This window comes from Streptomyces sp. NPDC055962 (genome assembly GCF_042270185.1).
In the GTDB taxonomy this organism is placed as follows: Bacteria; Actinomycetota; Actinomycetes; order Streptomycetales; family Streptomycetaceae; genus Streptomyces.
Genome location: NZ_JBHJYN010000021.1, coordinates 1 through 57,124, shown reverse-complemented (window position 1 = coordinate 57,124; position 57,124 = coordinate 1). Strand labels below are relative to the sequence as shown.

49 protein-coding genes (1 of these 49 cut by a window edge) are annotated in these 57,124 nt (G+C 71.2%); 30 read left to right on the top strand and 19 right to left on the bottom strand.

The annotated features are described in order from the left end of the window. Together ACFC51_RS34635 and ACFC51_RS34630 are read right to left on the bottom strand one after the other, a co-directional pair. A protein-coding gene (locus ACFC51_RS34635; RefSeq protein WP_376532738.1) for a hypothetical protein crosses the window boundary here: on the bottom strand, positions 1-3,202 show its 5' portion. It extends 1,223 nt beyond the left edge of the window; only the first 3,202 of its 4,425 coding nucleotides appear in the window; it begins with the start codon at positions 3,200-3,202; the stop codon falls past the left edge of the window. Between the two features lie 72 nt (positions 3,203-3,274). After that, positions 3,275-4,111 (bottom strand): hypothetical protein, encoded by an 837-nt coding sequence (locus tag ACFC51_RS34630; protein ID WP_376532709.1) that lies wholly within the window; start codon positions 4,109-4,111, stop codon positions 3,275-3,277. A gap of 1,299 nt (positions 4,112-5,410) precedes the next feature. Here ACFC51_RS34630 and ACFC51_RS34625 point away from each other — a divergent pair. Beyond that, entirely contained in the window at positions 5,411-6,472 is a 1,062-nt protein-coding gene (locus ACFC51_RS34625) for an FAD-dependent oxidoreductase (RefSeq protein WP_376532707.1), read from the top strand. Between the two features lie 167 nt (positions 6,473-6,639). On the opposite strand, the gene ACFC51_RS34620 is transcribed toward ACFC51_RS34625, so the two are convergent. Continuing rightward, positions 6,640-8,445, bottom strand: coding sequence for an ABC transporter ATP-binding protein (locus tag ACFC51_RS34620; protein ID WP_376372160.1), 1,806 nt, complete (start codon positions 8,443-8,445; stop codon positions 6,640-6,642). A 139-nt stretch (positions 8,446-8,584) separates the two neighbouring features. Between ACFC51_RS34620 and ACFC51_RS34615 the strand changes: the two genes are divergently transcribed. The 5 genes from ACFC51_RS34615 to ACFC51_RS34595 all read left to right on the top strand — a co-directional run bounded on the left by ACFC51_RS34615 (position 8,585) and on the right by ACFC51_RS34595 (position 17,579). Further along, on the top strand, positions 8,585-9,031 hold the full coding sequence (locus ACFC51_RS34615; RefSeq protein WP_376372157.1) for a MarR family winged helix-turn-helix transcriptional regulator: 447 nt from the start codon (positions 8,585-8,587) through the stop codon (positions 9,029-9,031). A 41-nt stretch (positions 9,032-9,072) separates the two neighbouring features. Then, positions 9,073-12,015 carry an FAD-binding and (Fe-S)-binding domain-containing protein gene (locus ACFC51_RS34610; RefSeq protein ID WP_376372154.1) on the top strand — a complete coding sequence of 981 codons (2,943 nt, stop codon included), beginning with the start codon at positions 9,073-9,075 and terminating at the stop codon, positions 12,013-12,015. Positions 12,016-12,301: 286 nt separating this feature from the next. After that, the gene (locus tag ACFC51_RS34605) at positions 12,302-14,224 is read left to right on the top strand and encodes an ABC transporter transmembrane domain-containing protein (protein WP_376532705.1); all 1,923 of its coding nucleotides are present in this window, start codon (positions 12,302-12,304) and stop codon (positions 14,222-14,224) included. Then, positions 14,221-16,002: an ABC transporter ATP-binding protein gene (locus ACFC51_RS34600; RefSeq protein WP_376532703.1), complete on the top strand. Its 1,782-nt coding sequence runs from the start codon at positions 14,221-14,223 to the stop codon at positions 16,000-16,002. Before ACFC51_RS34605 ends, ACFC51_RS34600 begins: the two co-directional genes overlap by 4 nt. Before the next feature lie 215 nt (positions 16,003-16,217). Beyond that, entirely contained in the window at positions 16,218-17,579 is a 1,362-nt protein-coding gene (locus tag ACFC51_RS34595) for an NAD(P)/FAD-dependent oxidoreductase (protein ID WP_376532701.1), read from the top strand. Positions 17,580-17,644: 65 nt separating this feature from the next. Here ACFC51_RS34595 and ACFC51_RS34590 read toward each other — a convergent pair whose 3' ends face one another. Continuing rightward, positions 17,645-19,180 (bottom strand): ATP-dependent DNA ligase, encoded by a 1,536-nt coding sequence (locus ACFC51_RS34590; RefSeq protein ID WP_376532699.1) that lies wholly within the window; start codon positions 19,178-19,180, stop codon positions 17,645-17,647. A gap of 55 nt (positions 19,181-19,235) precedes the next feature. Next, positions 19,236-20,027: a metal-dependent hydrolase gene (locus tag ACFC51_RS34585; RefSeq protein WP_376372140.1), complete on the bottom strand. Its 792-nt coding sequence runs from the start codon at positions 20,025-20,027 to the stop codon at positions 19,236-19,238. A gap of 156 nt (positions 20,028-20,183) precedes the next feature. Here ACFC51_RS34585 and ACFC51_RS34580 point away from each other — a divergent pair, with 156 nt between their 5' ends. Together ACFC51_RS34580 and ACFC51_RS34575 are read left to right on the top strand one after the other, a co-directional pair. Next, positions 20,184-22,691, top strand: coding sequence for a DEAD/DEAH box helicase (locus ACFC51_RS34580; RefSeq protein ID WP_376532697.1), 2,508 nt, complete (start codon positions 20,184-20,186; stop codon positions 22,689-22,691). A gap of 34 nt (positions 22,692-22,725) precedes the next feature. Beyond that, positions 22,726-23,601 carry an acyl-CoA thioesterase II gene (locus ACFC51_RS34575; RefSeq protein WP_053931274.1) on the top strand — a complete coding sequence of 292 codons (876 nt, stop codon included), beginning with the start codon at positions 22,726-22,728 and terminating at the stop codon, positions 23,599-23,601. 11 nt (positions 23,602-23,612) lie between these two features. Here the strand turns inward: ACFC51_RS34575 and ACFC51_RS34570 are convergent, their stop codons facing one another. After that, positions 23,613-23,840 (bottom strand): DUF6011 domain-containing protein, encoded by a 228-nt coding sequence (locus tag ACFC51_RS34570; RefSeq protein WP_376372135.1) that lies wholly within the window; start codon positions 23,838-23,840, stop codon positions 23,613-23,615. A 49-nt stretch (positions 23,841-23,889) separates the two neighbouring features. Here ACFC51_RS34570 and ACFC51_RS34565 point away from each other — a divergent pair, with 49 nt between their 5' ends. Next, complete coding sequence (locus ACFC51_RS34565) at positions 23,890-24,582, top strand: hypothetical protein (RefSeq protein ID WP_376372132.1); 693 nt, start codon at positions 23,890-23,892, stop codon at positions 24,580-24,582. A 3-nt stretch (positions 24,583-24,585) separates the two neighbouring features. Here ACFC51_RS34565 and ACFC51_RS34560 read toward each other — a convergent pair whose 3' ends face one another. After that, the gene (locus tag ACFC51_RS34560; protein WP_376372129.1) at positions 24,586-26,400 is read right to left on the bottom strand and encodes a glycoside hydrolase family 15 protein; all 1,815 of its coding nucleotides are present in this window, start codon (positions 26,398-26,400) and stop codon (positions 24,586-24,588) included. Between the two features lie 87 nt (positions 26,401-26,487). Here ACFC51_RS34560 and ACFC51_RS34555 point away from each other — a divergent pair, with 87 nt between their 5' ends. From ACFC51_RS34555 to ACFC51_RS34545, 3 genes are all read left to right on the top strand, one after another. After that, the gene (locus ACFC51_RS34555; RefSeq protein ID WP_376372126.1) at positions 26,488-27,441 is read left to right on the top strand and encodes a DUF389 domain-containing protein; all 954 of its coding nucleotides are present in this window, start codon (positions 26,488-26,490) and stop codon (positions 27,439-27,441) included. A 111-nt stretch (positions 27,442-27,552) separates the two neighbouring features. After that, a complete protein-coding gene (locus tag ACFC51_RS34550) occupies positions 27,553-28,983 on the top strand; it encodes a DUF2252 domain-containing protein (RefSeq protein ID WP_376372124.1) in 1,431 nt (476 codons plus the stop codon). A gap of 131 nt (positions 28,984-29,114) precedes the next feature. Further along, positions 29,115-30,449 (top strand): chloride channel protein, encoded by a 1,335-nt coding sequence (locus ACFC51_RS34545; protein WP_376372121.1) that lies wholly within the window; start codon positions 29,115-29,117, stop codon positions 30,447-30,449. On the opposite strand, the gene ACFC51_RS34540 is transcribed toward ACFC51_RS34545, so the two are convergent. Next, a complete protein-coding gene (locus ACFC51_RS34540) occupies positions 30,403-30,849 on the bottom strand; it encodes a hypothetical protein (protein WP_376372118.1) in 447 nt (148 codons plus the stop codon). The genes ACFC51_RS34545 and ACFC51_RS34540 overlap by 47 nt on opposite strands. Before the next feature lie 135 nt (positions 30,850-30,984). On the opposite strand from ACFC51_RS34540, the gene ACFC51_RS34535 reads away from it, so the two are divergent. From ACFC51_RS34535 to ACFC51_RS34525, 3 genes are all read left to right on the top strand, one after another. Continuing rightward, positions 30,985-31,560 carry a helix-turn-helix domain-containing protein gene (locus ACFC51_RS34535; RefSeq protein ID WP_376532695.1) on the top strand — a complete coding sequence of 192 codons (576 nt, stop codon included), beginning with the start codon at positions 30,985-30,987 and terminating at the stop codon, positions 31,558-31,560. A 20-nt stretch (positions 31,561-31,580) separates the two neighbouring features. Further along, entirely contained in the window at positions 31,581-32,102 is a 522-nt protein-coding gene (locus ACFC51_RS34530) for a GNAT family N-acetyltransferase (protein ID WP_376532693.1), read from the top strand. 62 nt (positions 32,103-32,164) lie between these two features. Continuing rightward, positions 32,165-32,653 carry a glutathione peroxidase gene (locus ACFC51_RS34525; protein WP_376372110.1) on the top strand — a complete coding sequence of 163 codons (489 nt, stop codon included), beginning with the start codon at positions 32,165-32,167 and terminating at the stop codon, positions 32,651-32,653. A gap of 55 nt (positions 32,654-32,708) precedes the next feature. Here ACFC51_RS34525 and ACFC51_RS34520 read toward each other — a convergent pair whose 3' ends face one another. Then, positions 32,709-33,935 (bottom strand): acyl-CoA dehydrogenase family protein, encoded by a 1,227-nt coding sequence (locus tag ACFC51_RS34520; RefSeq protein ID WP_376372107.1) that lies wholly within the window; start codon positions 33,933-33,935, stop codon positions 32,709-32,711. Positions 33,936-34,108: 173 nt separating this feature from the next. On the opposite strand from ACFC51_RS34520, the gene ACFC51_RS34515 reads away from it, so the two are divergent. Then, positions 34,109-34,759, top strand: a complete 651-nt coding sequence (locus ACFC51_RS34515; protein ID WP_376532691.1) for a TetR family transcriptional regulator — start codon at positions 34,109-34,111, stop codon at positions 34,757-34,759. A gap of 23 nt (positions 34,760-34,782) precedes the next feature. Here the strand turns inward: ACFC51_RS34515 and def are convergent, their stop codons facing one another. Next, positions 34,783-35,334, bottom strand: coding sequence for a peptide deformylase (def, locus tag ACFC51_RS34510; RefSeq protein ID WP_376532689.1), 552 nt, complete (start codon positions 35,332-35,334; stop codon positions 34,783-34,785). 114 nt (positions 35,335-35,448) lie between these two features. On the opposite strand from def, the gene ACFC51_RS34505 reads away from it, so the two are divergent. The 9 genes from ACFC51_RS34505 to ACFC51_RS34465 all read left to right on the top strand — a co-directional run bounded on the left by ACFC51_RS34505 (position 35,449) and on the right by ACFC51_RS34465 (position 42,569). After that, complete coding sequence (locus tag ACFC51_RS34505; protein WP_099172054.1) at positions 35,449-36,687, top strand: MurT ligase domain-containing protein; 1,239 nt, start codon at positions 35,449-35,451, stop codon at positions 36,685-36,687. A gap of 34 nt (positions 36,688-36,721) precedes the next feature. After that, positions 36,722-37,450, top strand: a complete 729-nt coding sequence (locus ACFC51_RS34500) for a glutamine amidotransferase (protein WP_329226244.1) — start codon at positions 36,722-36,724, stop codon at positions 37,448-37,450. 188 nt (positions 37,451-37,638) lie between these two features. Continuing rightward, positions 37,639-38,664, top strand: coding sequence for a 6-phosphofructokinase (locus ACFC51_RS34495; protein WP_376372097.1), 1,026 nt, complete (start codon positions 37,639-37,641; stop codon positions 38,662-38,664). Positions 38,665-38,776: 112 nt separating this feature from the next. After that, entirely contained in the window at positions 38,777-39,727 is a 951-nt protein-coding gene (locus ACFC51_RS34490) for a cytochrome c oxidase assembly protein (RefSeq protein ID WP_376372094.1), read from the top strand. 66 nt (positions 39,728-39,793) lie between these two features. After that, on the top strand, positions 39,794-39,952 hold the full coding sequence (locus tag ACFC51_RS34485) for a hypothetical protein (RefSeq protein ID WP_376372092.1): 159 nt from the start codon (positions 39,794-39,796) through the stop codon (positions 39,950-39,952). A 164-nt stretch (positions 39,953-40,116) separates the two neighbouring features. Then, positions 40,117-40,371: an HU family DNA-binding protein gene (locus ACFC51_RS34480; RefSeq protein WP_376372090.1), complete on the top strand. Its 255-nt coding sequence runs from the start codon at positions 40,117-40,119 to the stop codon at positions 40,369-40,371. A 14-nt stretch (positions 40,372-40,385) separates the two neighbouring features. Then, complete coding sequence (locus tag ACFC51_RS34475) at positions 40,386-40,772, top strand: SRPBCC family protein (protein ID WP_376372088.1); 387 nt, start codon at positions 40,386-40,388, stop codon at positions 40,770-40,772. Between the two features lie 99 nt (positions 40,773-40,871). Then, the gene (locus tag ACFC51_RS34470) at positions 40,872-41,864 is read left to right on the top strand and encodes a GlxA family transcriptional regulator (protein ID WP_376532687.1); all 993 of its coding nucleotides are present in this window, start codon (positions 40,872-40,874) and stop codon (positions 41,862-41,864) included. Between the two features lie 81 nt (positions 41,865-41,945). After that, positions 41,946-42,569, top strand: a complete 624-nt coding sequence (locus tag ACFC51_RS34465) for an isochorismatase family protein (RefSeq protein ID WP_376372084.1) — start codon at positions 41,946-41,948, stop codon at positions 42,567-42,569. A gap of 97 nt (positions 42,570-42,666) precedes the next feature. On the opposite strand, the gene ACFC51_RS34460 is transcribed toward ACFC51_RS34465, so the two are convergent. Then, positions 42,667-43,692: an Lrp/AsnC family transcriptional regulator gene (locus ACFC51_RS34460; protein WP_376532685.1), complete on the bottom strand. Its 1,026-nt coding sequence runs from the start codon at positions 43,690-43,692 to the stop codon at positions 42,667-42,669. Between the two features lie 91 nt (positions 43,693-43,783). On the opposite strand from ACFC51_RS34460, the gene ACFC51_RS34455 reads away from it, so the two are divergent. The 4 genes from ACFC51_RS34455 to ACFC51_RS34440 all read left to right on the top strand — a co-directional run bounded on the left by ACFC51_RS34455 (position 43,784) and on the right by ACFC51_RS34440 (position 48,840). Further along, a complete protein-coding gene (locus ACFC51_RS34455; protein ID WP_376532683.1) occupies positions 43,784-45,100 on the top strand; it encodes an amidohydrolase family protein in 1,317 nt (438 codons plus the stop codon). 41 nt (positions 45,101-45,141) lie between these two features. Further along, positions 45,142-46,680 carry an AbgT family transporter gene (locus tag ACFC51_RS34450; protein ID WP_376372227.1) on the top strand — a complete coding sequence of 513 codons (1,539 nt, stop codon included), beginning with the start codon at positions 45,142-45,144 and terminating at the stop codon, positions 46,678-46,680. Between the two features lie 334 nt (positions 46,681-47,014). Next, on the top strand, positions 47,015-47,725 hold the full coding sequence (locus ACFC51_RS34445; protein ID WP_376532681.1) for a lysophospholipid acyltransferase family protein: 711 nt from the start codon (positions 47,015-47,017) through the stop codon (positions 47,723-47,725). A gap of 86 nt (positions 47,726-47,811) precedes the next feature. Then, the gene (locus ACFC51_RS34440) at positions 47,812-48,840 is read left to right on the top strand and encodes an NAD-dependent epimerase/dehydratase family protein (protein ID WP_376532736.1); all 1,029 of its coding nucleotides are present in this window, start codon (positions 47,812-47,814) and stop codon (positions 48,838-48,840) included. Between the two features lie 96 nt (positions 48,841-48,936). Here the strand turns inward: ACFC51_RS34440 and ACFC51_RS34435 are convergent, their stop codons facing one another. The 8 genes from ACFC51_RS34435 to ACFC51_RS34400 form a co-directional block, all read right to left on the bottom strand. Then, the gene (locus tag ACFC51_RS34435) at positions 48,937-50,514 is read right to left on the bottom strand and encodes an alpha/beta hydrolase (protein ID WP_376372078.1); all 1,578 of its coding nucleotides are present in this window, start codon (positions 50,512-50,514) and stop codon (positions 48,937-48,939) included. Between the two features lie 153 nt (positions 50,515-50,667). Continuing rightward, positions 50,668-51,453, bottom strand: coding sequence for an urease accessory protein UreD (locus ACFC51_RS34430; protein WP_376372076.1), 786 nt, complete (start codon positions 51,451-51,453; stop codon positions 50,668-50,670). Then, positions 51,450-52,127 (bottom strand): urease accessory protein UreG, encoded by a 678-nt coding sequence (ureG, locus tag ACFC51_RS34425; RefSeq protein WP_376372073.1) that lies wholly within the window; start codon positions 52,125-52,127, stop codon positions 51,450-51,452. The genes ACFC51_RS34430 and ureG overlap by 4 nt, the downstream gene beginning before the upstream one ends. Before the next feature lie 46 nt (positions 52,128-52,173). Next, complete coding sequence (locus tag ACFC51_RS34420) at positions 52,174-52,839, bottom strand: urease accessory protein UreF (protein ID WP_376532679.1); 666 nt, start codon at positions 52,837-52,839, stop codon at positions 52,174-52,176. A gap of 17 nt (positions 52,840-52,856) precedes the next feature. Beyond that, complete coding sequence (locus ACFC51_RS34415; protein ID WP_376532677.1) at positions 52,857-54,578, bottom strand: urease subunit alpha; 1,722 nt, start codon at positions 54,576-54,578, stop codon at positions 52,857-52,859. After that, positions 54,571-54,882 carry an urease subunit beta gene (locus ACFC51_RS34410; protein ID WP_376372068.1) on the bottom strand — a complete coding sequence of 104 codons (312 nt, stop codon included), beginning with the start codon at positions 54,880-54,882 and terminating at the stop codon, positions 54,571-54,573. The genes ACFC51_RS34415 and ACFC51_RS34410 overlap by 8 nt, the downstream gene beginning before the upstream one ends. A gap of 14 nt (positions 54,883-54,896) precedes the next feature. Next, a complete protein-coding gene (locus tag ACFC51_RS34405) occupies positions 54,897-55,199 on the bottom strand; it encodes an urease subunit gamma (protein WP_104790628.1) in 303 nt (100 codons plus the stop codon). 139 nt (positions 55,200-55,338) lie between these two features. Further along, positions 55,339-55,959: a TetR/AcrR family transcriptional regulator gene (locus ACFC51_RS34400; RefSeq protein WP_376372066.1), complete on the bottom strand. Its 621-nt coding sequence runs from the start codon at positions 55,957-55,959 to the stop codon at positions 55,339-55,341. A 108-nt stretch (positions 55,960-56,067) separates the two neighbouring features. Here ACFC51_RS34400 and ACFC51_RS34395 point away from each other — a divergent pair, with 108 nt between their 5' ends. Beyond that, entirely contained in the window at positions 56,068-57,066 is a 999-nt protein-coding gene (locus tag ACFC51_RS34395; RefSeq protein WP_376372064.1) for an ABC transporter permease, read from the top strand. Positions 57,067-57,124 lie beyond the last annotated feature (58 nt).

Genomic DNA, 57,124 nt, shown 5'->3' with positions numbered 1-57,124 from the left:
CCCGCATGTCGCCGGTCATCGACTGGCCGTCGTACGTGCCGGGTACGAACGCCATGGCGTCGAAGGCGATGTCGGCCTCGCCGTTGCCGCCGTTGAAGTTGTCGAGACGTACTTCGGGGATCTGGTCACCGAACTCGTAGGCGCCCAGGTCCACCCACTTGTTGGACTGGTTCGCCGTCTGCGAGACGGCTGCTTCCTCCTCCCCGTCCGGAGTCTGGATCCGGTACACGGCGTTGGACGTCTGCGCACCGTGGTCGGGGATGTGCGCGAAGAGCTTGGCCTGGCGGGAGGTGTTGGTCAGCGGAGCATTGAGCTTCCAGGTGCCGGTGACCTTCAGCCGGTTGGCGTTGGCCGGGTAGGACTCCTCCGTGCGGGTGTGCGTGAACCAGAAGTGGTTGCCGTAGCCCGCGCCGATCTGATGGGTGTCGATCTTCCCCGGATACGTGGTGACGGTGGTCGGGTTGTCCTTGTCGTCATCCGTGAGGTCCATCTGGGTGTCCCAGGGGACATAGGTGAACCCGAACGTGCCGTCGGATTTCACCGCCCCGCATCCGCGGTCGGTGTCGACCCCCGCGGGTGTGGTGCCACCGGGCAGATCGTCGACCACCAGGGCGTTGGAGGGAAGGCTCCCGGTCGAGCAGTTCGGTGGATAGGAGTTGGCGTCGGGCTGCTCACCGTAGGACGTGCCGAAGCGGTGTACGCCGTTGCCGCACTCGGCGAGTTTCTCGCAGTCCTTCCACTGGTCCTTGGTGATCTCCTTGTTCCACCAGCAGTGGAGCCAGTGGGGGTTGGTGTCGCTGTTGCCCGAGTCGAGCGTGCAGGCGCCCTGTCCCTGGTCGTTGGAGTCGTTGTCGCCGATCTTGGACGGGACGCAGGAGTTGGACGCGTCGCAGAAGAGGTCCACCGGCGGCTTGGCCGCGGAGCGGTCCGCGTTGGTGGTCCACCACGCGGGGCGGTAGCCCGCCTGGAAGTCACCGGGCGCGAACATCGCGGAGATGGGACGCGCCGCCCAGCCGATCACCTTCTCCTCGTACGGCCAGTCCTGCGGGTGTGCGGCGTGGCTGTAGTCGTCGCCGGCGGGGTTGGTGGCGCTCTGCAGGAACGGAACCCGGTTGGCCTTCCACAGCGGGTTGGCCGGGTTGTTGGTCCAGCCGACGCCCGAGTGCCCCTGCGAGTCGGCGGTGTCGTAGAAACCGGAGTTGTACGCCCACAGGGCGAAGAACCAGTTCTCGATCCACTTGGGGTGGCCGCCGTTGATCTTCATGCCGGCGTTGTAGGTCTGGTTCCACTTCTCGGACAGGATCCGCACACCGGCGGCGACGTTCGCCGTGTAGTCGAGAGCCACGGCTTCCTGCGCGAGCGTGGACAGAGCGGTCTCACCCGGCTTGGTCTTGCCGGCGAGACGCATGCCGTCGGTCGCCTGGGTGATGCCGTAACCGCAGTCCGCGTCGGCCCAGTTGATCCGCCAGGGGTCGATCTGCTCGCCGGACGCCGCGAAGTCGACACCGTAGTAGTTGCCGACCAGGGAGTTGGCGGTGACCCCGGGCACGGCGAAGCGGGTCGCCTGCCACATGTTGGATTCCTGCGCGGTGATGCCGAGCATCACCTGTGCGGGGATGTGCCACTTGTCGGTGACGTCGGGGTCCTCGTTGTCGAGGGTGCCGTTGGGGTCACCCGCGAGGACGGTCGAGGGGAACAGGCCCTGCGGCTGATAACCGCCGGTCCCGGTGTTCTTCCAGTTGCCTTCGCGGTAGAAGTCCAGTTCACCGACGACAGCCTGGTCCACCGCCCATTCGACCTGGCGCGGAGTGGGCTGGAACGCCTGCTTCTTCGGGTCGTTGCGGGCCACCGCGCAGTAGCGTTCGCCGGTGCCCTCGCTGGGGTTGTCGGCCTGCGCGGCGAGCGCCTGGGTACGGACGCTCTGGGTGGACAGGCCGTCCGTGCTCTTCTCACCCGTGTCCGGGCCGGAGTCGACCGGACCGCCCGTGGGCAGAGCGGGAGACAGGGCGTGCCCCTGCGCCTCGTCGCCCACACGGTGCGCGCCGGGGCGCAGGTCGAGGGTCACGGACTTGCCCGAGTCCAGCATGCGCAGGGCCGTACGGGCGGGCCGCGGCTTGGCGGCGTCCTCCGGGTTGACCAGAGTGGTCTTCCCGTCGGACCAGGTGGTGGTCAGAGCCGCCTGGGCGTGACTGGAGATCGCCGCGCCCATGGGGAGCTTGCCGGGGTTGTGCACCCGCTTGGGCAGGGCCTTGGACGTGGCGTCACCGGTGACGAACACCTCTCCGCGTGCCGAACGAGCCAGGTCCCAGGCCTCCAGCTTGCCGGAGGCCACCGTGACGGGCTCGGTCTTCTTGCCCTGCGCGACCTCGGTGCGTGTCAGGTGCTTGGCCCAGCTGGCCGGCGTCTTGGATGCCTTCTTGTCCAGCTCGCGGTCGATGAAGGTGATGCCGCCTTCGGCATCGGCAGTGATCTGGAACGGCACAGTCGTCGTGGTGGCCAGGGGCTTCTCGGTCCTGCCCTTGATGCGCACCAGCTTGTTGCCGTGCGCGGCGACGACGCCTTCGGCCGTGGGAACGGCAGACGTCACCTGCCCGGCGAGCGTGACGGACGGGCTCTGCTTGCCCGTCGCTGCGTCGACGGTGATGAGACGGGTCTGCTGCTTCTCGTCGCCGTCGTGAGAGAGCTGGGTGAACACCGCCTGATCGCCCTGGCCGCAGCCCGGCGAGAAGTAGGCGAGCGACGACTGGAACGGAAGCTTGGTCACCTTGCCCGATTCCAGGTTCACCACTGCGGTGAAAGCCCCGCGGACCATGAGCTCGGGCTTGTTGGTGAACATCCGCGGCGCATACGAGACGGCTGCATACTTGCCGGACTCGGTCACGCAGTGGTTACCGATCCACGTGTCCGAGGCGAAGCCGTCCTCGAACAGGCTGGCTATCGTCCGAAGCTGATAGCCGTCCTCCTCCTTGCCCGCGAGTATGTGGAAGCCGGTTCCGTCGCCGGTCGCGGTGACCGCGGTGTCGGCGGACTTCTCGTAGTCCGCGCCGAGTATGCGGACCCGGTCCTTCGCCGGGATCGCGGACGGCTCCAGCGAGACCTTCTTCTGCTGCTCGGTGGTGTCGCTCCACCCCTGTGCCGCACCCGCGGGCGGTTTCGACCCGTCGGCCTGCGCGGGCAGACCCAACGGTATCGCCAGCGCCATGGCCACCGCGAGGGTGACCGGTATGCGCGGACGGATACGTCTCTTTCTCAACTGCTTTTCCCCTCTGGTCATCTACTTGACGGCCTTGGCGGCCGTAAGGACTTCCTTCATGCGCCTTTCGACGGCAGTGAGCTGGTCCTTGTTCTTTTTGATCAGCTGCTTCTGCACTGCCGACTCCTCCTTGAACCAGACCTCGATCAGGCGGGTCTGCTCCTTGCAGTCGATGTCGTCCAGCGCGAGCGCGATCGAGTCTTCGGTGTCGGTGCCGCCGAGGCCCTGTTCCATGGCCCTGTACGGATCCGAGGCGGCGTGGCCCTTGCCCTTCATGCAGGCCGACCACTTGGTGATGGCCTTCTCGACCGGCTGGTGGGGGCGGGATTCGGAAATTCCTGTCGACGCGAGCTGGACGACGAATCCCGCATCGAACTCGTTGAGCTTGAGTTTCCGCTTCGCCCATCCGACACAGCCGCCTTCGTGCAGCTTCTTGCCGTCGTACTCGGCGCGAGCCGGTTTGGTCTCGTCGCCCGCCCCGGAGTAGGCACCGTCGCTGCCGGTGGGAGGGGCGAGCGATTCCGGCTTGGTGCGCCCGGTGAGAACCTCGACCTGGATGTTCGGCAGGTCGGGCGTCTGCTCGGCGGTGTACTTCCGCTGCTCGGGCGGGAGCAGGTATCCGTACTTCTCCGCCTGAGCACGGTCAGTGATGCCGTAACGGCGCTCGATGTTCATGCTGTTGCTGCTCGCCGGCGGATTCACCCCAGGGCGTGGCAGGTCGACCGTGAATCCGTACTCGGCCATGCACTCCGTCTGAAGCGTGCGCAGAGCGGAGTCGATGACGACCTGATCCGCGTACGAGACCATGTAGCCTTCGAGCGGAAGTTCGAGGCCCTTGACCAGTCCGGAACTGGGCATTTCCTCCGGCCACTCGCTCCGGTTGGCATACGTCTCTTTCGTCTCTTTCGCAGCTGTGCCCGAGGAGGGCTCGGACTGCGAACAAGAGCTGAGAAGTATTGCCGCGAGCATGACAGTCGTGGCAGCGGACGCTTTCCTGAGGACGTGCACGGGTTCCTTCTCTGTGTGATGTCGTGAAGCGCCGAGACGCTCGTGAAGAGGCGCTTTCGCACCCATGGCGAACGGGCACGGAGTGACCGGCCCGCCACGATTCGGGAGCCGGGATTCCCGGAAAGTCGGTGTGCCCGTTCACATGTGTCGAGTACGGCACGGGTGGCGGCTCCGGCACTCGATGTCTTGGTCGGCCCACGGGACGCCCGTCCGCCGCCTTGCTCAGTGAGCCCTGCCACGGACACCACGTACGAACGAAGGCTGCTTGAACGGGCCGCACGTCACCGCGGCTCGAGGGAGGCGAGGTCGAGAACATCGAGCCGGACTCTCCGCGGCCGACTGCCGTCGCATCCGCATCCGCATCCGCATCCGCATCCGCACCGGCGAACTCCGGGGCCGCTGCGTCCGTAGCGACGTCGCCGGTTCGCCGGTCGGAGCCGACGTCATTCCTCTCCCCCACGCGTTGATGCAGCGTTCCCCCCCAGGCGCACGTCGGTTCAACGTCGAGGACTGGACGCGCGGTGGACGCCATCTGCATGCCCCAGCCATCGACTTGGGCATTAGATCATCATCACTTCTCCGCGAAGTGGACATTCAGTGACCTAGTCGACGGTCACGAATTCATCTCTTTCTCACCTGCGCGGTCGAAGCCGGTGACGCCACAGCGACGGACGGCACAGACCTCTTGGCGGCGGATGGAGCAACCTAACTGACGTAGACAAGAGCAGAGTTGGCTCCGATCGGCTGTTCGGCCACCCCGGAGCGGTGTGATGCATCGCTCGCCTGGGATCAGCGATGCCATGCCCGATCGATCCGACGACGACGTGAAGCACACGGGCTGAGGGCCCATGAACACGGAGGCGCGATACGGCCCTGTGCGGAGCCGAGCCAACAGGCCGGGTCCGGACCGCACCGCACCGCACCGCACCGCACCGCACCGGCAGGGGAGCACATACCAGGACCGCGGCAGCAGCCACCGGCACCGCTGTCGGGTCCGGCCGCCGGGCGGGGAACTCGCGCCCTCGATGGTCTCGCGCACCGAGGAGGAGGCCCCCGGGCACGTGCCCGCTCCCCCGCCGTCCAGGTGCGATCCGCCCGGGGAAGATCCGGGACCCCGTCCGGGTTGGTAGAAGCGTGAACGACTTCGGGATGCATGAGCTGGACGTGGTGGTCATCGGCGCAGGGCAGGCGGGCCTGTCCGCCGCCTACCACCTGCGGCGCGCCGGCCTCGGGCCCGACCGGGACTTCGTGGTGCTGGACCACGCGCCCCGTCCGGGTGGCGCCTGGCAGTTCCGCTGGCCCTCGCTCACCTACGGCAAGGTGCACGGCATGCACTCCCTGCCCGGCATGGAGCTGACGGGCGCCGACGACAGCCGTCCCTCGTCGGAGGTGATCGGCGCGTACTTCGACGCGTACGAGCACCGGTTCGGCCTGCGCGTGCACCGCCCGGTCGAGGTGGACGCCGTGCGCGAGGGTGACGGCGGTCGGCTGCTCGTCGAGACCTCCGAGGGCACGTACACCACCCGTGCGCTGATCAACGCCACGGGCACCTGGGACCGGCCCTTCTGGCCGCACTACCCGGGCCAGGAGACGTTCGAAGGACGGCAGTTGCACACGGCGAACTATCCAGGGCCGGCCGAGTTCGCCGGCCTTCGCGTGATCGTGGTCGGCGGCGGCGCGTCGGGGACCCAGCACCTGATGGAGATCGCCGGTACGGCCTCCGCGACCTACTGGGTGACGCGGCGGCCCCCGGTGTTCCGGGAAGGGCCGTTCGGTGAGGATCAGGGCCGGGCCGCAGTGGCCATGGTGGACGAGCGCGTACGCCGGGGACTCCCGCCTCGGAGCGTGGTGAGCGTGACCGGGCTCCCGCTCAACGACGCCGTACGGCGCGCCCGTGAGCAGGGGATCCTCGACCGGCTCCCCATGTTCGAGCGGATCACCCCGGACGGAGTGGCCTGGGCCGACGGCAGCACGGTGGACGCCGATGTGATCCTGTGGGCGACCGGCTTCCGCCCGGCCGTCGACCACCTGGCGCCGCTGGGACTGCGCGAGCCGGGCGGTGGCATCCGCGTCGAGGACACCCGAGCGGTGCGGGACCCCCGCGTGCACCTGGTCGGGTACGGCCCGTCCGCGAGCACCATCGGCGCGAACCGGGCCGGGCGGGCGGCGGTCCGCTCGGTCACCCGCCTGCTGAACCAGGTGCCCGCCTGACCGGCGGGATCAGCGGGCCGAGTCACCGGGTGCCCGCCTCACACATCCGTGACTCAGCTCGGTCCTGCCGGAAGATGCGGCGGGCGTGCGAAGCAGTGCACCGACAGCGGATCGACTTCCTCCTCCGGCCGGACGTCCCGGGGCGGCTCCGCAGCCGGGCCGATGCCTCAGGTGGCGACCGGTGCCGGCCGGCTGTCGCCGCGGATCAGGGCGGCGTACCGCCCGTCCTGCGCGAGCAGTTCCTCGTGCGTGCCGCGCTCGGCCGCGCGGCCGTCGTCCAGGACGACGATCTGGTCCGCGTCCCGGACGGTGGAGAGCCGGTGCGCGATGGTGAGGGTGGTGCGGCCCTTCGACAGAGCGTCGATGGCTTGCTGCACAGCGTGTTCCGTACGGGTGTCCAGGGCGCTGGTCGCCTCGTCGAGGATCAGCACCGGCGGGTCCCGGAGAATCGTCCGGGCGATCGCCAGCCGCTGCTTCTCACCGCCCGAGAACCGGTACCCGCGTTCACCGACGAGGGTGTCGTAGCCGTCGGGCAGCCCCGCGATGTGCTCGTGGATCTGTGCGGTGCGGGCCGCCGCCTCGATCTCCTCGTCGGTGGCGTCCGGTTTCGCGAAGCGGAGGTTGTCGGCGACCGAGGCGTGGAAGAGGTAGGTCTCCTGGGAGACCACGCCGACGGCCCGGGCAAGGGTGTCGAAGTCCAGGTGGCGTACGTCGACACCGTCGATCGTGACCCGGCCCCCGGTGACGTCGTACAGCCGGGGAACCAGGTAGCTGAGCGTGGACTTGCCCGATCCGGTGGGGCCGACGACGGCCAGGGTGTTCCCTGCGGGCACGGTCACGTCGATGCCGCTCAGGGTCGGGCCGCTCGTCGCGTCGTAGGCGAAAGTGACGTCCTCGAAGGCGAGGTCGCCGCGGATCTTCTCCAGCCGGACGGGCTTCTCCGGCTCGGTGATGTCGACGTCGAGGTCGAGGTACTCGAAGATGCGCGCGAACAGGGCGAGGGACGTCTGCATCTGGACACCGGTGGAGAGCAGGCTCACGGCGGGCCGGAAGAGGCCCTGCTGGAGCGAGACGAAGGCGACCAGCGTGCCGATGGAGACGGCGGTGACACCCGACTGGAGGGTGAGACCCGCCGCCCAGTAGATGACCGCCGGCATGGCGGCCATCACGATTCCGATGGTGGACATCCTCCAGCGTCCCGCCATGCTGGAGCGCACTTCGAGGTCGACGAGGCGCTCCGACTCCTCGGAGAAGGCCCTGGTGAGGGAGTCGGAGCGTCCCATGGTCCGGCCGAGCAGGATCCCGCTGACCGAGAGTGATTCGGTGACGGTGGCCGCCATCGCGGCCATCTGCTTCTGGCGCTGGGTGGTGATCTTCTTCCGCTCCCGGCCGACGCGGCGGCTGATCCACACGAAGACCGGCAGCAGGAGCAGCGAGACCACGGTGAGCCGCCAGTCCAGCGCGAGCATGGCGACCACGGTGGCGACGACGGAGGTGAGGTTGGAGACCAGGGAGGTCGCCGTGGAGGTGACCGTCGCCTGCATTCCGCCGATGTCGTTGGCGATGCGGGACTGGACCTCACCGGTGCGGGTCCGGGTGAAGAAGGCGAGCGGCATCCGCTGCAGCTGGGTGTAGACGGCGGTGCGCAGGTCGTGCATGACGCGCTGGCCGACCGTCGTGGAGATCAGGGTCTGCAGGACGCCGAAGACGCTGTTCATCACGGCGGTGAGGATCATGCCGAGCGCGAGGAGCGTGAGCAGCCCTGTGCGCCCCTGGGGGATCGCGGTGTCCAGGACCTCGCGCAGCAGGAAGGGTGAGGCGACCGACACGAGGGAGGAGGCGCCGACCAGCAGCCCCACCACGGCGAGTCTCGCGCGGTAGGGGCGGAAGAGCCGGAAGATGCGGCGCAGCTCGGCGGGCGGCTGCCCGGTGTCCGGCGCGGGAGGTGTCCAGTCGGGTCCGTCGGGTTTCATGAGCTCCTTCGAGAGCGTGCGGTGGAAGGGTGCGGGGCGTGCGGCCGGGCCCTCGGGGTCCGGCCCATGAGCCGCATTCGGGAGCCTAGCTCATTGTTACCTCTATTCACAATGAACCAGGTCCTGATATTGTTCCCGCATGGACTCCCCCGACTCCGACGGCATGCTGGCCGAGCAGCTGCTGCGGCTCACCCGCAGGCTCCAGCGCATCCAGAGCCGGCAGCTGGAGCCGATAGGCATCACCCCGGCCCAGTTCCGCCTGCTGCGCACGACCGCGCACTACGACGGTCCGCCCCGGATGGCCGATCTCGCCGAGCGGCTGGACGTCGTCCCGCGCGCGGTGACCACCCTGGTCGACGGCCTGGAGGCGAGCGGCCGGGTGCGGCGCGCCCCGGATCCGACCAATCGCCGGGTGGTCCGGATCGAGATCACCGAGGAGGGCCGGGCGGTGCTCCGTTCGATGCGCGACGCGCGGAAGGCCGCCGCTGAGGAGATCCTGGCTCCACTGACCGCCGAACAGCGTGAGGTGCTCGGCGGTCTGCTCACCGCTCTGGTCGACGGGATGCCGGGGCGCCGCCGCTGCTGAGACGCGCGGTGCGGTCACCGCGCCGTCGAGGGGATCCTGACATGCCGCTGCTGGAGCCGAAGCCGGAAGCCCTGCGCCCTCGTACGACACGGGCGCCGTCCCCCGATCGGGTGCCCGGCGCGAAGGCGTCGGGGACCCCGGCGGAGCTGCGGGCCGGCCTGACGGCCCTGCTCGGTCCCGAGAAGGTGCTCTGGAAGGTCTCCGACCTCGTGCGGTACGCCTCCGACGCCAGCCCCTACCGCTTCCTCCCACAGGTCGTACTGGTCCCGGAGGACCTCGACGACGTCTCGGCCATCCTCTCCTACGCCCACGGCAACGGCCGGAGCGTCGTCTTCCGGGCAGCCGGCACCAGCCTCAACGGCCAGGCGCAGGGCGAGGACATCCTCGTCGACGTCCGCCGGCACTGGACGGGGATCGAGGTCCTGGACGGTGGCGCCCGGGCCAGGATCCGCCCCGGGACCACCGTCATGCGGGCCAACGCCGCGCTCGCCCGGCACGGCCGGATCCTGGGGCCCGACCCCGCCAGCGCCATCGCCTGCACCATCGGCGGGGTCGTGGCGAACAACGCCTCGGGGATGACCGCGGGAATCACGAGGAACTCGTACCGCACGGTCTCCTCGCTGACCTTCGTCCTCCCCAGCGGCACGGTGGTCGACACGGGTGAACCGGACGCCGACGAGCTGCTCCGCCACGCGGAGCCGCACCTGTGCGACGCGCTGCTGGCTCTCAAGGCCGAGATCGAGGCCGACGAGCGGCTCACCGCTCGCATCCGCGCCAAGTACGAGATCAAGAACACCAACGGCTACCGCCTCGACGCGTTCCTCGACGGATCGACTCCCGTGGAGATCCTCCGTGGGCTGATGGTCGGCTCCGAGGGCACGTTCGGCTTCATCTCCGAGGTCGTCTTCGACACGCTTCCCCTGGACCGCCAGGTCTCCTCCGCGCTGCTGTTCTTCCCCTCGCTCACCGCGGCGGCCGCGGCGGTGCCCCGGTTCAACGAGGCGGGAGCGACGGCCGTCGAGCTGATGGACGGCAACACCCTGCGCGCCTCGGTCCGGGTCGACGGTGTCCCCTCCGACTGGGCGGCGCTCCCTCCGGGGACGACGGCGCTCCTCGTGGAGTTCCGCGCGCCGGACGAGAGCACGCTGGCCGCCTGCGAGCGGGCGGCGGCCTCGGTCGTCGCGGACCTCGACCTCGTCGCTCCGGCCGTCTCCGTCACCAACGCGTTCACCCGGGACGCCGCCACGGTGTCCGGTTACTGGAAGGCGCGCAAGGCGTTCGTCACCGCCGTCGGCGGCTCCCGCCCCTCGGGCACGACCCTGATCACCGAGGACTTCGCCGTCCCGCCGTCCCGGCTCTCGGAGGCATGCGAGGCGCTGCTCGCACTCCAGGCCGTCCATGGCTTCGACGCCGCTGTCGCAGGCCACGCGGCGCACGGGAACCTGCACTTCCTGCTCGCCTTCGACGCCGCGGACCCGGCCGACGTCGAGCGGTACGCCGCGTTCATGGACGCGTTCTGCACCCTCGTCGTCGACCGGTTCGACGGGTCGCTGAAGGCGGAGCACGCCACCGGGCGCAACATCGCACCGTTCCTGGAGAGGGAGTGGGGCCCCGTGGCCACAGAGCTGATGTGGCGGACGAAGCAGGCCGTCGACCCCGACGGGGTCCTGGCCCCGCGGATCGTGCTCGACCGGGACCCGAAGGCGCATCTGCGCGGGCTCAAGACCATCCCCAAGGTCGAGCCCGTCGCCGACCCGTGCATCGAGTGCGGCTTCTGCGAGCCGACCTGTCCGAGCGAGGACCTCACCACGACACCGCGTCAACGGATCGTGCTGCGCCGGGAGATGATGCGGCAGCCCGCCGGTTCACCGGTGGAGGCGGGGCTGCTGGACGCCTACGGCTACGACGCGGTCGACACCTGCGCCGGTGACTCCACGTGCAAGCTCGCGTGCCCGGTCGGCATCGACACCGGGGCCATGATGAAGGACTTCCGCCACCATCGGCACTCCCCGCGTCAGGAGCGTGTGGCGGCTCTGACCGCGCAGCACTTCAAGGTCGTGGAGGTGTCGGCCCGGGTCGCCCTCGGCGTGGCCGGTCTCGTCACACGCCATGCCGGGGACCGGGTGCTGGAGGCCGTGACGCGGCTCGCCCGCAGAGCCGTGGACCCGGATCTGGTGCCCGAATGGCTGCCCGAGATCCCCGGAGCCGCTTCCCGCTCCCTGCCGCCCACCACCCGGGCGGGTGCGAGCGCCGTCTACTACCCGGCCTGTGTGAACCGCATCTTCGCGGGCCCGGCGGATGCGGGGGCGCTGTCCCTCGCGGAGTCCGTCGTCTCCTTGTCCGCGCGAGCCGGGAAGCCCGTGTGGATCCCCGAGGACGTGACCGGCACCTGCTGCGCGACGATCTGGCACTCCAAGGGGTACGACACCGCCAACGCGGTGATGGCCAACCGCGTGGTGGAGGCCGCCTGGGGCTGGACCGCCGGCGGCTCGCTCCCCCTGGTCGTCGACGCGTCGTCGTGCACCCTGGGCCTGGCGCACGAGGTCGTGCCCTACCTCACCGAGGACAACCGTGCGCTGCACCGGGAGTTGAAGGTCGTCGACTCGCTGGTCTGGGCCGCCGACGAACTGCTCCCCTCGCTGACCGTGTTCCGCAGGACGGGCTCCGCCGTCCTGCACCCCACCTGCTCGATGGAGCATCTGGGTGACGTGGCACACCTGCGTACGGTGGCCGACGCCTGCGCCGAGGAGGTGGTCGTACCGGACGACGCGGGCTGCTGCGGGTTCGCCGGGGACCGGGGCATGCTGCACAAGGAACTCACCGACTCGGCGACCGCCAAGGAGGCGGCGGAGGTCAACACCCGCGAGTACGACGCCTATCTGTCGGCGAACCGGACGTGCGAGATCGGGATGGACCGCGCGACCGGACACCGCTACCACTCGGCGCTCATCGAGCTCGAACGCGCGACCCGGCCCGTCCTCTGACCAGCGGTCGAAGCACGCGCGGAAGGAGGCGAAGGCCCACCGGGCCGGGGCGGCGCCGGCCTCCGCAACCCTGTCCCCGACAGCACCCGACGCCCCCGGTGACGCCTCCGCCCCGGCCGCCCCGACGACCTGGGTCCCCGACGCCTCACCGGTGTCCGGGGATTCCGGGGGCCGGAAATAATCGGTTGCCCCGGACAGGGGCAGGAAGCGAACCTTGCACGGTTTGGTCCCCCCACTGTTCCACGAGGTCCGCCACGGATCTCCGCTTCCGATTCCTTGGGACGTCATGCAGATTCGCGATCTTCCGTACTCGGATCCAGGCGATCCCGACGTACGGTCAGGCCCCCGCTTCCTGATCTGGCTCGGGCGGCGTCAGCTGGGGGGCCAGCTCCGATCCCTCGCCTGGGGGCTGCTCCACCACTGCGCGATCGCGGGACTCCCGCTCGCCGTCGGTCTGGCGGTGCAGGCCGTCATCGACGACTCCGGCCGGGACCTCGTGACGGCCGGAGTCCTCCTCGTCGTCCTCGGCGTCCTCATCGCCCTGGGCGACACCATGCTCCACCGGACGGCGGTCACCAACTGGATCACCGCCGCGGCGCGGGTGCAGCAGTTGCTGGCCCGCAGGACGGCCGAGCTGGGCTCCGCGCTGACCCGGCGGGTGGCGGCCGGCGAAGTGGTCGCGGTGAGTACGGGCGATGTCGAGAAGATCGGCTGGTTCGTCGAGGCCCTGTCGCGCTTCCTGGCCGCAGCGACGGCACTCGTGCTGATCTGCGTCGGCCTCGTCCTCTACCTGCCCTCGCTCGGCGTGCTGGTCGCGGTCGCCACCCCTGTTCTGGCCCTGGCCGTCCTGCCGCTGCTCCCCCGGGCCACCCGGCGGGCGGATCTGCAGCGGGAGAAGGCGGGCAAGGCCACGGAGCTGGCCTCCGACACGGTGGCCGGGCTGCGGGTGCTGCGCGGCATCGGCGGCGAGGAGCTCTTCCTCGGCCGCTACCGGCGCGCCTCCCAGGAGGTCCGCAAGGCTGCCGTGCGCAGTGCGCGGATGTGGGCGCTCATCTCGGCGATCCAGGTGTTCCTGCCGGGAGTTCTGCTGATCTCGCTGGTCTGGTACGGCGCCACGCTGGCCCGGGACGGCCTGATCGACGTCGGCCAGCTGGTCACCGTGTACAGCGCGGCGACCCTGATGCTCTTCCCCCTGCGCAACGTGGAGGAGATCGCCATGGCGTACTCCTTCTCGCGGCCGTCCGCCCAGCGTGCGGTCCGGGTGCTGTCCCTGCGTCGCACCACGCGCCCGCCGACGGCGGACACCGTGGTGCGTCGCACCACGCGCCCGCCGACGGCGGACACCGTGACCCCCCGGGGCGATCTGTACGACCCGGTGACCGGACTGATGGCACCTCAGGGTCTGTTCACCGCGGTGGTCTGCGGCGATCCCGACGAAGCCGGACGGCTGGCGGAGCGGCTCGGCGGGCACGCGGAGCCGCACTCCGGAACGCGGGCGGAAGCGGACGAAACACCCGAGCCCGTCCCCTCGGTGCTGCTCGGCGGTGTGCCACTGGACGAGCTGCCGCTCGACTCGGCGCGCACCGCGGTGCTGGTGCAGGACAAGGACCCGGTGCTGCTGTCCGGCACGCTCCGGGAGCTCCTGGACGTCCCCTCGTCGGGCGCCGTGTCCGCAGAGGAGGCGCTCGCCGCCGCCCGGTGCGGTGACGTGCTGGACGCCCTGGCGCAGGCGTCCGTCGACGCGGACGGCGACCCGATGAACACCCGGATCACCGAGCGGGGCAGGTCGCTGTCCGGCGGCCAGCGCCAGCGGCTGGCGCTGGCCCGTTCGCTGGTCACCGACCCGGAGGCGCTCGTTCTCGACGAGCCGACGTCCGCCGTCGACTCCCACACGGAGGCCAGGGTCGCCGCAGGAATCGAACAGCTGCGCCGGGGTCGCACGACCGTGGCGTTCGCGTCGTCCCCGCTCCTGCTGGACCTGGCGGACCGCGTCGTGCTCCTTCACGGGGGCACGGTCGTGGCGGCGGGCACGCACCGCGAACTGATGAGGGACGAGCCGCTGTACCGGGCGGTGGTGACCCGTGAGACCGAGGACGAGACCGCTTCACCGGCCGCCCCGGGCGGACTCGCCGTGATCGACGGCCTCCGGCCGGCCCCGGCGGACGAGGAGATGGCCCGCGCGGTCGAGGAAATCGAGGAGAGAGCATGATCGGCCTGGCACCACCGGCGTACGACCCGGCCGCGCCGCAGTCGGCGACGACCCTGCCGGTCGGTACGCCCACGACGGTACGGAGCTATGTCCGCGCACTGCTGCGGCGGCACCGCACGCCGTTCGCCGTGCTCATCGCGGTCAACGCGGTCGCGGTGATCGCCTCGATCACCGGGCCGTACCTCCTGGGCGGGCTGGTCGAGGACCTCTCCGACGGGGTGACCGACCTCCATCTGGAGCGCACCGCGGCGGTGTTCGCGCTGGCGCTCGTCGTGCAGACCGTGTTCACGCGGACGATGCGCCTGCGCGGCGCGATGCTCGGTGAGGAGATGCTCGCCGATCTGCGCGAGGACTTCCTCGTACGGTCGGTCGGGCTGCCGCCCGGCGTCCTGGAGCGGGCCGGCACCGGGGATCTGCTGTCCAGGATCACCACGGACATCGACCGGCTGGCCAACGCGATGCGTGAGGCGGTGCCGCAGCTGGCGATCGGCGTGGTCTGGGCCGGGCTGCTGCTCGGCGCGCTGACCGTCACCGCCCCGCCGCTGGCTCTCGCGGCGCTGGTCGCGCTTCCGGTGCTGGTCGTCGGCTGCCGCTGGTACTTCAGGCGGGCACCGTCCGCGTACCGCTCGGAGGCCGCCGGGTACGCGGCGGTCGCGGCCGCGCTGGCCGAGACCGTGGACGCCGGGCGGACCGTGGAGTCCCACCGGCTGGGTGCCCGCAGGGTCGCCCTGTCGGACCGGCGGGTAGCGGAGTGGACGGCCTGGGAGCGGTACACCCTGTTCCTGCGTTCGGTGCTCTTCCCGGTCATCAACACCACGTACGTGACCATCCTCGGCGCGGTGCTGCTGCTGGGCGGCTGGTTCGTCATGGAGGACTGGATCACGGTCGGGCAGCTGACGACGGGGGCGCTGCTGGCGCAGATGATGGTCGACCCGATCGGTCTGATCCTGCGCTGGTACGACGAGCTGCAGGTCGCCCAGGTGTCGCTGGCCAGGCTCGTCGGCGTACGGGAGATCGAGCCCGGGGCCGGTGAGGACGGCATCTCGCCCGACGGCCGGGAGGTGCGGGCCGAGACCGTGCGCTTCGGTTACCGCGAGGGCGTCGACGTGCTGCACGAGGTGTCGCTGGACGTCGCTCCGGGGACGCGGCTGGCCCTGGTCGGGCCGTCCGGTGCGGGCAAGTCCACGCTGGGGAGGCTGCTGGCCGGGATCTACGCACCCCGGGCGGGCTCGGTCGCGCTGGGCGGCGCCGAACTGTCCCGGATGACGGCGGAGCGCGTACGGACCCATGTGGCGCTGGTCAACCAGGAGCACCACGTGTTCGTCGGCTCGCTCCGCGACAACCTCCTGCTCGCGCGTACGGATGCCGAGGACGCGGAGCTGTGGGCCTCGCTCGCGGCGGTGGACGCGGACGGCTGGGCGCAGGCCCTCGACGAGGGGCTGGACACGGAGGTCGGCTCCGGCGGTCTGGCCCTCACCCCGGCGCAGGCCCAGCAGATCGCCCTGGCGCGTCTCGTCCTGGCGGACCCGCACACGCTGGTGCTGGACGAGGCGACCTCGCTGCTGGACCCGCGGGCGGCGCGTCATCTGGAGCGCTCGCTGGCGCGGGTGCTGGAGGGCCGTACGGTCATCGCGATCGCGCACCGTCTGCACACGGCGCACGACGCGGACGTGATCGCGGTCGTGGAAAACGGCCGGATCAGCGAACTGGGCAGCCACGACGAGCTGGTGGCCGCCGACGGCGCGTACGCGGCGCTGTGGCGCTCCTGGCACGGCTGAGCGGGCCCGGGGGCGGCTCGTCGGGCCGTCCCCCGCGGCCGGTCCGGCGGGCGCGTACGCCCGCCGGGCGTACGGGGTCCCGGGCCGCCCGTCGAGGGGGCCGCGCGGTCACAAGAGGCGGACTCGGTCCCGTCCGGTGAGGATGAGGGAGTGACTGGCTCCGGATCCGGGGCAGGCGAGCGATGACCGCGTAAGCCCGAGAAGGGACGCACACCGTGGCACGACCCAGGATTCTCGTTGTCGGCGCCGGCTTTGCCGGGGTCGAGTGCGTGCGCCGGCTGGAGCGCAGTCTCGCGCCCGGCGAGGCGGAGATCGCTCTCGTCACCCCGTTCTCGTACCAGCTGTACCTGCCACTCCTGCCCCAGGTCGCCTCCGGGGTGCTGACCCCTCAGTCGGTCGCCGTCTCCCTGCGCCGCAGCCGGCGCCACCGCACCCGGATCGTGCCGGGCGGGGCCATCGGGGTGGACACGAAGGCGAAGGTCTGCGTGGTCCGCAAGATCACGGACGAGATCGTGTACGAGCCGTACGACCACATCGTGCTGGCCGCCGGCAGCGTCACCCGGACGTTCGACATCCCCGGGCTGGTGGACAACGCACGGGGCATGAAGACGCTGGCCGAGGCCGCGTACATCCGGGACCACGTCATCTCCCAGCTCGACCTGGCCGACGCCAGTCACGACGAGGAGGAACGGGCCTCCCGGCTGCAGTTCGTGGTGGTGGGCGGCGGGTACGCCGGCACGGAGACGGCGGCGTGCCTGCAGTTGCTGACCACCAACGCCGTGAAGCACTACCCCCGCCTGGATCCCAAGCTGATCAAGTGGCATCTCATCGACATCGCGCCCAAGCTCATGCCCGAGCTCGGCGACAAGCTCGGGCGCAGCGCCCTCGACATCCTGCGCAAGCGCGGCATCGAGGTCTCGCTGGGTGTGTCCGTGGCCGAGGCGGGCCCGGACAAGGTGACCTTCACGGACGGCCGGGTGCTGCCCTGCCGCACGCTGATCTGGACCGCCGGGGTCGCGGCGAGCCCCCTCGTCGCCACGCTCGGCTCCGAGACGGTGCGCGGCCGGCTCGCCGTGACGCCGGAGATGACCGTGCCCGGCCTCGACGGCGTCTTCGCGCTCGGCGACGCGGCGGCGGTCCCGGACCTGGCCAAGGGGGACGGGGCGATCTGCCCGCCCACCGCCCAGCACGCCATGCGCCAGGGCCGCAAGCTGGCGGACAACATCATCGCGTCCCTGCGTGGCCAGGCCCTGCAGCCGTACGTCCACAAGGACCTCGGTCTGGTCGTGGACCTCGGTGGCCGTGACGCGGTGTCGAAGCCGCTCGGTATCGAGCTGAGAGGCATGCCGGCCCAGGCCGCCGCGCGCGGCTACCACTGGGCGGCACTGCGGACGAACGTCGCCAAGACACGGGTCATGACCAACTGGCTGCTCAACGCGATCGCCGGTGACGACTTCGTGCGCACCGGGTTCCAGGCCCGCAAGCAGGCCACCCTGCGCGACTTCGAGTACACCGACGCCTATCTCACCCCCGAGGATATCCGCGCGCACACCGCGGAGGCGGACCTCCGCGGCTGAGCCCGGCGCGGGCCCTCCCCCACCGGCCCCCTCGCCCGGCTTCCGCCGGGCGGGCGGGGCCGGCGTCATGCACGGCGCGAGAGCACCGTGTCGACCGTGTCCGCTTCCTGGGGCCGTTTGTCCTCGCGGTAGCGCAGGACGCGGGCGAACCGCAGCGTGACGCCGGCCGGGTAGCGGGTGGAGCTCTGGAGACCGTCGTAGGCGATCTCCACGACGAGTTCCGGCCGCACCGTCACCACGTGCCCGTCGTCGCCGGTGGACAGCTCCCGGAGGCGTTCGGTCTGCCAGGCGAGCATGGCGTCCGTGAGCCCTTTGAAGGTCTTGCCCAGCATCGCGAACGTGCCGTCCTCCCGTCGTGCCCCCAGGTGCAGGTTGGACAGCTTCCCGGTGCGCCGGCCGTGGCCCCACTCGGCGGCGAGCACCACGAGGTCCAGGGTGTGCACGGGTTTCACCTTCAGCCAGGTGGCTCCCCTCCGGCCCGCGCTGTACGCGGCCGCGGTGCCCTTGACCACGACGCCCTCGTGGCCGCGGGCCAGCGTGGCCTCCGAGAACGCCGTCGCCGCCTCCCGCTGCGACGTGTCCGCGGGGTCCTCCACGACGACCCGGCGGACACGCATCGGTCCGGGCACGAGCCCGGCCAGTTCCCGGTGGCGCTCGGCGAGGGGGAGGTCGAGGAGCTCACGTCCGTCCACGGACAGCACGTCGAAGAAGACGGGGACCACGGGGACGGCGTCCGCCGCGCCGGCGACGTCGCGGCGGGAGCCCAGCCGGCCGGCGGTCTCCTGGAACGGCCGCGGCCGTCCGTCGGCCCCGAGCGCGATCGCCTCGCCGTCCAGGATGAACCGGCCGGCGGGCAGGGCGTTCACCGCCTCGGCGAGTTCGGGGACCCGCTCGCTGATGTCGTCGAGCGTGCGGGTGTAGACGTGCACCCGGTCGCCGTCCCGGTGCACCTGGACGCGGATGCCGTCCAGCTTCTCCTCGACGACGCAGGGCCCCAGCCGGTCGATCGCCTCGGCGACCGACCGGGCGGTGTGCGCGAGCATGGGCTGGACCGGCCGGCCGACGGTGAGCCGGAACGACGCGAGGGCCGCGGGTCCCCGTGCGAGCAGTGCGCACGCGACGGGGGACAGAGCTCCGGCCAGCATGACGGCGCGCCGGACATCGGCCCTGGGTGCCCCGGCGGCATCGGCCAGCGCGTCGACGGCGACGGCGTCCAGCGCTCCCTGGCGGACCTCTCCGGTGAGCAGGCCGCGCAGGAAGTACTGCTCGTCCGCGGTGGCGGCTCCGAGCAGCCGCACCAGGCGTTCCTTGCGGGCGGACCGCGAGCCGGCTCCTTCGAGGGCGCCGATCGCCGTCAGTTCCGCGTCGGTCTCCACCACGGTCAGCGTGGGCGCGTCGGCGGGCGTCACCGGCACGCGCAGCGTGCTCCAGCCGATCCCCAGCCGCCCCTGCGGGAGGCGGCCGGCGAGATAGGGGATGACGACCGGGACGTCGTCCGGCCCGGCCTCCCGGAAGAGTCCGGCCAGCAGGGCGGTCTTCCGGGTCCGGGCCGAGGCCCCGGCGACCTCCAGGGACACATGGGCGAGCCTGGCGAGCAGCATGCGGCCATGGTCCTACGGCGGCGGCCGGGCCGCCCCCGGAGCGTGCGGCCGGCTGTCAGATGACGTTGAGCGCGGCCGCAGCGCCCACTCCCCCGAGGATCATGAAGGCGGGCATCAGCACCTTGATCTCCACCCAGCTGCCGGCGCGGAAGCGCATGAACTTCGGGGGGCCGAGCGGGTACCAGCGCTTGCGTCCCAACGGGATCGGCCAGAGGATCGGGCAGCCCGAGACGGTGAGCGCGTCTCCGATGCAGTGGACGAGCGCCCCGAGGACGATCGGCAGCCCGAGCCACAGGTACTCCTGGCCGGGCTCGGTGAACAGCCAGTCCGCACCCTGTCCCGGCTTGTCGAGGACCCCCGCGAGGATCCAGGCGCTGGTGGCGCCGAGCAGCCAGACGAGGACGTCGCTGGACACCCGGGCCGCCCGCCACAGGAGCCCCTCGACGGCCAGGACGAGGTGGATGAAGAGGATCGCCAGGACGGCCCACCTGCCGCCGGTTATCGCCGCGACGGAGGCGGTCGCCCCGGTCAGCACGGCCCAGAGCCAGGTGTGGGTGAGGGTCCGGTGGCCTCCGGTCCTGCGGGGGTCGCCGGGTCCCTTCGTCGCCTTGTAGACCGCGTACGAGAGCTTGTCGACGATCTCGCAGACGGCCTTGGAGACCGGCCCGAAGGCGCGGGAGATGGTGGCCGACTTGTGGTCGAGGTCCGGAGCCAGGGCGGCACCGGCGGTGATCAGGGCACCCACGACCAGGACGGGCCAGGGCATCGTGTGGCCCGCGGCGGCCGCCGCGGCACCCACCCCCAGCCAGGCCGCCGCCCCTGACAGAGAGTGTGCCGGTCCCATCATGGCTGTTTCCGCCCCCATCGTGATTCGGCCGTCCGTACAGGCCGGGCCGCCATGGCCTGTGCCGGGCGGCCGAGTTGAGTGGGAAGCGTATCGTCCGTGATCTTCGCCGCGTCCGCCGGTTCCCTCATCCGGGCGGGAGGCAGGCAAGATGGGGGCGTGACCCTTATCGATCAGCTCCCCCCGACCGCCGACCCGGACGCCCTCTTCGAGTCCTTCTCGTCATGGACCGAATCGCAGGGCATCACCCTCTATCCGGCTCAGGAGGAGGCGCTGATCGAGGTGGTCTCCGGGGCGAACGTGATCCTTTCCACTCCCACGGGCTCCGGGAAGAGCCTGGTCGCGGCGGGTGCCCACTTCACGGCGCTGGCCCAGGACAAGGTCACGTTCTACACCGCGCCGATCAAGGCGCTGGTCTCGGAGAAGTTCTTCGACCTGTGCAAGCTCTTCGGCACGGAGAACGTCGGCATGCTGACCGGCGACGCCTCGGTCAACGCCGACGCCCCGGTCATCTGCTGCACCGCCGAGGTGCTCGCCTCGATCGCGCTGCGTGACGGCAGGTACGCCGACATCGGCCAGGTCGTGATGGACGAGTTCCACTTCTACGCCGAGGCCGACCGCGGCTGGGCCTGGCAGATCCCGATCCTGGAACTGCCGCAGGCCCAGTTCGTCCTGATGTCGGCGACGCTCGGCGACGTCAAGATGTTCGAGGAGGACCTGACCCGCCGCACCGGCCGCCCCACCTCCGTGGTGCGCTCGGCGACGCGTCCGGTCCCGCTCAGCTACGAGTACCGGCTGACGCCGATCACCGAGACGCTGACGGAGCTGCTGGACACCCGGCAGTCGCCCGTCTACATCGTGCACTTCACGCAGGCCGCGGCCGTCGAGCGGGCGCAGTCGCTGATGAGCATCAACATGTGCACGAAGGAGGAGAAGGAGAAGATCGCGGACCTGATCGGCAGCTTCCGCTTCACCACCAAGTTCGGCCAGAACCTCTCCCGTTACGTGCGGCACGGGATCGGGGTGCACCACGCGGGGATGCTCCCGAAGTACCGCCGTCTCGTCGAGAAGCTGGCCCAGGCGGGCCTGCTGAAGGTGATCTGCGGTACGGACACCCTGGGTGTCGGGGTCAACGTCCCGATCCGCACGGTGCTGTTCACCGCGCTCACCAAGTACGACGGCACCCGGGTGCGCACGCTGCGCGCCCGTGAGTTCCACCAGATCGCGGGCCGCGCCGGGCGGGCGGGCTTCGACACGGCGGGCTTCGTCGTCGCGCAGGCCCCCGAGCACGTCATCGAGAACGAGAAGGCCGTCAAGAAGGCCGGCGACGACCCCAAGAAGAAGCGCAAGGTGGTCCGCAAGAAGGCCCCCGAAGGCTTCGTCGCCTGGTCGGAGACGACCTTCGACAAGCTGATCCAGTCCGAGCCCGAGCCGCTGACCTCGCGCTTCCGTGTCACGCACACGATGCTGCTCTCGGTGATCGCCCGCCCCGGCAACGCCTTCACGGCGATGCGGCATCTGCTCGAGGACAACCACGAGCCGCGCAGGGCCCAGCTCCGGCACATCCGCCGCGCCATCGCGATCTACCGCTCGCTTCTCGACGGCGGTGTGGTGGAGCAGCTCGACACGCCCGACGCGGAGGGCCGGATCGTACGGCTCACCGTCGATCTCCAGCAGGACTTCGCGCTCAACCAGCCGCTGTCCACGTTCGCGCTGGCCGCCTTCGACCTGCTGGACGCCGAATCCCCCTCGTACGCCCTGGACATGGTGTCCGTCGTCGAGTCGACGCTCGACGACCCGCGGCAGATCCTGGCCGCGCAGCAGAACAAGGCGCGGGGCGAGGCCGTCGGGCAGATGAAGGCGGACGGCGTCGAGTACGAGGAGCGGATGGAGCGGCTCCAGGAGGTCACCTATCCGAAGCCTCTCAGCGAGCTGCTCTGGCACGCCTACGACGTGTACCGGACGAGTCACCCGTGGGTCGGTGACCACCCGGTGTCGCCGAAGTCGGTGATCCGCGACATGTACGAACGGGCCATGACCTTCACGGAGTTCACCTCGAACTACGAGCTGGCCCGCACGGAGGGCATCGTCCTGCGCTATCTGGCGAGCGCGTACAAGGCGCTCGAGCACACCATCCCCGACGACCTGAAGTCCGAGGACCTGGAGGACCTGATCGCCTGGCTGGGCGAGATGGTGCGGCAGGTGGACTCCAGTCTGCTGGACGAGTGGGAGCAGCTGGCCAACCCGGAGGTGGAGACCGCCGAGCAGGCGCAGGAGCGGGCCGACGAGGTGAAGCCGGTGACGGCCAACGCCCGCGCCTTCCGGGTCCTGGTGCGCAACGCGATGTTCCGGCGGGTGGAGCTGGCGGCCCTGGACCGGGTCCGCGATCTGGGCGAGCTGGACGGCGACGCGGGCTGGGACGAGGACGCGTGGGGCGAGGCGATGGACGCCTACTGGGACGAGCACGAGGACTTGGGCACGGGCCCGGACGCCCGGGGCCCGAAGCTGCTCAAGATCGACGAGGAGCCCGGTCTGTGGCGGGTCTGGCAGGCCTTCGCCGACCCGGCGGGCGACCACGACTGGGGAATTCGTGCGGAGGTCGATCTCGCGGCCTCCGACGAGGAGGGCCGGGCGGTCGTCCGGGTCACGTCCGTGGGCCGGCTGTGACGGCGCGCCGGGCAGAAGAGTGGAGAAGAACCGCATGACGAACCCCGCCGACAGCCTGGTCGATCTGCTCGACCTGGAGCGGATCGAGGTCAACATCTTCCGCGGCCGCAGCCCCGAGGAGTCCCTGCAACGGGTCTTCGGCGGGCAGGTCGCGGGCCAGGCCCTGGTCGCGGCCGGCCGCACCACGGACGGGGACCGTCCGGTGCATTCGCTGCACGCGTACTTCCTGCGGCCCGGGCGCCCCGGCGTCCCGATCGTCTACGACGTGGAGCGGGTGAGGGACGGCCGTTCGTTCACCACGCGCCGGGTCACGGCCGTGCAGCAGGGACGGACGATCTTCAACCTGACGGCGTCCTTCCACCGGCCGGAGGAGGCCGGCTTCGAGCACCAGCTGCCGCCGGCGCGTGTGGTGCCGGATCCGGACGAGCTTCCGACCGTCGCCGACGAGGTGCGCGAGCACCTGGGCGGTCTGCCGGAGGCGCTGGAGCGGATGGCCAGGCGCCAGCCGTTCGACATCCGCTACGTCGACCGGCTGCGCTGGACGCAGGAGGAGATCAAGGACGCGGACCCGCGGAGCGCGGTGTGGATGCGGGCGGTGGGCCCGCTGGGCGACGATCCGCTCGTCCACACGTGTGCGCTGACGTACGCGAGCGACATGACGCTGCTCGACGCGGTGCGGATCCCGGTCGAGCCGCTGTGGGGGCCGCGCGGCTTCGACATGGCGTCGCTGGACCACGCCATGTGGTTCCACCGGCCGTTCCGCGCCGACGAGTGGTTCCTCTACGACCAGGAGTCGCCGATCGCCACGGGCGGCCGCGGGCTGGCCCGGGGGCGGATCTACGACCGCCAGGGCCAGTTGCTCGTGTCCGTGGTGCAGGAGGGGCTGTTCCGCCGTCTCGACGGCGCGTGACTCCCGGCGGGTCAGGTGCCCGGGAGCGGGTCCTGGTCCACCTCGTGGCGCCTGCTGCGGATGTCGGGCCCCGGCGGGTGCAGTTTGGCATCGCAGGCGGGGCCGAGTCCGGCACGGCGTGACTCCGTGCCGGTGAGGGGGCGTCCGCACAGTGCGCAGCGCACCGGACGGCGGCCGGAGGGCCTGACCGGCTCGGCCGGCGGTCCGGGAAAATCTGGGAAGGGCTCGGGGGACTCCACACGCGGATCCTCTCAAGCCGGTACGGCGGACGACGAAGGAGACCTGCGGTTGAGCACCGAGCTGAGGTTGGAACCCGCACGCAGGGACCAGGGGCCGCCCGCCGGGAGCGGAGTTCCGGCTCCGGTCGCCCACCTCGTGCGGTGCGCGGACGGCCCGGAGCCGGGATCCGTGACGGCGTACGTCGAGCGTGAGCTGCCGCCGGGCGGGACATCCGCCTACCGGGCGGCTCGGGGCGACGGGACGCGCTCCTTCGTCCTGTGGGCGGACGAGCACCGGAGGGAGCGGCTGGCCACCCTGGTGACCGTGTCCGCCGGGGGCGGTGTGTCGGCGTACCAGGTGCTCGGGGCGCGCGGTGAGCTCATCGGCACGGTCGTGCGGGAGAAGGCGTTCCGGGGCAGGGGGCTGCGGACCCGCTGGACGGTGACGCCGGCGCACGGCCCGGAGGCGGTGGGCTTCAAGGGGCGGATCCTCTGGTGGGCCGTGTGGTGGCTGCTCTCCCCCCTGCAGACGCTGATCATCGTGCTGAGCCTGCTCAGCGGTGACGGTGACGCGGCACGCGGGCCCCGGCGCATCGTGTGGCGTGCCGGCGGGAGGGCGCCGCTGGAGTTCAGGTCGAAGGGCGACGCCCTGCTCGTGCACGCGCAGGGGTACGACGGGCGGCTGGCCGCGGCGCTCCTCGCCGTGGTGCGCACCTTCGACAGCTGGCTGCTGGGCTCGGAGTGGGACGACGCCAGGGAGTGACGGTCAGTCCTGCCGCCGGTCCAGTGCCTCGTCGAGGGTGCGCGCCGCGGTGATGAGGGACAGGTGCGTGAACGCCTGCGGGAAGTTGCCTAGTTGCTCACCGCTGGGGCCGATCTCCTCGGCGAAGAGTCCGACGTGGTTGGCATAGGTGAGCATCTTCTCGAACATGTACCGGGCCGGTCTCAGGCGCCCGGCGCGGGCCAGGGCGTCGACGTAGAGGAACGTGCAGAGGCTGAAGGTGCCCTCCGAGCCGCGCAGGCCGTCCGGGGAGGCGGCGGGGTCGTAGCGGTAGACGAGGCTGTCGGAGACGAGGGTCCTGTCGATCGCGTCGAGCGTGGACAGCCAGCTCGGGTCCTTGGGTGCGAGGAAGCCCACCCGGGGCATCAGCAGCAGCGACGCGTCCAGGACATGGCCTCCGTAGTGCTGGACGTAGGCCTGTTCCCGCTCGCTCCAGCCGCGTTCCATGACCTGCTCCAGGACGGAGTCCCTGGCCCGGGTCCAGCGCGCGGTGTCGGCCGGCCTGCTGAAGGCCGACGCGAGGCTCAGCCCCCGGTCGAAGGCGGCCCAGCACATCACCCGGCTGTAGGTGAAGTCCTTGCGTCCGCCGCGGGTCTCCCAGATGCCCTCGTCCGGCCGGTCCCAGGAGTCGGCGAGCCAGTCCAGCACGCGGGAGACCTTCTTCCATCCCCGGTAGCCGGCCTGGACGCCGACCTCGCGCCCTTCGGACAGCGCGTAGAGGGCCTCTCCGTAGATGTCGAGCTGGAGCTGGCCCGAGGCCGCGTTGCCGAGGCGCACGGGGTGCGATCCGCGGTAGCCCTCCAGGTGGCCGAGGAGCTCCTCCGTCAGCAGGGGCTCCCCGTCGACGCGGTACATGATCTGCAGGGCCTCGCCGTCGATGTCCTGGTCCCCGAGGCGGGCGCCGAGCCAGTGGGTGAAGGCGGTCGCCTCCTCCACGAAGCCGAGGTCGAGCAGCGCCCGTACCGACAGGGCTCCGTCCCTCACCCAGGTGTAGCGGTAGTCCCAGTTGCGCTCGCCCCCCACCTGCTCGGGCAGTCCCGTGGTCGCCGCGGCGACGGGTGCCCCGGTGGGGTGGTAGGTGAGGAGCTTGAGGGTGATGGCGGAGCGGTTGACCATGTCCGACCACCGCCCGCGGTAGCGGGAGGTGCGCAGCCACTGCTGCCAGAAGTCGGCCGTCTCCCAGAGCTGTCCGGTGACGCCGTCCACGGTGGGCGGTGCCGGCCGGGGCTCGTCGGGGCCGCAGGCGGTGAACACGGCGGCGGCGACCTCGCCGGACCGGAGGGTCACGGTGCCGCGTACGTCGTCGCCCTCGCGCTCCACGGGGAAGCCGGCGCTCAGGTGACCGGTGGCGCCCGCCGACCGGAAGGAGGCCCCCTGCGCGTGGAGTTCGAGGACGTGGGACGCGCGGCCGTAGTCGAAGCGGGGCCTGCACTCCATCGAGAACCGTACGGTGCCCCGCACGACACGCACGGCCCGGAACAGCGTGTGCCGGCCGGTCGGCTCACCCGAGGTGACCGGGGTCATCCAGTCGAGCACCTCACCGACGCCGTCCGGGGACATGAACCGTGTGACGAGCACGGCGGTGTCCGGGTAGTAGAGCTGCTTGCGGGAACAGTCCGGATCGTCGGGCGACAGCCGGAAGAACCCCCCGCGGTCGTGGTCCAGCAGGGCGGCGAAGATGCTCGGGGAGTCGAACCGGGGAGCGGCGAACCAGTCGACGACCCCCTCCGCCGACACCAGCGCGCCCGTCTGCAGGTCGCCCACCAGACCGTGTGCCGCTATGGGAGGGTATCGGTCCATGACCGTCCAATCTCCGGCATTTCCCCGAGAAGGCCACTATCCGGCAAACACCTCCAGGCCGCTCCCCCAGCCCCGGGGAGGCGCCGCGTGGACATGATCCAGCTCCGCGCCGTCAGCCCGCCGGACCTCACCGGGCGGGTCGAGGAGCTCCTCACCTCCAGCCCGTACGTCCTGAACCTGGTCGTGCTGCGCGGTGCCGCGCGCACCCCCGACGGGGACTCCGTCTCGTGCGACGTGCTGACGGGAGCCGCGAACGAGATCCTCCGCGGCCTGCGGGAGTTGGGGGTCGACGTGCGCGGGTCCCTCGTCATCGCGCCGGTGGGCATGGCGTTCTCGGGACACGCCTCGCTGGAGGCGGCGCGCAGACTGGGGAAGCTGACCGGTGCGCCGGTCTGGGAGCAGGTGGAGGCGCGCATCCGCTCGGAGGGCAGGTACGCGCCGAGCTTCTACCTCTACCTGGTGATCGCGGGACTCATCGGCTCGGTCGGCATCGTCACGAATTCCCAGATCCTGATCGTCGGCGCGATGGTCGTCGGCCCCGAGTACAGGGCGATCGTCGCCGTCGCCCTGGGTATCGAGAGGGGCGACCGGGGCATGATCCGCACCGGGCTGACCGCCCTGTGGACCGGCCTTCTGCTGACGATCGCGGTCACCTTCCTCTTCAGCCTGCTCATCCGCGGCTTCGGCTTCCAGTCCGCGGCGTTCGACCGGGGGCTGCGGCCGGTCTCCGACCTGATCAACACCCCGAACTTCTTCTCCTTCGCCGTCGCGGGCCTGGCCGGGGTCGTCGGCATCGTGTCGCTGACGGAAGCCCGCACGAGCGCGCTGCTCGGGGTGTTCATCTCGGTCACCACCATCCCGGCGGCCGCGGCCATCAGCGTCTCCACGGCCTTCGCCAGCTGGTCCGAGGCATGGGGGTCCCTCGTCCAGCTCCTGGTCAACATCGCGGTGCTCATCGTGGTGGGCGCGGTCGCGCTCAGGTACCAGCGGGCCCTCTGGCGGCGCGTGGAGCACGGCCGCGCGCGGCACGGCGAGGCCTGAGCACGCACGCCCCCCGACCGCCGGGAGGCGGCCGAGCGGCCGGAACCGGCCCGCCCCCGGATGATGGAGACAGGGCGCCCCGAGGCCCCGTACGCAGTCAGGAGGGCCGTCATGCCCCAGGAACGCATCTCGCCGCTCCGCGCCGTCCCGGGCGCGACACCGCAGGAACGGGCCGCGCTCGGCAAGGCGGCGCGCAAGCAGGCCCCCCGGTCCGGCCACGCGGTGTACGAGCCGCCGGCGGACCGGCCGGACCCCTTGGTCCTCCTGGAGACCCAGTCCGCGGCACGCCTGCGGGAGCTCGTCCCGATCCGGTACGGACGCATGACGGAATCACCGTTCCGCTTCTACCGCGGAGCAGCGGCGATCATGGCCTCCGACCTGGCGGGGACACCGGACTCCGGGATCCGGGCCCAGCTGTGCGGGGACGCCCATCTCATGAACTTCAGGCTGCTCGCCTCGCCCGAGCGCAATCTGCTGTTCGACATCAACGACTTCGACGAGACCCTGCCGGGCCCCTGGGAGTGGGACCTCAAGCGGCTGGCCGCCAGCCTCGTCATCGCGGGGCGCGCCAACGGCTTCACCAGGAAGGAGCGGGCCCGCATCGTCCGCGCGACCGTGCGGTCCTACCGGGAGTCGATGATCCGGTTCGCAGAGATGCGCAATCTCGATGTCTGGTACACGAAAACCGACGTGGACCGTCTCAGGACCGTGGCCACCGACAGGCTCGCCGCGCGGGGCCGCAGGCGGGTGGCCAGGGCGACGGCGAAGGCCCGCACCAGGGACAGCCTCCAGGCGTTCGGCAAACTGACCGAGGTGTCCGGCGGCCGGCTCAGGATCGCCGCCGACCCTCCCTTGGTCGTGCCGCTCTCGGATCTGCTGCCCGACGCCGAACGACTGGTGACCGAAGGGCGGTTGCGGGGACTCCTGGAGCGCTACGGCCGCAGTCTCCCCACGGACCGCAGGGCCCTGCTCGCCGACTTCCGGCCCGTGGACATGGCCCGCAAGGTCGTCGGCGTGGGAAGTGTCGGGACGCGCTGCTGGATCATCCTCCTGCTGGGCAGGGACGGCGAGGACCCCCTCTTCCTCCAGGCCAAGGAGGCGGACACCTCGGTACTGGCTCCGCACGCGGGGGCGAGCACCTACCGGAACCAGGGCCGCCGGGTGGTGGCCGGCCAGCGCCTGATGCAGGCGGCGGGCGACATCTTCCTGGGCTGGGAGCGGGTGGACGGCTTCGACGGGAAGCGCCGGGACTTCTATGTGCGTCAGTTGCGCGACTGGAAGGGCGTCGTCGAACCGGAACTGATGGTGCCGCGGGGCATGGGCGCCTTCGGGGAGTTGTGCGGTTCGACCCTGGCCCGCGCGCACGCCCGGTCCGGCGACCGCATCGCCATCGCGGCCTACCTGGGCCGGAGCGATGTGTTCGACCGGGCGCTGGAGACGTTCGCCGAGCTGTACGCCGACCAGAACGAGCGGGACCACCGGGCGCTGCTCGACGCGGTGGCCGCGGGCCGGCTGCCGGCGGCCGAGGAGGACCACGGCTGACGCCGCCGCCGATTCACCACTCCTCGACAGCGGGTACATCGCAGACGAACACGGACATCGTGGTATCACCGTGAGGACCCCGGCGGGGCGGTTCGACCCGGCCGGGACCCGACACCGAGGAGACCATGACCATGTCGGCCGAACCGGTCGGGGCATCCGGCACGGAGTCACCGGATCCGCTCAAGGTGATCCGGACCCGGGAGTACACGGTGCTCCTGATCATGGTCGCGGCCCTCGGAGTCCCCATCTCCGCCGCGGCGTTCGGCTTCCTGGCGCTCGTCCACGAGATCCAGTCCCTGACCTACGAGGACCTTCCCCGTGCGCTGGGCTTCCACGGCACCCCCTCCTGGTGGCCGGTACCGCTGCTGGCCGTGGCGGGAGTGCTGACCGGCCTGACCATCCGCCACCTCCCCGGAACGGGCGGACACAGGCCCGCCGAGGGACTCTCGACCGGCGGCGCACCGACGGCCGCGGAGCTTCCCGGGGTCGCGCTCGCCGCCCTGGCCTCCCTCGGGCTCGGCGTGGTCCTCGGCCCCGAGGCCCCTCTCATCGCCCTGGGCGGCGGACTGGCGGTGTACGCGGCACGGCTGCTGAAGCCGGGCATCGCGCCGAGCGCGGGCGCCATGGTGGCCGCCGCGGGCAGCTTCGCCGCCGTGAGCGCCCTGCTGGGATCACCGCTCCTCGGCGCCTTCCTCCTGATGGAGGCGTCAGGACTCGCCGGGATGATGCTCGGTCTCGTCCTCGTGCCGGGGCTGCTCGCCTCGGGGATCGGCTCGCTCATCTTCGTCGGCCTGGGATCGTGGACCGGGCTGGGGACGTACTCCCTGACCCTCCCCCACGTGCCGCACACCCCCCAGCCCACGTTCGCCGAGTTCGGCTGGGCCGTCGCCCTGGGAGCGGCCGCGGCCCTCGCGGGTACCGGCATCAAGAAGCTGTCGCTCTTGCTGCAGGGACGTGTCGAGCAGCGGCGTGTGATCACGACGGTGGTGATGGGCCTGGCCGTCGGCGTCCTCGCGCTCCTCTACGCCGAGAGCACGGGGAGGGACGCCTCCGAGGTGCTGTACTCGGGTCAGGACGACCTGGGCGGCCTGCTCGCCCAGGACGCGACGTACACCGTCGCCACGCTCCTCGTGCTGATCCTGTGCAAGGCGCTCGCGTACTCCGCGTCCCTGAGCGCCTTCAGGGGCGGGCCGATCTTCCCGGCCATGTTCCTCGGAGCGGCGGCCGGGCTGGTGCTGTCGCACCTGCCCGGCCTGAACGCGACCTCGGGTTTCGCGATGGGCATCGGCGCCATGTGTGTGGCGATGCTCAGGCTGCCGATGACCTCGGTCCTGCTGGCCACGCTGCTGCTGGGATCGGAGGGCATCACCGTCATGCCGCTCGTGATCGTCTCCGTGGTCGTGTCCTACGTCCTCGTGCTCAGACTCGAGCGCCCTTCTGCGGACCCGAGCACAGCGCCCAGATGACGAAGACGTTGATCGCGATGAGGACGATCGACCAGAAGGGGTAGTACGGGAGCCAGAGGAAGTTGGCCAGGGCGAGGAGTCCGGCGAGCACGACTCCGACGCCGCGCGCCCAGAGCGCCCCGCTGAACACGGCACAGCCGGCGACCACGACGACGATCCCCAGGATGAGGTGCACCCAGCCCCAGCCGGTCAGGCTGAACTGGAAGACGTAGTTGCGGGTCGAGACGAACAGGTCGTCCTTGGCGATGGCGGCGATCCCCTCGAAGACCGCCATGGCGCCGCCGAAGATCATCATCACGCCCGCGAAGACGGTCCACCCGGACGGAGCCGCCCTGCCCGCTCCGGCGGAGTCGCGACTCGGGTCCGGGTCCGTCCGCATCCCACTCGTGCTGCCAGCCATGTCGGCCTCCTCAATCACAGTGCAATACAAGCCGCAATACGGCTCATATGTCGCACATCAGCCTGACACGCCATCACCCGGACGGCACGCGGAAGGCCTTGACGGCCATCCCTGATAAGGGATAGAATCCCGGATATGAGAGACGAAGGAGTGCCGAACACGGTCGACGGCCGTCTGGCGGCACGTCTGGGCTCACTCCGCACCGAGCGCGGCTGGTCGCTGGACGAACTCTCCCGCCGGACCGGAGTGAGCCGCTCCACCCTCTCCAGGCTGGAGCGCGGCGAGCTGAGCCCCACCACCGCCGTGCTCGGGCAGCTCTGCACGGCGTACGGGCGGACGATGTCCCGGCTGCTGAGGGAGGTGGAGACGGAACCCCCGCAGCTGGTCCCCGCCGACCGGCAGCCCGTCTGGCGGGACGACCGGGCGGGTTTCGTGCGCCGCTCCGTGTCACCGCCGCACGCCGGGCTGCGCGCCGAGGTCATCGAGGGCACGCTCGACGCCGGCGCCGACATCGCGTACGAGGACGCGCCCGTGCCCGGCGTGGAACAGCACATCTGGGTGCTCGAAGGCGCGGTCGAGATCACCGTCGACGGGACCGTGCACACCGTGCGCGAGGGCGACTGCCTGCGCTTCCGGCTGCACGGCCCCTCCCACTTCCACTGCCCGGGCCCGCTGCGGGTCCGCTACGCAGTGATGATCGTCCTGCCGTAAATGTGAAAGGACCCCGTTCCATGACCGAGATCGTCCCCATGTCCGGCCCCGGACTGGTCACGTACGCCGATGAGCTCGCCGCCCTGCTGATCGAGGCCGTGGAGGGCGGGGCCTCCGTCGGATTCCTCGCCCCGCTGGACCGGGCCTCCGCCGCCGACTGGTGGCGGGGACGGGCCTCCACGGTCGAGGCGGGGAGCCAGCAGATCTGGATCGCCCGTGACGACGAACGGGTGGCGGGCACGATCACCCTGGTGAGGACGGCCCTGCCCAACGCCCGCCACCGCGCGGAGGTCGCCAAACTCGTGGTCAGGCCGTCGGCGCGCGGCAGGGGGGTCGGCCGTGCGCTGCTCACGGCGGTCGAGGAGTTCGCGGCCGCCGAGGGGCTCACGCTGCTGGTCCTGGACACCGAGACGGGGAGCGACGCCGAGAGGCTGTACCGCTCGGCGGGCTGGACCTCGTGCGGCTCCGTCCCGGACTACGCGGCGGACCCGTACGGCACGCTCAGGGCGACGACCCTCTACTACCGGGCACTCACCCCCTGAGACGTCGCCCCCGAGGGGCCGTCACAATGGGAGCGACGCCACGCTACCGAGGAGAGTTCCCCATGACGCTGCACGACATCCCGCTCCGCACGCTCACCGGCGAAGCGACCTCGCTGGGTGCCTACGAGGGTTCGGCGGTCCTGCTGGTGAACGTCGCGTCCAAGTGCGGGCTCACCCCGCAGTACGCCGGCCTGGAGCGGCTCCAGAAGGAGTACGGGGACCGCGGGTTCACCGTACTCGGAGTGCCCTGCAACCAGTTCGCGGGCCAGGAGCCGGGGACGGCCGAGGAGATCCAGACCTTCTGCTCCACGACGTACGGGGTCAGCTTCCCGCTCCTGGAGAAGGCCGACGTCAACGGCGAGGACCGGCACCCGCTGTACGCGGAGCTGACGAAGCTGGAGGACTCCGAGGGCGCGGCCGGTGACGTCCAGTGGAACTTCGAGAAGTTCCTGATCTCCCCCGCTGGCGAGCCGGTAGCCCGGATCCGCCCCCGCACCGAGCCGGAGGCCCCCGAGGTCGTCGCGCTGATCGAGGCCAGCCTGCCCCGGTAGCAGGACGGACGGCGCGCGGGGCCGGACCGGCCTACGGTCCGGCCCCGCGGCACGGTCAGCGGATCGGCATCCCCGACAGGGTGCGGGCGATCACCAGACGCTGGATCTCGCTCGTGCCCTCGAAGATGGTGTAGATCGCCGCGTCCCGGTGCATGCGCTCGACCGGGTACTCACGGGTGAAGCCGTTCCCGCCGAGGATCTGGACGGCCTGGGCGGTGACCTTCTTCGCCGTCTCGCTGGCGTACAGCTTGGACATCGACCCCTCCGCCGCGGTGAACGGCTTGCCGGCGCTGGCCATCCACGAGGCGCGCCAGACGAGCAGCCGGGCGGCGTCGATCTGCGTCCGCATGTCGGCCAGCTGGAAGGCGATGCCCTGGTTGTCGATGATCGGGCGGCCGAACTGGGTCCGGGTCTTCGCGTAGTCGAGGGCGACCTCGTAGGCGGCGCGGGCGGTACCGACCGCCATGGCCCCGACGGCGGGGCGCGATGCCTCGAAGGTGGCCATCGCCGCGTTCTTGACGCGCTCGCCGCCGCTCCTGGCACGCTCGCGGGCACGGGCGAGGCGCTCGTCGAGCTTCTCCTTGCCACCGAGCAGGCAGTGGCCCGGGACGCGGACGTCCTCGAGGACGACCTCGGCCGTGTGCGAGGCGCGGATGCCGTGCTTCTTGAACTTCTGGCCCTGCGAGAGTCCGGGGGTCGCCGGCGGGACGATGAAGGAGGCGTGCCCCTTCGAGCCCAGCTCCGGGTCGACGACGGCGACGACGACGTGGACGTTGGCGATACCGCCGTTGGTCGCCCAGGTCTTGGTGCCGTTGAGCACCCACTCGTCCTTCGCCTCGTCGTACACCGCGCGGGTGCGCATCGAGCCCACGTCGGAGCCGGCGTCCGGCTCCGACGAGCAGAAGGCGGCGACCTTCACGTCGTCGGCGTCACCGTACATCTGGGGGATCCAGGTGCCGATCTGCTCCTCGGTGCCGTTGGCGAGCACGCCGACGGCCGCCAGGCCCGTACCGACGATCGACAGGGCGATGCCGGCGTCGCCCCAGAAGAGCTCCTCCATGGCCATGGGGATGCCCAGACCCGTAGGGTCGAAGAACTGCTGGGCGTAGAAGTCGAGGGAGTAGATGCCGACCTTGGCCGCCTCCTGGATGACGGGCCAGGGCGTTTCCTCACGCTCGTCCCACTCCGAAGCTGCCGGCCTGATCACCTCGGCGGCGAATCCGTGCAGCCAGTCACGGACCTGCTTCTGGTCGTCGTTGAGCTCGAGCGTGAACTCGGCCATGGTTCCCTCCATGCACTTCCGGAAAACCCGTTACTAGCGGTAACAACAGTCTGTTACCAGCAAGTAGCTTCTGTCAACCGGTCAGCGACGGATCCGCGCCCGACGGAGCTGGGTGTTACGTTGCCCGGGCGTGACGAGATCGCAGGACAGCTGGGTGGGGCGGGAGAAACGACATGGAGACCACAAGAGGGGCCGAACGGCAGCGGACCGCGGCGGAACGCCGCCGCCGTGAGCTGCTCGAAGCCGCGGACCGGGTGGTGCTCAGGGACGGCCCGCAGGCCTCGATGAACGCGATCGCCGCGGAGGCCGGGATCACCAAGCCCATCCTCTACCGGCACTTCGGCGACAAGGGCGGCCTCTACCGTGCGCTCGCCAAACGACACACCGACGCCCTGCTCAGCGCCCTGCGGGCCGCCCTCGACGCACCCTCCGGGAGGCGCGAGCGGGTCGAGGCGACGCTGGACACCTACCTCGCGGCGATCGAGGCACGCCCGCAGGTCTACCGCTTCCTGATGCACCCCTCCGACGACGCCGCCCCCTCACCGGAGCAGGGTTTCGACGTCGGCCGGCACTCCGCCCCGCTGCTGCGCCGCCTGGGCGAGGAGCTGGGCAAGGTGATCGTGGAACGGGTCGACCTCGGCCCGGACAGCGAACAGATGGCTCGCATCTGGGGACACGGCATCGTCGGCATGATGCACGCGGCGGGCGACTGGTGGCTGGGTGACCGTCCGTGCTCGCGCGAGCAGCTGGTACGCAGCCTCGCCGACCTGCTCTGGGGCAGGCTGGCCGAGGCGGGCGACCGGCCGGGCGGCCAGGGTTTCTGAGACGTCTCGCGCCGGACCGCCGTTCAGGCGGTGTCCCCCCGCCCCCACGGCGCCCGGCGCGCCGCGCGCAGTGCCCTGGCGCGGCGCAGGCCGGTCAGCCGGTCCGTGTAGATCCGGCCGTCGAGGTGGTCGCACTCGTGCTGGAGACAGCGGGCGAACCATCCGGTGCCGGTGACCCGCACCGGCTCGCCCGTCACCGTCCTGCCCTCGACCACCGCGTGGTCGAAGCGCGGGGTGCCCGCCTCGAGCCCCGGAAGCGAGAGACAGCCCTCCGGTCCGCGTACGGTGATGCCGTCGGCCTCGACGAGTACCGGATTGACGAGATGGCCGAGGTGCCGGACCTCGTCGTCGTCCGGGCAGTCGTATACGAACACCTTGAGCGGGACGCCGATCTGGTTCGCGGCGAGCCCGACGCCGTTCGCGGCGTACATGGTGGCGAAGAGGTCCTCCACCAGCCGGGCGAGCGACGGGCCGAAATCGGTGACGTCGTCGCACGGGCTGTGGAGCACCGGGGCGCCGAACAGGCTCATGGCACGAACGCGTCCGGAACTGCCGGGGATCGGGCGGTTTCGCATGGGGAGAAGCGTACGTTCCACGTGACCTCCACGTTCCCCGTGGTGCCGAGGTGCGGGCGGCGGGCCGGACATCGATAGGCTGGGTGCGGACTTACGCAAGGAGGATCTAGGACGATGGCAGGCAACACGGAGCCGTTGTCGCCGCGGGCCAAGCTCGCCGTGACGGCGGGCAAGGCCGCGGCGGCGGTGTCGCGCGCTGCGGGGCGCGGCAGCGGATCGGTGATCGGCGGCCGGGTGGCGCTCAAGCTCGACCCCGACCTGCTCGGGCGGCTGGCGCAGCACCTGGACGTGATCCTCGTGTCGGCGACGAACGGCAAGACGACGACGACCCGGCTGATCGCCGAGGCGCTGCGGGCCGCCGGGCCCGTCGTGTCCAACGCGCTCGGAGCCAACATGCCCGCGGGGATCACCTCCGCGCTGGCGGGCGGCTCCGACGCGCGGTACGGCGTGATCGAGGTCGACGAGAAGTACCTCGCCGGAGTGGCGCGCGACACGACGCCGAAGGTGATCGCGCTTCTCAACCTCTCCCGCGACCAGCTGGACCGCGCGGCGGAGACCCGGATGCTGGCGGAGAAGTGGCGCGAGGGCCTGTCGGGCTCCAAGGCCGTGATCGTGGCCAACGCCGACGACCCGCTGATCGTGTGGGCCGCCTCGTCCTCCCCCAATGTGGTGTGGGTCGCGGCGGGACAGGCGTGGAAGGACGACGCCTGGTCCTGCCCGTCCTGCGGCGGTGTGATGCAGCGCCCGGGTGACGACTGGTTCTGCGGCGAGTGCGGCTTCCGCCGCCCCGCCCCCAGCTGGGCGCTGAACGGCGACTACGTCCTGGACCCGCACGGTTCGGCATGGCCGATCCACCTGCAGCTGCCGGGCCGGGCCAACAAGGCCAACGCCACGAGCTCGGCCGCCGTCGCCGCGGTCTTCGGCGTACCGCCGCAGGTCGCCCTGGAGCGCATGTACCAGGTACAGGCCGTGGCGGGCCGCTACGACGTCGTCACCTTCCTCGGCCGCGAGCTCAGGCTCCTGCTGGCGAAGAACCCGGCGGGCTGGCTCGAGACGTTCTCCCTGATCGACCCGCCGCCCACCCCCGTGATCCTCTCGGTGAACGCCCGCGGCGCGGACGGCACGGACACCTCCTGGCTCTGGGACGTCGACTACACCCAGCTCTACGGTCACCCGATCTTCGTGCTCGGCGACCGCAAGCTGGACCTGGCGGTCCGGCTCGAGGTGGCCGGTCTCGACTTCCGTGTCTGCGAGACCCTGGACGAGGCCGTCCAGATGGCTCCGCCCGGACGCATCGAGGTCATCGCCAACTACACCGCCTTCCAGGATCTGCGCCGTCGTGTCGGCAACTGACCCCCGCGCGGGCAACCCCCGGAGAGGACGAAGCATGAGCAACAACAGCCTGCGGCTGGTGTGGGTCTACCCGGACCTCCTCAGCACCTACGGCGACCAGGGCAACGCCCTGGTGGTGGAGCGCCGGGCACGGCAGCGCGGTCTCGACGTGTCGCGCGTGGACGTGCGCAGCGACCAGCCCATCCCGACGTCGGGCGACATCTATCTGATCGGCGGCGGTGAGGACCGGCCGCAGCGTCTCGCCGCGGAGCGGCTCCGCCGTGACGGCGGGCTGAGCAGGGCCGCGTCGAACGGCGCGATCATCTTCTCGGTCTGCGCGGGCTACCAGATCCTCGGCCACGAGTTCATCAACGACCTCGGAGAGCGCGAGCCCGGCCTCGGGCTGCTCGACGTCGTCTCGACCCGCGGCGAGGGTGCCCGGTGCGTCGGCGACGTGCTCGGGGACATCGACCCGAACCTGGGCCTGCCGCCTCTGACCGGCTTCGAGAACCACCAGGGCATCACCCACCTCGGCCCGTCGGCGCGTCCGTTCGCCCGGGTGCGGTTCGGCGGTGGCAACGGCACTGGGGACGGCACGGAGGGCGCGTACAACGACACCGTGTTCGGCACGTACATGCACGGTCCGGTCCTGGCGCGCAATCCGCTGATCGCGGACCACCTGCTGAAGCTGGCGCTGGACGTGAACGCGCTGCCGCCGAGCGACGACCGGTGGTACGAGGCGCTGCGCGCCGAGCGGATCGCCGCGGCGACCCAGCCCGCCTGACGCGTCACGGACGGACCGGCCCCTCCCCGGGGGCCGGTCCGTCCGTGTGTGCGACCCGTGTGCGTCCCGTGACCGTCCAGCAGTCGGACAGTGGGTTCGGTCCGGACACCCCACGCCGGTAGGGTGGCGGGGATCCAACCGGACGACGTGGTCCGGCGTCGGCCCACGTTGCAAAGGTTTCCCGGGCAATGCGAATTGGTGTGCTCACCTCCGGCGGCGACTGCCCCGGCCTCAACGCCGTCATCCGTTCCGTCGTGCACCGTGCGGTGGTCGACCACGGCGACGAGGTCATCGGCTTCCACGACGGCTGGAGGGGCCTCCTCGAGTGCGACTACCGCAAGCTCGACCTCGACGCGGTCGGCGGCATCCTCGCCCGCGGCGGCACGATCCTCGGCTCCTCCCGCGTCCAGCCCGCGCACCTGCGTGACGGTGTGGAGCGCGCGAAGGGCCACGTCGCCGATCTCGGCCTGGACGCGATCATCCCGATCGGCGGCGAGGGCACGCTGAAGGCGGCCAACCTCCTCTCCGAGGCGGGTCTGCCCATCGTCGGTGTGCCCAAGACCATCGACAACGACATCGCCTCCACCGACGTGACGTTCGGCTTCGACACGGCCGTCGGTGTCGCGACGGAGGCGCTCGACCGGCTGAAGACGACGGCCGAGTCGCACCAGCGGGTCCTGATCGTCGAGGTCATGGGACGGCACACCGGCTGGATCGCGCTGCACTCGGGCATGGCGGCCGGAGCACACGCCATCGTCGTACCCGAGCGGCCCTTCGACATCGACGAGCTGACCGACGTGGTCGGCCGGCGCTTCTCGGACGGCAAGAAGTTCGCGATCGTCGTCGTGGCGGAGGGCGCCAAGCCCCGCGAGGGCTCCATGGAGTTCAGCCAGGGCAAGACGGACATCTACGGCCACGAGCGCTTCGCCGGCGTGGCGACGCGGCTCTCCGGCGAGCTGGAGCAGCGCCTCGGCAAGGAGGCCCGCCCGGTGATCCTCGGCCATGTGCAGCGAGGCGGCACCCCGACCGCGTACGACCGCGTCCTGGCCACGCGCTTCGGCTGGCACGCGGTGGAGGCGGCGCACCGCGGCGAGTTCGGCATGATGACGGCGCTGCGCGGCACGGACATCACGATGGTCCCGCTGGCGGCGGCCGTGGAGACCCTCAAGACGGTCCCGGCCGAGCGCTACGCCGAGGCCCAGGTCGTGCTCTGACCGTCACGACATCTCCGAGGACCGCCCCCGGCCGCACCCGCGGCCGGGGGCGGTTCTAGTCTGGACCGGACAACCGGCACGAATCGGGGACGTCCCCAGCGGGAGTGAACAGATGGATCACAGCGGGCACGGCATGAACATGGATCTGCCGCCGTTCACGCTGGGGCGCGGACTGGAGTTCTCCGCGGACCCGTTCTTCCTGACCGGCTGCGTCGCCGCCCTCGTCCTGTACGGCTACGGGGTCATGCGGCTGCGCGCGCGAGGTGACGGCTGGCCCGTCAACCGGACCGTCTTCTTCGTCCTCGGTGTGCTGTCCATCGCCCTGGTGATGTGCACGGGTCTCAACGACTACGGCATGGTCATGTTCAGCGTGCACATGGTGCAGCACATGGTGATCAGCATGGTGTCGCCGATCCTCCTGCTGCTGGGGGCCCCGGTGACGCTGGCGCTGCGGGCGCTGCCAGTGGCCGGGCGCGCTCGCACGGGCCCGCGCGAGGTGCTCCTCAAGCTCCTCCACAGCCGCTACATGAAGATCGTCACCCACCCGGCGTTCACGATCCCGCTCTTCATCGCGAGCCTGTACGGGCTCTACTTCACCCCGCTGTTCGACTTCCTGATGGAGTCGAAGACGGGTCACATCGCGATGATGGTGCACTTCCTCGCCGTCGGCCTGGTCTTCTTCTGGCCGATCATGGGCGTGGACCCCGGCCCGCACCGGCCCGGCTACGTGATGAGGATGCTGGAGCTGTTCGCGGGGATGCCGTTCCACGCGTTCTTCGGGATCGCGCTGATGATGGCGACCCAGCCGATGGTGAAGGCGTACGAGAACCCGCCGGCCTCGCTCGGTGTCGACGCGCTCGGCGACCAGTCCGCGGCGGGCGGCATCGCCTGGGCGTTCAGCGAGATCCCGTCGGTGCTGGTGCTGATCGCCCTGGTCTTCCAGTGGTACCGCTCCGAGCAGCGGACCGCCAAGCGCTCCGACCGGGCCGCCGACCGCGACGGCGACCAGGATCTGAAGGCGTACAACGCCTATCTCGCCTCATTGCAGGCACGCGGACAGTAGCGGTGGGCACGCCCGAGGGGTGACCATGGCTCCAACGGCCGTGCGGCCGGTGAGGAGCGTGCGCTCATGCCTGGATCCACGAAGACCATGGGAGTGCTCACGGTCGCCGCGCTGGTCGCGGTGACGGCGTACACGGTGGCACTGGGGAGCAACGGCTGGCTCTGGTTCGGCTGGGTGGTGCTGGGGCTGGCCACCCTGGGGATGGTCGCCACCCGCGACACCTGAGGCGACCGCGGATGCGGCACACCCTCGCACGCGGCCGTGCGGCCACGTGCGAGGGTGTGCCGGCGGTGCCAGCATGGTGACGAGGTGTGGCACGTGAGCGGGCGGCTCCGGCCGTCCGGTCATCGTCGCCGTGTGTCGTCGTCGGCGGGAAGTAGGTGCTTCGTATGGACAGGTCCGGACTGATCGAGGCTGTCGGACGCAAGACGTCGGGCGGCGGCACGCTGCCGGACGCCGAGATCGGACGGGTCGTCGACGCACTGTTCGGCACGGTCGCGGAGCCAGGGGTGATCGCGGAGGCGCTCAAGGCGGGCAGGGCGGTCACCCTGGTGGGCTTCGGCAGCTTCCACGACGTGGGCGGTGAGGCCTCGCTGCGCCCGGGCAAGGCGCTCAACGAGTTCGTCCACGACCGGGCCGGCTGAGCCGGGCCGGTCCGATGGCGGTTCTGACGCTTCGCGCGGAGGGCTCCGCGCCACCCGAGGACGTCTGGCTGCGCTACGTCGTCCCTGCCCGCTGGCCTTCCTGGTCACCGCAGATCAGAGCGGTGCGGGTGGACGCCGAACGTATCGCGCCGGGCACCCGGGGCGAGATCGTCTCGCTGTTCGGCGTCACCGCGGCCTTCACCGTCGAGTCCGTGGACGACGCCCGGTGGCGGTGGGTGTGGAGGGTGCGGCTGGGTCCGGTGCGCCTGCGGCTGCACCACGAGGTGGGGCGGCGTCCCGGCGGGTCGGCCACGACCCTGCGGATCGAGGGCCCGGCCGTCGCTCTCGCCGCCTACGCCGGCCCGGCACGGTGGGCACTGGGGCGCCTCGTCCGGGGGTGACGGCCCCGGGCACCCGGCACGGTGGGCGTGGACCGCGTGTCCGGATGTGACAGGAAGCCGTCATTGCGGCCCCGGGACCGGGACGGGAAGGATGAGGGCATGCCCCTCACCCACCGTGTCGTGATCGCGGTCTTCCCCGGCGTCGACCTCCTCGACGTCACCGGCCCGGCCGAGGTCTTCGCGCTGGCCAACCGGGAGTCCCGCGGCCGCGACCCCTACCAGGTCCTGCTCGCGGGCCGGGTCGCCGGAGCGGTGCGGACGTCGGCGGGTGTGAGGCTGCTGACCGATCTCGCCTTCGACGAGGTCGGCGACCGGGCGGACACACTGATCGTGCCCGGCGCCGCCGACATGACGGACGCCGGCCCCACGGCACGCGTCGACCCCGAGGTCGTGGCGTGGGTGAAGGCGACCGCCCCGCACGTCAGGAGGGTCGCCTCGGTGTGTGTGGGTGCGCACGTCCTGGCGGCGGCCGGCCTGCTGGACGGGAGGACGGCGACGACCCACTGGTCGACGGCGGCTCAGCTCGCCGCGGACCACCCGGCCGTCACCGTCGATCCGGACCCGATCTTCGTCCGGGCCGATCACGGCCGGCTGTGGACGGGTGCCGGCATCAGCGCCTGTCTGGACCTCGCGCTCGCTCTGGTGGCCGAGGATCTGGGCGAGGAGGTCGCGCTGGCCGTCGCCCGCCAGCTGGTGATGTTCCTCAAGCGGCAGGGCGGGCAGAGTCAGTTCTCCGTGCCGCTGAGCCGCCCCGCGGCCTCACGCCGCGACATCGACGAGCTGCGGTCGTGGATCGCCGGCCATCTCGACGCGGACCTGTCCGCCCGGGCGCTGGCGGCCCGTATGCGGCTGAGCGAGCGGCACTTCGCGCGGGTCTTCACCCAGGAGACCGGGGCCGGTCCGGCCGCCTACGTCGAGGCGGCCAGGGTCGAGGCGGCGCGGCGCCTCCTGGAGAGCACCGACCACACACTCGGCCAGGTCGCGGCGGCGGCCGGGCTCGGCTCGACGGAAACCCTGCACCGGGCGTTCAGGCGACAGCTCGCCACCACGCCCTCCGCCTACCGCCGCCGGTTCAGGACCGGGCCGGCCTGAGTTCCATCCCATGGGACCCGCCCCGGCGCAAAGGCGCCGGGGCTCGCACAGCCATGCCGTTCACCCAGGAAAGGACCCCCGATGACCTCGAACCAGCCGTCCACGCCTCTGCGCGCTCTCCTCGGCCTGGAGGACCACCCGCCGCGTCTGGGCGAGTCCGTGCTGATCATGATCGATTTCCAGAACACCTACCGGGACGGGGTGATGGCTCTGGAGGGGGCCGAGGAGGCCCTCGCGGCCGGTGCGCGTCTCCTCAACCGGGCGCGCGCGGCGGGTGCGCCGGTCGTCCACGTCGTCCACGACGGCGGTGAGAACTCCCCGTACGACCTCAATGCCCGTGTCGGCGCCCTCAGTGACGAGGTCGCCCCGGTGGAGGGTGAAGCGGTCGTGGTCAAGCAGCACCCCAACGCCTTCCACGCCACCGGACTGGAGAAGACGCTGTCCGGGCTCGGCTTCGGGGCGGGCAGCGGCGGGAACATCGTCCTGGCCGGCTTCATGACGCACATGTGCGTCAACTACACCGCGCAGGAGGCCTTCAACCTCGGTTACCGGCCCACTGTCGTCGCCGAGGCCACCGCGACCCGGGCACTCAGGGCCCCGGACGGCAGCGTCGTGCCCGCGGCCACACTCAAGACCGCCGCGCTGACCATGCTGACCGACGTGTTCGCGACCGTGGTCCCCACCGCGGACGCCCTGCCGGCGTGACCGGGCGCCGGCCCGGCGGCCACGCCGGGCCGGCCGTCACGCCGGGCCGGCCGTCACGCCGGGCCGGCCGTCACGCCGGGCGGCCGAGGCAGGGCCGTCACGCCTGGTCGGCCCAGTAGTTCACCGGCGCCAGCCCGACATTCCGGCCGTCCCGGTCGAGGATGCGGCCCACGTGCTTCACGGTGCGCAGCACGATCGCCCGTTCCGTGATCCGCAGCTGGTGGCCGGCGAGCCGGCTCTCCAGATGGGCCTCCATGCCGTGGACATCGGCCAGGTCGCGCTGCCACAGGTCGAGGATGAGGTTGTCGCGGCCGGTGGTCACGGTGCACATGCGCAGTTCGGGCAGCGTGCGCAGCGACGCCACGGTGTCCTCGAGGTGGCGTGCGGGGACGGACGCGAAGTACACCACCGACACGGGAAAGCCGGTGAGCGGCCGGGCGAGCGTGCACCGCAGGGCGAGCCGCCGGTTGCCGGTGAGCACGCGCAGCCGGCGGCGTACGGTCGCCGTGCTGGTGCCCGCCGCCACGGCCAGCTCCCGCACCGGCATGCGCCCGTTGTGTCCGAGGGCGAGGGCGAGTTCCCTGTCCACCGGACGCAGCGGCTCGTCCGGCAGCTCCTCCCGAGGCACCGCGAGGGCCTTCTGCTGAGCCCTGCTGAGGCTGCGCAGCCTCCACTGGTCGCCCTCGAAGGGGACCGCGGTGATCACGTGGACCCGGGTGGTGCGGATGCCCGCCAGGGGTGAGATGTGCCGGCCGACCAGACGGGAGAGGTCGTCGAGGTCGGCCGCCCCCACGATCGCGAGCAGATCCCGGCTGCCGGTGGTCTGTTTGAGGCTGAGGACCCGGCTGTTGCGGGCCAGGCCGTCCAGGGTGGACTCGACCGGGAGGCCGCCCATGTCGATCTCGACCTGTGCGTAGACACCGTCGTCGTGGCCGGGCGAGAGATAGCCGTCCACCCAGGCGGTCCCGGTCCGCTCCAGACGGGCCCAGCGGCGTGCCGCGGTGACCGGGTCGATCCCCAGGACGTCACCGAGCAGGGTCCACGGCACCCTCGGCTGCGTCTGCAGCGCGTGGATGATCGCGAGGTCCACTTCGTCGGGGTGGGGCATGTTCTGCGTCTTCATGGGCTGACCGAATCCTGCGTACGGTGAGGGATCGTGTCCGGTTCCGGCGATTTTACGAGCGCGTCATCCCGGTTCTGGAAGGTAAGGCGCCATGAGTACCCCTCCTTCCTTCCCCGCGCCCTCCGCTCCCGTGCAGGCCGCCGCCGCCTCCCTGCGACTGACCGGTGCACGGCTGATCGACGGCACCGGATCGGAGCCGGTCGCCGATGCCGTCATCGACGTGGACGAGCGCGGTGTCATCGTCCACGCGGGACCGGCCGCGACCGCTCCCCCGGCGCCGGCCCGCGCCCGCACCATCGACGTCGCAGGCCGCACCGTGCTTCCCGGTTTCGTCGACGCCCATGTCCACCTCGGCGTCGATTCGGCCCGGCACATGGTGCGGAGGTTCACCGAGGACCCCGCCCTGGAGGTCTTCCGCGCGGCCGGCAGGCTGCGGGTCACCCTGGATGCGGGTGTCACCACGGCGCGCGACCTGGGCGGGCTCTCCGCCGGGTACCGGGAGGCCGTCGCCCAGGGCCTGACCGCCGGTCCGCGTCTGCACACCGCCGTGCGCATCCTCAGCCACACCGGCGGGCACGCCGACTTCCACACCGACTGCGGCTTCGACACCAGCGCGGGCATGGGAGAGATCGCCGACACCCCGGACGAGGTGCGCCTGTCGGTGCGCAGGCTGCTGCGCTCGGGCGCCGACGTCATCAAGATCTGCGCCACGGGAGGCATGTCCAGCCCCTACGACCAGCCCGACGACGAGGGCCTCACGGTGGAGGAGATCCGCGCGGTCGTGGAGGAGGCGGACCGGCACGGCGGCCGCCCCGTCGCCGCGCACGCGCAGGGCACGGCCGGCATCCTGAACGCCGTCCGGGGCGGCGTCACCAGTGTCGAGCACGGCTACGGCATGACCACGCAGGCGAGGGAACTCGCCGGTGAGCAGGGCGTGTTCCTCGTTCCGACCCTCTCGACGGTGTTCGACGGAATCGACAAATCGACCATGGAGCCCTTCCATTACGAGAAGAAGCTCCGCTGGTCGGACATCACCCGCGCCAACATAGCCGCGGCCATCGCCGACGGAATGAAGATCGCCATGGGCACCGACGCGGCGATGGTCCCGCACGGCCGCAATCTGCGCGAGCTGGTCCACCTCACCTCCCTCGGGATGACGCCGCTTCAGGCGATCACCGCCGGCACGCTCACCGCCTCGCGCCTTCTCGGCCTGGACGACCGCATCGGCACGCTGGAGACCGGCAAGGAAGCGGATCTGGTGGTCTGCGACGGCGACCCGCTGGCCGATGTCTCGGTCCTCGCCGACCCCTCCCGCATCGTCCTCGTCGCGCAGCGCGGGGCCGTGCGGAAGGATCTGCTCGCGGACGCGCCGGGCCCCGGTCCGGACACCGAGGCGGGACGTCGGTGAGCGCGCGGACCGGGACCTCCACGGCCTCAGGGGGCGGCGCCGTGCTCGACAAGGTGCTGGGCGGCATCGAGCGCGCCGGGAACAAGCTCCCGCATCCCGTCGTGCTGTTCCTCCTCCTCTTCGCCGTCCTCGGCGTCGTCTCCACCGCACTCGCGGTCGCCGGAGCGACGGTGACCGTGCCCGGCGACGGCGAAGTGCTCGAAGTGAAGGGCCTGTTCACCGGCGAGGGGATCACCTGGCTGCTGGAGAACTTCATCCCCAACTTCACCGGCTTCCCGTCACTGGGGACGGTGCTGCTCATGATGGCGGCCGTCGGGGTCGCCGAGCGCACGGGACTGCTGGAGACGGCCGTACGGGTCTCCATCGGGCGAGCCCCGAAGGCCGTCCTGCCGTACCTGGTCGCGTTCGTCGCCGCGCAGGGCCACATGATGAGCGACGTGGCGATCCTCATCATCCCGCCGCTGGCCGCGCTCGTCTTCAAGGGCGCAGGACGGAACCCGATCGCCGGCCTGATCGGCGGGTTCGCCTGCGTGTGCGCCGGATACGCGGCCGGTTTCTCCATCGGCGCGCTGGACGCCCTCTACACGGGCATCACCGAGCAGGCCGCCGGCGTCCTGCCGGGTGGCGACGACGCTCCCACCCACATCCTGATCAACTACTTCTTCACCGCAGCGGCAAGCGTCGTCCTCGCCCTGATCGGCGGCTTCCTGATCGACCGCGTCCTCGAACCGCGGCTTCCCGCCGCGGTGGAGGCGGCTCCGGCGGACGGGGAGGCGGCCACGGACGACGACGGCGGCTACCGGCCCACCCTGGAGGTCACCCCGGCCGAGCGGCGCGGGCTCCGGGCCGCCGGACTGGCCGTCCTGGTGTACGCGGCGGTGGTCGTCGTCTGCTGGCTCCTGCCGGGCTCGTCCCTGCGGGGCGAGGGTGGCGCGCTGGTCCCCTCACCGGTGCTGACGGGCATCGTCCCCCTGCTGTTCGTCGCCTTCCTGATCGCGGGCATCGTCCACGGCAAGGTCACGGGCAAGGTGCGCAGGGCCGGGGACGTCCCGGAGATGATGGCCGAGTCGATCACCGGCATGTCCGCGTACATCGTGCTGATCCTGGTGATCGCCCAGGTCATCGGTGTCTTCGACTGGTCCAACGTGGGGACCCTGCTGGCGGTGGAGGGAGCCGCGCTCCTCGAGTCGGCCGGCCTCACGGGGTTCACAGGGCTGGTCCTGTTCGTCCTGCTGGTCTGTGTGCTGAACCTGTTCGTGACCTCGGGTTCGGCGCTGTGGTCCCTGGTGGCCCCGGTCTTCGTCCCCGCGTTCATGCTCATCGGTCTCGAACCGGCCGTCACCCAGGCGGCGTTCCGCATCGGTGACTCGGCCACACAGATGATCACGCCACTCAACCCGTACGTCTTCCTGATGCTGATCATCCTGCGCCGCTACGAACCCGACGCGAAGCTGGGCACGGTCCTCTCCCGCCTCTTCGTCTTCGTCGTCCCCTTCCTGGTGGCCTGGCTGATCGCCCTCGGTGTCTTCTACGGCCTCGACCTGCCGCTCGGCCCGGGTGCGGACATCCACCGGGACTGACGGACAGGAACGTGCGCGTGGACGTGGCCCTCCGGACCAGCCCGGAGGGCCGCTTCCGCGCGGTGTTCAGCCTCCGGGACCGGGGTCCCGTGCCTGGCGGCGTCAGCGCGCCAGGACTTCGTATGCACCGGAAACAAAGCTACGATCGATCACCGACGAGCAGACGGGTCGTACAGGCCATCGACTGAAGCCACATCAGGTGAGACGACGAGGAGCGGGTACCCGTCCGGGAAGGCGGGCTTCGGCCGGCCGCTCGACCGGGCCGAGGGCGACGCCAGGCGTGACCTGACAGAACGCGGTCACCGGTCCGGTCCGGAAGGCTAGGAGAGAAGCTGTGTTCTATTACGTCCTGAAGTATGTCGTGCTGGGCCCTTTGCTGCGGCTGACGTTCCGGCCGCGCATCGAAGGGCTGGAACACATTCCGGACGACGGCGCGGCCATCGTGGCGGGCAATCACCTCTCGTTCTCGGACCACTTCCTGATGCCGGCGATCCTCAAGCGCCGTATCACGTTCCTCGCGAAGGCCGAGTACTTCACCGGCCCGGGCATCAAGGGCAAGCTGACCGCGGCCTTCTTCCACAGCATCGGGCAGATCCCCGTCGACCGCTCCGGCAAGGAAGCGGGACAGGCCGCCATCCGCGAAGGACTGGGGGTGCTGAGCAAGGGTGAACTGCTGGGCATCTACCCGGAGGGCACCCGCTCGCACGACGGGCGGCTGTACAAGGGCAAGGTCGGGGTCGCGGTCATGGCGATCAGGGCGGGGGGCCCGGTCATCCCCTGCGCGATGGTCGGCACGTTCGAGATCCAGCCGCCCGGACAGAAGGTCCCCAGCATCAAGCGGGTCACCATCCGCTTCGGGGAGCCGCTGGACTTCTCGCGCTACGCCGGCCTGGAGGACCAGAAGGCGGCGATCCGCGCGGTGACGGACGAGATCATGTACGCCATTCTCGGACTCTCCGGGCAGGAGTACGTCGACGAGTACGCGGTGAAGGCGAAGGCCGCGCAGGGCGAGGAGTCCAAGAAGTTCCCCAGGCGGCCACGCTGAGCGGGGAATCTGCTGAGGGCCGATTTCCCTGGCCGGGCCGCTGAAGCGACCGTAGCGTCTTCCGTATGAGCAGAGGACGAGCGTTCGTGCTGGGCGCGACGGGACAGATCGGCCGGGCCGCCGTGCGGGCTCTCGCCGGGGACGGCTGGGACGTGACCGCGGCGTCCCGCGGAGGCGGCAGGGACGGTGCCTGGGGCGACGGCGTCCGCGCGCTCGCCCTCGACCGCGACGAGGAGGGGGCCCTCGCCTCCGCCCTCGGCGACGGGTACGACGTCCTGGTCGACATGGTCGCCTTCGGCCCGGACCACGCCGCGCAGTTGACGGGGCTCGCGGACCTGGCCGGGTCCGCGGTCGTCATCTCCAGCGGCGCGGTGTACGAGGACGGGCGGGGGCGCAGTTTCGACACGCAGGGGGATCCGGACGGCTTCCCGGAGTATCCGGTGCCCGTCCCGGAGACACAGCGCACGGTCGCCCCGGGCCACACGACGTACGGGACGCGCAAGGTCGCCCTGGAGCGGGAGCTGCTCGCCGCCGGGGACGCGCTGCCGGTGACGCTGCTGCGGGCGGGCGCGGTACACGGGGCCCACTGCCGTACCCCGCGCGAACTGTATTTCGTCAAACGCGCCCTGGACGGGCGCGGCCGGCGGGTCCTCGCGTACGACGGGGCGAGCCGCTTCCATCCCGTCCATGTGTCCAACCTGGCCGAGCTGATACGGCTGGCCGCACTGCGACCGGCCTCGCGGGTGCTCAACGCGGGCGACCCGCAGGCGCCCACCGTCGCCGAGATCGGCGCCGCCGTCGACGGCGTGCTGGGAACGCGGAGCGAGACGGTGCTGGTGGCGGGCGCGCCGCCGGAGGGCCATGTCGGCGACACACCGTGGAGCGGCGCTCATCCCGTCGTCTACGACATGGCCGCCGCCGAACGGGATCTGGGGTACCGCGCGGTGACGGGGTACGAGGAGTCGCTGCCGGGGACCGTCGAGTGGCTCGCGGCGCGGCTCCACGGGCACGACTGGAGGGAGGCCTTCCCGAAGATGCTCCGTACCTACGGCGAGACCCTCTTCGACTACGCGGCGGAGGACGCCTGGCTGGAGCGGTACGACCGGAACCGGTGAGCGCCCCTGGAGGGATGGTGCGGCTGTCCCTGGCCGGAAGGGGTGAGCGGGCGACCGCCGGGAATCATCGGCCGCCCGCTCACGTTCAGTTGGCCGTCACGGCTTCGGGGTGGCGTGCGGAGTGCACGTCACATCGCGCCGGTCGGTCTCTCCCGTGAGCAGGTAGGTGTCCACCCGCTCGTTGATGCAGGGGTTGACCAGGCCGGTGACACCGTGCGAGCCGGCGCCCTTCTCGGTGATGAGTCGGGAGCCCTCGAAGCGCTTGTGCAGTTCGACGGCGCCCTCGTACGGGGTGGCGGCGTCACGCGTGGACTGCACGATCAGCACCGGGGGGAGACCCTTGCCCGTGCGGACGTCCACAGGGGTCTGCTGCTTGGACGGCCACGTCGCACACGGCAGGTTCATCCAGGCATTGGCCCAGGTCATGAACGGGTGGTCCTTGTGCAGACGGGTGTTGTCGCGGTCCCACTTCTTCCAGCTGGTGGGCCACTTGGCATCCGCGCACTCGACCGCCGTGTAGACGGCGTTGCCGTTCTCCGCGCTGATGTTGCCCGCGGTGTCCGACAGGTCGGGTCCCGCGGCGTCGATCAGGGCCTGGGTGTCGCCGCCCAGATAGTCGCTCCAGATCTGGGCGGTGGGCGCCCAGGCGGAGTCGTAGTACGGCGCGCTCTGGAAGAATCCGATGAGCTCGGCGGGACCGACGACGCCGCCGATCGGGTTCTTCTTCGCCGCCGCGCGCAGCGTCAGCCACGCCTTCTCGACCTTCTCGGGCGTGTCACCGATGTGGTAGGCCGCGTCGTTCTTCGCGACCCATGCCTTCCAGTCGTTCCAGCGGGTCTGGAAGGCGATGTCCTGGTTGAGGTTGGCCTCGTACCAGATGTTCTCCTTCGCGGGGTCGACCACGCTGTCGACGATCATGCGGCGCACGTGCGAGGGGAAGAGCGTGCCGTAGACCGCGCCCAGGTAGGTGCCGTAGGAGACGCCGAGGAAGTTGAGCTTCTTCTCGCCGAGCGCGGCGCGGATGACATCCAGGTCGCGTGCGGTGTTGGGCGTGGTCATGTGCGGCAGCATGGCGCCGCTGCGCTCGGCGCAGCCGTCCGCGTACTCGGCCGCGAGCTTGCGCTGGGCCCGCTTGTCGGCCTCGCTGTCCGGGACCGGATCGGCCTTCGGGGCCTTCACGAACTCCTGGGGGTCGATGCAGGAGATGGGCGCCGAGTGGCCGACCCCGCGCGGGTCGAAGCCGACGAAGTCGTACGCCTTCGCGGCCTTCGTCCAGAGCGGGTTCTTGGTGACGATGCGCTTCGGGAAGGCCATTCCCGAGCCGCCGGGGCCGCCCGGGTTGTAGACGAGTGCGCCCTGGCGCTCGTCCTTGGTGCCCGTGCTGACGTGCCGGTCGACCGCGAGTTTGATCTGCTTGCCGTCCGGCTTGCTGTAGTCGAGCGGGACACTCACCCATCCGCACTGGATGGGTGCGGCGATCGCCCAGTCGGCGGGACAGTCCGTCCAGTCGACACCGGCCCGCGCGGCCCGGGCGGCCGCGGTCCGGACGCCGCTCGCCTCCTGGTCGCCGTGGTGCCGGCCGGCGGCACCGGCGGCGGGTGCGGCTATCGCCCCCGCTATGAGCGTGCCCGCGATCAGAGTGCCGGCCGAGCCGAGCACTGCTGTGCGCTTCACGTGGAACCTCCCCCTGCGTGTTGCGCCACCCGCGGCGGCGCAGTCGTTCATGTGTCCAGGCGGATCCTTTCGTCTGTGGGGTTGCTGAGAACAGGGCGTACGCATGTTTCTTTACCGAACCAATAACCGGTGCGCGCTGCCCGCTGAGCGAACTCACGCCCTCTGCACGGCCCTTGTTTCCTTCAGCAGACCCTCCAGCGCCTCGTCCAGCACCGCGCGCAGCAGCCGTGCGTCGGGAGCCAGCGCCGTCACGAGGACGGCCGGACCCGCCAGCGGAGTGAGGGCCGCGGTAGGTCCGAGCAGTCTCGGAGCGGGCAGGCCATCCTCGAACGCGGGTTCGACGACGAGCAGTTGCCCCACTGCTCGGTGGCCGCCCAGCACAGCGGGACCGTCCCACCCTCCGGGGGCTCCCGGTCCGTACGCGAGTTGCTGGTCGAGCAGCGGGCGCCCGACCCTGTGCACGGTCAGACGGGAGGAGAGCCGGCCGGTGCTCTCACCGTGACGGCCCAGCACCAGTTCCTCGCGGAGCACCAGACGCGCGGTGCCCGCGAGTTCGGCTCGGGTGGTCATGTCGAGTGCGCTGCCGCACGCGGAGACGAGCTGTTCCGGGAGCCAGCGGAGCTCCGCCCCTTCCCCCACGCTCAGCCGCACGTCGTACGCCGCGGAGCCGGCATCGGGGCCGGCTCCCGGAAGTGCCACGGTGGCGGCGGCGGAGTCCACCGTCACCCGGGCGCCGTCCTCGGCGACGACCTCGACGGCGAGCCGGTCACCGCCGAGCGGGGCGCTCATCGCGCCGACCACGGTGACCCGCGCGCGGGCGGTGTCCGGGGATCTGGTGCGGCGCAGGGCCAGTGGCCCGCTGCTCTCCAGCACCGGAAGCGACGTGGATCCCCGGCCGTCGGCGACCGCCGTGATCCGTGCGGTGGCCGTGACGCTCATGCGGCCCAGTCCGCGAGCCGCGCCCGCACCCAGTCGGCGACGGGAGCGACGCCGTCGGCGCCGGTCAGCGAGGTGAACACCACGGGGAGGTCGCCGCGCTGCGCGGCGGCGTCGCCGGCCATCCGGTCCAGGTCGGAGCCGACGTAGGGGGCGAGGTCCGTCTTGTTGATGACGAGGAGGTCGGCGGTGGTGACGCCGGGGCCGCCCTTGCGCGGGATGTCGTCGCCGCCCGCGACGTCGATCACGAAGACCTGGGCGTCGACGAGCCCCTTGGAGAAGGTTGCGGTGAGGTTGTCCCCGCCCGACTCGACGAGGATGAGGTCGAGGGGGCCCACGGAGTCCTCCAGGTCCTCGACGGCTTCGAGGTTGGCGGAGATGTCGTCGCGGATAGCGGTGTGCGGGCAGGCACCGGTCTCGACGGCCTGGATGCGCTCGGGGGGCAGTACGGCGTTACGGAGCAGGAAGGCCGCGTCCTCGCGGGTGTAGATGTCGTTGGTGACGACGGCGATGGAGAACCGGTCGCGCAGCGCGCGGCAGAGCGCGGCGACGGTCGCCGTCTTCCCCGAGCCGACCGGCCCTCCGAGGCCGATGCGCAGGGCGCGACGTGTGCCGTCGGGACGCACCGCGTCGGCGCTGACGGCTGCGGGGCCATGGTGTGCGTGGTCGAGATGCATGGGTGTGACTCCTGGTGAAGGGGTGCGGATTGACGTTCGTCGTGGTTCAGGACGCGAACAGGCGGACCGGCCAGGTCGCGTGGGCCTCGGCCGCGATGTCGAGCAGGGGGGCGGAGGCGGCGGGCAACGCGTCGATGCCCCGCAGTGCCGCCTCGGCCGCCTGTTCGGCGACCTGGTCGAGTGCGGGGGCGAGCCGGGCCAGCACCGCCGTCGCCTCGAAGGGGTCGAGGGAGAGCAGGCGGACCACGGCGGTGGCCGGGCCGCTGACCGTTTCGTAGGCGACGCAGTGTGCGGCGTCCGCCGGGCCCAGGCCTGCCGCCCGCGCCGTCAGGCCGAGGACGACGGGCTGGTGGGCGCCGCGTGGTCTCGCTTCGGCGAGCGCGGCCAGTTCAGGGCTGGGCCAGGTCGCCCGTGCCGCCCGCATCAGCTGTCTGCCGAGCCTGCGCGCGGCGTTCCTGAGCGCGGGTGAGGGCGTCCGGGCGTCGGCGGCCTCGTCGAGGGCGAGGGGGTCGAGGCCGTGGGCCGCCGCCGCGGCGAGCGCGGCGGAGGTGAGTCCTGTGGTGTGGAGCCTGCCGAGGCAGAAGTCCGCCAGGTCCTGGGCGTCGCGGATGTGTCCTGCCTTGACGGCCGGCTCGGCTCCACCGGAGTGGGCGTGGCCACCGGCGGGGAACCGGCCGTCGGCGAGGACGAGCAGGGCTGCGCGTGTCGTCATGAAGTGCTGTCCTGCCCTCAGAAGAGGAAGTACCGCTGAGCCATGGGCAGTTCGGCGGCCGGGGCGGGTTCGACCGGATCGCCGTCGATGGTGACGGCGAAGCTGTCGGGGTCGACCTCGACCCGGGGCAGGGCGTCGTTCTCCCTCATGTCCGCCTTGGTGACGCCCCGGGTGCTGGTGATCGGCACGAACGTCTTGCCGAGCCCCAGGCGCCCGGGCAGGCCGGACTCGATGGCGGCCGAGGACACGAAATTGAAGGAGTTGGCCGCCGGGGCCCGGCCCACCGCACCGAACATCGGACGGGGCATGACCGGCTGCGGGGTGGGGATCGAGGCGTTGGCGTCGCCCATCTGCGCGTACGCGATCTGACCGCCCTTGATCACTGTCTGCGGTTTGACGCCGAAGAAGGCCGGGTCCCAGAGCACGAGGTCGGCCAGCTTGCCCGTCTCGACGGAGCCGATCTCCTTGTCCAGCCCCTGGGCGACCGCGGGGTTGATGGTGTATTTGGCGACATAGCGACGTGCCCGGTGGTTGTCCGCGGCACCGTCGCCCGTCAGGGCGCCCCGTCGCCGCTTCATCACGTGGGCGGTCTGCCAGGTCCGGAGGATCACCTCGCCGATCCGGCCCATCGCCTGGGAGTCCGAGGAGATGATCGAGATGGCCCCCATGTCGTGGAGGATGTCCTCGGCCGCGATGGTCGACGGACGGATGCGGGACTCCGCGAAGGCGAGGTCCTCCGGCACGGTCGGGTTCAGGTGGTGACAGACCATCAGCATGTCGAGGTGCTCCTCGATCGTGTTGACGGTGTGCGGCCGGGTCGGGTTGGTGGAGCTGGGCAGGACGTAGGGCTCGGACACCACACTGATGATGTCGGGCGCGTGCCCGCCGCCCGCACCCTCGGTGTGGTACGCGTGGATGGAACGCCCCGCGATGGCGGCCAGCGTGTCCGCGACGAATCCCGCCTCGTTGAGCGTGTCCGTGTGGATGGCGAGCTGGGCGCCGGTCTCCTCGCAGACACCCAGACAGGCGTCGATGACGGCGGGCGTCGCACCCCAGTCCTCGTGGATCTTGAACCCCAGCGCGCCGGAGCGCAGTTGGGAGTGCATCGCCTCGCGGGACATCGTGTTGCCCTTGCCGAGCAGGCCGATGTTGACGGGGTAGCCGTCGAGCGCCTCGAACATCCGGGCAAGATGCCAGGGGCCCGGGGTGATCGTCGTGGCCTTGGTGCCCTCGGCCGGGCCCGTGCCGCCCCCGACGAGGGTGGTGATCCCGGAGGAGAGCGCCTGGTCGATCAGGGTAGGCGAGATGAAGTGGACGTGCGCGTCGATGGCTCCCGCGGTGAGGAACTTGCCGTTGCCCGCGATGATCTCGGTCTCCGGCCCGATCACCAGATCGGGGTGCACGCCGTCCATCGTGTCCGGGTTGCCGGCCTTCCCGATGCCGGTGATCCTGCCGTCCCGGATGCCGACGTCGGCTTTGACGACGCCCCAGTGGTCGATGACGACCGCGCCGGTGATGACCGTGTCGGGAGCACCCTCGGCGCGGGTGGTGCGCGCCTGCCCCATCGATTCGCGGATCACCTTCCCGCCGCCGAACACCGCTTCGTCGCCCGACCGTCCGGGGCCGCCGGACCGGTCCTCCTCGATCTCGACGACGAGGTCGGTGTCGGCGAGCCGGATGCGGTCACCCGTGGTGGGCCCGAACAGGTCGGCGTACACGGGGCGGCTGAGCTCAGGCATCGAGGGAACCTCCGGTGTCGCCGCGCAGTCCGGGGACGATGCGCAGGCCTGCGATCGGGACGAGTTCGACGTCGACGGGGATACCGGGCTCGAAGCGCACGGCGGTTCCGGCGGCGATGTTCAGCCGCAGCCCGTGGGCCGCGCCACGGTCGAAGTCCAGGCCTGTGTTGGCCTCGGCGAAGTGGTAGTGCGATCCGACCTGGACGGGCCGGTCCGCGGCGTTGAGGACGGTGAGGCGGGTGACGGGGCGCCCTTCGTTGAGCGCCACCGGCTCCTGCGCGTACAAGATCTCTCCGGGAATCATCGGCTGCTCCCCCGTCAGACGATCGGCTCGTGGACGGTGACCAGCTTGGTGCCGTCCGGGAAAGTGGCCTCGACCTGGACGTCGTGGATCATCTCGGGGATGCCGTCCATGACGTCGTCCCGGGTGAGGACCTTCCTGCCGGAGGCCATCAGTTCGGCGACGGTCCGGCCGTCCCGGGCGCCTTCCAGGAGGTGCGAGGTGATCAGCGCGATCGCCTCCGGGTGATTGAGCCGCAGTCCGCGCGCCCTGCGCTTCTCTGCGACATCGGCCGCCACATGGATAAGCAGGCGTTCCTGTTCGTGCGGAGTCAGTTGCACGCTTCCACCCTCTTCGTCTCCCGCCCGGTACCTGCCCCGGGCGCAGCGGGACCCTATCCCGCCTTCAACACTCTGTTGAACGATGAAGAGGATTCCGCGATCAGGTATTGCACGTTAGGGCGGAAGTTTTTCCGGCGCGTTAACTGATCTTTTGCGGATCCATGGACATCAGGCCGCGCAACCCGTTCTCCAGCGCCTCGATCCCGACCCCGCCGAACAGCGCCTCCTGCGCGATGAATCCCTGGGCGGTGGCGATCATCGTGCGGGCGACATCGTCGCCCGACACGTCGGAGCGCATGACACCCGCCGCACGGTAGGCCTCCACCAGCTTCCCCCACGCGGCACGCATTCCCGTGTAGCCGTCGTCGAGCGTCTTCGCCAGCCGCTCGTCGCGCATGCTCTCGGACCACACCTGCACGACGAGCATGGCGGAGGCGCGGCGCTCCAAACCGTGGAGTTGCCCTTCGAAGACCCCGCGCAGCACCCTCCCCAGGAGGACGTCGGGCATGGGCGGCGGCACCGTGTCGGCGGCCTCCGCGAAGGCCCGGCGCACGGCACCGAACGCCTCGTCCGCGATGGCGGCGATCAGGTCCTCCTTGCCGGCGAAGTAGCGGTAGACGGCCCCCGCCGACAACCCGACCTCCTTCAGCACGTCCTGCATCGACGTGCCGTGGAAACCGTTGGCGGCGAAAGAGCGCGCCGCGCCGGCGAGGATCTGGCGGCGGCGGGCGTCGAGGTGCTCCTGGGATACGCGTGCCATACGGGCAATCTAAAACGAACATTCATTCTTGACAAGCTCCCGCGCGCGGCGCGACAGTGGAGCGCACTGAAAACGAACGATCCTTCTCTTTGAATCGAGGCTCTCGCCATGCCTGCTGCACCGAACCGCCGTGCGGTGGCGGCCGTCCTGCTCGTCCCCCTGGTGGTGACGCTCGCACTCTGGGCCTTCTCCTGGCCCGCGGCCAGGATCGCGCCGCGGGACCTGCCGGTGGGCATCGCCGGCGCGGCTCCGGCCGCCGATCAGCTGCAGAAACGGTTCGAGCAGCGCGAGGGGGCCTTCGAGATCCACCGTTACGAGGACGCGGCGGCCGCCCGCACAGCGATCGAGGAGCGGGTCGTATACGGCGCTGTCGTGATCACCGAGGCGGGCCCGCACCTGCTCACCGCCTCGGCCGCCGGCCCGGTCGTCGCCCAGTTGCTGACCGAGGCCGCCGGAGCGGCCGCACCCGGCGGATCCGGAGTCCCGGTCACCGATGTCGTCGCCGCACCGGAAGCCGACCCCCGCGGCAGCGCGCTCGGCGCAAGCATCCTGCCGCTGGCGCTCGCCGGGGTCGCCGCCGGAGCGGCCGTGACCCTGCTCGGACTGCGCGGCGCCCGAGGGGCCGTGACCCTGCTCGGCGCTGCGGCACTGGTGGGCATCGCCGCCACGGCCATGACCCACAGCTGGCTCGGCGTGATCACGGGCGACTGGTGGGCGGAGGCGGGCACCATTGGGCTGACCGTGCTGGCGATCGGCGCCCCGGTGGCGGGGCTGGCCGCCCTCATCGGTGCACCGGGCCTGGGGGTGGGAGCCATGCTGATGGTGCTGCTGGGCAATTCGTTCTCCGGTGTCACCAGCGCGCCGGAGATGCTGCCCGAGCCGGTCGGCGCGATCGGTCAGTGGCTGCCGCCGGGTGCAGGAGGTTCCCTGCTGCGGTCGGTCGCGTTCTTCGACGGCAGCGCGGCGGGCGGACCCGTGCTCGTCCTGGCCGTATGGGCTCTGCTCGGCATCGCCGGCGTCCTGGCCGGCGGCCGCAGGCGCCCGGCGCCGGCCGCGGGGAGCCCGGGGCCGCGCGACCGGGAGCATGCGACGGCACTGGCCGGCTGAACCGCGTCGTACGCGAGAGGGCCGTGTCACCCGCCACAGTGGCGGGTGACACGGACCT

Bases quoted from the DNA above. Each gene is read 5' to 3' on its own strand.
- ACFC51_RS34500 (WP_329226244.1), top strand. From the start codon at position 36,722: ATGAGCAACAACAGCCTGCGGCTGGTGTGGGTCTACCCGGACCTCCTC.
- ureG (WP_376372073.1), bottom strand. From the start codon at position 52,127: ATGCATCTCGACCACGCACACCATGGCCCCGCAGCCGTCAGCGCCGAC.
- ACFC51_RS34430 (WP_376372076.1), bottom strand. From the start codon at position 51,453: ATGAGCGTCACGGCCACCGCACGGATCACGGCGGTCGCCGACGGCCGG.
- ACFC51_RS34470 (WP_376532687.1), top strand. From the start codon at position 40,872: ATGCCCCTCACCCACCGTGTCGTGATCGCGGTCTTCCCCGGCGTCGAC.
- ACFC51_RS34620 (WP_376372160.1), bottom strand. From the start codon at position 8,445: ATGAAACCCGACGGACCCGACTGGACACCTCCCGCGCCGGACACCGGG.
- ACFC51_RS34550 (WP_376372124.1), top strand. From the start codon at position 27,553: ATGCCCCAGGAACGCATCTCGCCGCTCCGCGCCGTCCCGGGCGCGACA.
- ACFC51_RS34480 (WP_376372090.1), top strand. From the start codon at position 40,117: ATGGACAGGTCCGGACTGATCGAGGCTGTCGGACGCAAGACGTCGGGC.
- ACFC51_RS34625 (WP_376532707.1), top strand. From the start codon at position 5,411: ATGCATGAGCTGGACGTGGTGGTCATCGGCGCAGGGCAGGCGGGCCTG.
- ACFC51_RS34395 (WP_376372064.1), top strand. From the start codon at position 56,068: ATGCCTGCTGCACCGAACCGCCGTGCGGTGGCGGCCGTCCTGCTCGTC.
- ACFC51_RS34600 (WP_376532703.1), top strand. From the start codon at position 14,221: ATGATCGGCCTGGCACCACCGGCGTACGACCCGGCCGCGCCGCAGTCG.
- ACFC51_RS34400 (WP_376372066.1), bottom strand. From the start codon at position 55,959: ATGGCACGCGTATCCCAGGAGCACCTCGACGCCCGCCGCCGCCAGATC.
- ACFC51_RS34455 (WP_376532683.1), top strand. From the start codon at position 43,784: ATGAGTACCCCTCCTTCCTTCCCCGCGCCCTCCGCTCCCGTGCAGGCC.
- ACFC51_RS34610 (WP_376372154.1), top strand. From the start codon at position 9,073: ATGCCGCTGCTGGAGCCGAAGCCGGAAGCCCTGCGCCCTCGTACGACA.
- ACFC51_RS34545 (WP_376372121.1), top strand. From the start codon at position 29,115: ATGTCGGCCGAACCGGTCGGGGCATCCGGCACGGAGTCACCGGATCCG.
- ACFC51_RS34615 (WP_376372157.1), top strand. From the start codon at position 8,585: ATGGACTCCCCCGACTCCGACGGCATGCTGGCCGAGCAGCTGCTGCGG.
- ACFC51_RS34460 (WP_376532685.1), bottom strand. From the start codon at position 43,692: ATGAAGACGCAGAACATGCCCCACCCCGACGAAGTGGACCTCGCGATC.
- ACFC51_RS34410 (WP_376372068.1), bottom strand. From the start codon at position 54,882: ATGATTCCCGGAGAGATCTTGTACGCGCAGGAGCCGGTGGCGCTCAAC.
- ACFC51_RS34515 (WP_376532691.1), top strand. From the start codon at position 34,109: ATGGAGACCACAAGAGGGGCCGAACGGCAGCGGACCGCGGCGGAACGC.
- ACFC51_RS34485 (WP_376372092.1), top strand. From the start codon at position 39,794: ATGCCTGGATCCACGAAGACCATGGGAGTGCTCACGGTCGCCGCGCTG.
- ACFC51_RS34505 (WP_099172054.1), top strand. From the start codon at position 35,449: ATGGCAGGCAACACGGAGCCGTTGTCGCCGCGGGCCAAGCTCGCCGTG.
- ACFC51_RS34495 (WP_376372097.1), top strand. From the start codon at position 37,639: ATGCGAATTGGTGTGCTCACCTCCGGCGGCGACTGCCCCGGCCTCAAC.
- ACFC51_RS34585 (WP_376372140.1), bottom strand. From the start codon at position 20,027: ATGATGGGACCGGCACACTCTCTGTCAGGGGCGGCGGCCTGGCTGGGG.
- ACFC51_RS34420 (WP_376532679.1), bottom strand. From the start codon at position 52,839: ATGACGACACGCGCAGCCCTGCTCGTCCTCGCCGACGGCCGGTTCCCC.
- ACFC51_RS34590 (WP_376532699.1), bottom strand. From the start codon at position 19,180: ATGCTGCTCGCCAGGCTCGCCCATGTGTCCCTGGAGGTCGCCGGGGCC.
- ACFC51_RS34630 (WP_376532709.1), bottom strand. From the start codon at position 4,111: ATGCCCAGTTCCGGACTGGTCAAGGGCCTCGAACTTCCGCTCGAAGGC.
- ACFC51_RS34525 (WP_376372110.1), top strand. From the start codon at position 32,165: ATGACGCTGCACGACATCCCGCTCCGCACGCTCACCGGCGAAGCGACC.
- ACFC51_RS34575 (WP_053931274.1), top strand. From the start codon at position 22,726: ATGACGAACCCCGCCGACAGCCTGGTCGATCTGCTCGACCTGGAGCGG.
- ACFC51_RS34490 (WP_376372094.1), top strand. From the start codon at position 38,777: ATGGATCACAGCGGGCACGGCATGAACATGGATCTGCCGCCGTTCACG.
- ACFC51_RS34605 (WP_376532705.1), top strand. From the start codon at position 12,302: ATGCAGATTCGCGATCTTCCGTACTCGGATCCAGGCGATCCCGACGTA.
- ACFC51_RS34520 (WP_376372107.1), bottom strand. From the start codon at position 33,935: ATGGCCGAGTTCACGCTCGAGCTCAACGACGACCAGAAGCAGGTCCGT.
- ACFC51_RS34415 (WP_376532677.1), bottom strand. From the start codon at position 54,578: ATGCCTGAGCTCAGCCGCCCCGTGTACGCCGACCTGTTCGGGCCCACC.
- ACFC51_RS34465 (WP_376372084.1), top strand. From the start codon at position 41,946: ATGACCTCGAACCAGCCGTCCACGCCTCTGCGCGCTCTCCTCGGCCTG.
- ACFC51_RS34475 (WP_376372088.1), top strand. From the start codon at position 40,386: ATGGCGGTTCTGACGCTTCGCGCGGAGGGCTCCGCGCCACCCGAGGAC.
- ACFC51_RS34560 (WP_376372129.1), bottom strand. From the start codon at position 26,400: ATGGACCGATACCCTCCCATAGCGGCACACGGTCTGGTGGGCGACCTG.
- ACFC51_RS34535 (WP_376532695.1), top strand. From the start codon at position 30,985: ATGAGAGACGAAGGAGTGCCGAACACGGTCGACGGCCGTCTGGCGGCA.
- ACFC51_RS34530 (WP_376532693.1), top strand. From the start codon at position 31,581: ATGACCGAGATCGTCCCCATGTCCGGCCCCGGACTGGTCACGTACGCC.
- ACFC51_RS34540 (WP_376372118.1), bottom strand. From the start codon at position 30,849: ATGGCTGGCAGCACGAGTGGGATGCGGACGGACCCGGACCCGAGTCGC.
- def (WP_376532689.1), bottom strand. From the start codon at position 35,334: ATGCGAAACCGCCCGATCCCCGGCAGTTCCGGACGCGTTCGTGCCATG.